The sequence below is a fragment of the Bacillus multifaciens genome (assembly GCF_030756675.1).
Taxonomy (GTDB): domain Bacteria; phylum Bacillota; class Bacilli; order Bacillales; family Bacillaceae_G; genus Bacillus_A; species Bacillus_A multifaciens.
In genome coordinates this window covers 57672-110051 of sequence record NZ_JAVBXD010000012.1, presented here as the reverse complement: position 1 = coordinate 110051, position 52380 = coordinate 57672, and the positions used below count along the sequence as shown (strand labels likewise).

The following is a 52380-nucleotide window of genomic DNA, read 5'->3' as shown; positions in this document are numbered from 1 at the left end:
TATGAAATATTACAATCACGACAGATGCCAATGGAATTTAAAAAAGATGAGCCCTATTCAATTCAGGAATCATCTTCTTAAAACTGCCTAGGCTTTTTTAAAAATGTCCTTTACAAAGGGTACACTTTAAAGCGGTCAGGGCCTTTTCCTGCCACATGCGAAGTTTAAACAAAGGGAGAAAGTGAGTGGAGTCTCTTTTTTGTCTGCATAGCAGCAATCTATATGTCGGAAAATGAAAATGGATTCATATAGCTATTATCTCAACTTATCTTCTTTGATACTCTCAAAATCTTGAGACAGCAATCTCTTATTAACTGCGAATGACAAAATAAAAAACATCCGTTAATAACAGGATGTTTTTTACTCACAATCTTCACACACTTCCCAATATAATCCCATTTCAACTGCAAGAAATGGTTTTAATTGCAATCGAATCATACGGCTTGGCATACGATCTAGCACAAATTGAAGGCTTTCCTCTTCTTCTATAATTTCGAGCTTTTGAACAGTAATACGTTGAATCGTTGTAATCGCCTGACCATCTTTATATAAAACAAGACGAATCTCATCGTCTTCATTAAAAAACACTTCTATACTTGTACCTGTTAATGAAATTGTGTTTGTTATGAAATAGGTACCTTTTTCTTCTTGAATATAGTACTTCCAGCCTCGTGTTCCGTCTTTTTGTGGAAGAACTTGAAAAAATGATGTAATCTCCTCGTGTAGCATGCAAATAACTCCTCTCTTACTTCTTGCTCAATATACCCTAAGTACATTTATTGTACCATAAACGACTATAACAGCTGTATTTCCCCGCTCAAGACGATATATTACCTCTTATTCTTTAATAACGTAACAAAAACGAAAAGCGCGTGAACCATTTGATTCACACGCTTTTACATTATACTTTAAATCTTTCGATTAATACTTGTAACTCTTCAGCCATTTGTGATAATGTTCCAGCTGCTGAACTGATTTCTTCTATAGATGCCAATTGCTCTTCTGCTGATGCCGCTACACTTTGTGTGCTAGCTGCATTGTTATTCGCTGTTATTGCGATTTCACCAACTGAAACTGATACTTCATCTGCCCCTTTGGACATTTGTTTTGCTGTCTGAACCATACTATCAATTTGTTTCGCGATTTCACTTGTAGATTGAAGAATTTCAGTAAAGCTTTGCTTTGTTTCATTGGCAATCACAAGGCCTGACTGCACTTCTGTATTTACGTGATTCATAGAACTAACTGTTTTACTCATATCCTCTTGAATTTCTGTAATTAATTTTCCAATCTCGTTTGAAGATGAGCTTGATTGTTCAGCTAATTTACGCACTTCATCCGCAACAATGGCAAAGCCTCTGCCGTGTTCCCCTGCCCTTGCTGCTTCAATTGCTGCGTTCAATGCTAATAAATTTGTTTGATCTGCAATATTTTGAATCACTTCTAATATATCGCCAATTTGCTTTGACTTATTATCTAATAATTGGATGATTGCATCAGACTCTGCAACTGACTGATGAATCGATTGCATTTGACTTACCGTTTGCGCAACGAGCTTATCGCCATCTTCTGCTTTTTGACGTGTATAGGCAGATGAAGTGGCGATTGAGGATGAAGTATCTGCTACAAGCTGAATTCCTTCTGTCACTTCTTGAAGTAACATCGCGCCTTGTTCAACACCTTTTGTTTGTATTGCTGCACTACTTGACACTTGATCAATTGCCATTGTTATTTGTTCAGTAGCTTCACCTGCTTGTCTTACACTTGCTGTTAATTCTTCTGATGAAGCAGCTACGTGCCCTGCTGACGAATTAATTCTTGAAATCAACTCGCGCAGCGACCCAGCCATTTCATTGAACCCTTTTCCAAGTTGACCAATTTCATCGTTTGAGCGAACTTCAATTGTTTCTGTTAAATCACCTTCACTAATTTTATGCGAAGAAATAACCAATTGTTTTAAAGGTTTCGTAATCGAAAGGGTAATAAAGTAAATAATTACTCCTCCTAAAAGAAGGGCAATAACTGCAACAATTAACGTATTGTAAAATATTGGTTCCGCAGCTGTAGTGACTTCATTTGCGTACATCGTACCTGCAATTTTCCAGCTCGTTTTCGCATTTGTCGCGAAAACCATTTTCTTATCTGAACCACCATCTGTATATGTAAATGTTCCGTGATTTTCTTTATACAGTGGTTTCGCCCAAGCATCAGGAGCCTTTGTACCTGACTTCTCTTGTGGATGAGCTATAACATTTTGACTTTGATCTAAAATAAAAGCATAACCCTTTTTCCCTATATTAATCATTTTTGTTGTCTTTAATAAATTTTCAAGCTTTAAATCAATACCAATAACGCCGCTGCCATCATCTAACTTTTTAGAAACTGTAACAACAATATCCCCAGCCGTTTTGTCTTTATATGGGTTTGATATCGCCACGCCCCCATTTTGTTTCATTGCATCTATATACCAAGGACGTTCTTTCGGATTATAACCTGCTGGCATTTGTACGTTCGGTTCTTGAATAAATGTTCCATTATCAGTCCCAACATACAGTTGCACTGTCTCAGGATGTAAACTTACATATTCTGCAAACATTTTCCTAATACTTTCTCCATTATCAGTTTCATGCATATTGCGCTGAATGACTTTAGAAAAATGTGTAACATCATTATACTTTGCATCAATTATTTGATTAATTAAACTATCTAACACTTTAATATTTTCACTTGCACTGCTTGTAATTTGACTATCAAAATTCTTCTTTGCATTTTGGTAAGACATAGCGCCAATTACAGACACAGCAGAAATTAAAATAATAAAAAATGAAAGCAACAGTTTTTTTCCTACATTCATATTGTGGAATGGTTTAAACAACTTTGACATATAGCTCCCCCTTTATGTGCCATCCAACATAATAATTTAAAAAATAAGAATCAGTTGAATATACAGCATTTTCCGACTCATTATTTGTAGATTTTATACAATTAATTGCAATTTGTCTATATATAAATATCGTAATTATAAAATATTTATAAAAATACAGATTTAATTCTATATAAAATCAAATTGCTATATTTAAAATATCATCAGGCAAACGCTGTAAAATGACAATAAAGTTATTTAATTTTAAAAACTCAAACAAGCATAACCCCGTTCTAAATATAGGACGGGGTTAAAAATATAGTTGCTTAATCTTGATGTATGATACTTCACTACACTAAAAAATATAACAATAAAGTCGTTTAAAAATCTAAGTTTTATTCAACAATAGCGTCCGATAATGGAATAACTGAAACATTGTGGGCCTCAAGATTTTACAACCACTCATTGAAGCTCCTTTATTAATTTCGTGAGCTCTTTAAATCTTAGATCAAGCACTTCATATTCTTTATTATTTGGAGTCATAAAGCTAAGCTTCCCCAAAACTTCTTGTCGTTCTGTCTCAAGAGTTAAACGCAATTCCTCATTTATATTTTGTAACTGCATTAGTTCTAACATATAGAATCATCCCTTCTTTTTTGGGAGAATAAAAAATCCTCCCAAATAATTTTGGAAGGATTAATCAAATTGCATTTTGCCGTACGCAAATAAGCTATTTAGTATATAGAAAAATGAGCAGACTAATCCTAAGTTTTATTATCTGAAATATACTATTTCAAATATTAAAAAATAGGTTAGTTATCCATTGTCCACCCATCATCCCTTTCGTTTAATAGTAAAATAATTCTAACAATTCCAAGTGAAGTATGCAACATCGTTTTAGACAAAAATTAACATAACTTTATTTAATGAAAACCTTAAGAGGACTTTCCACTTTCTAATAGTCAAATTTATCTATTCCTTTGACAGCAATATGTTTAATCCTTGTGACTGATGTATTTTCCAGCCCCAAACTAAAAGTGCGCGAATCATTTAATCCACGCACTTTTTCATTACACCTTAAATCTTTCAATTAATATTTGTAACTCTTCAGCCATTTGTGATAACGTTCCAGCTGCTGAACTTATTTCTTCTATAGATGCTAATTGTTCTTCTGCTGAGGCTGCTACACTTTGTGTGCTTGATGCATTGTTACTTGCTGTTATCGCGATTTCACCAACTGAAACTGACACTTCATCTGCCCCTTTGGACATTTGTTTTGCTGTCTGAACTAAGCTTTCAATTTGTTTCGCAATTTCACTTGTAGATTGCAGTATTTCAGTAAAGCTTTGCTTTGTTTCATTGGCAATCACAAGGCCTGACTGCACTTCTGTATTTACAAGATTCATAGAATTAACGGTTTTACTCATATCTTCTTGAATTTCTGTAATTAACTTTCCAATCTCATTTGAAGATGTGCTCGATTGTTCTGCTAATTTACGTACTTCATCCGCAACAATGGCAAAGCCTCTGCCGTGTTCCCCTGCCCTTGCTGCTTCAATCGCAGCATTCAATGCTAATAAATTTGTTTGATCTGCGATATTTTGAATGACCTCTAATATATCGCCAATTTGCTTTGACTTATTATCTAGCAATTGAATAATTGCATCAGACTCTGCAACTGACTGATGAATCGATTGCATTTGATTTACCGTTTGCGCAACAAGCTTATCACCATCTTCTGCTTTTTGACGTGTATATGCAGATGAAGTGGCGATAAAGGATGAAGTATCTGCCACACGTTGAATTCCTTCTGTCACTTCTAGTAGCAACATCGCACCTTGTTCAACACCTTTTGTTTGTATTGCTGCACCGCTAGACACTTGATCAATTGCCATTGTAATTTGCTGAGTCGCTTCACCTGCTTGTCTTACACTTGCCGTTAATTCTTCTGATGAAGCAGCTACATACCCTGCTGACGAATTAATTCTTGAAATCAACTCGCGCAGCGACCCAGCCATTTCATTGAATCCTTTTCCAAGTTGACCAATTTCATCATTTGAACGAATTTCAATTGTTTCTGTTAAATCACCTTTACTAATTTTATGAGAAGAAACAACCAGCTGTTTTAAAGGTTTCGTAATGGAAAGAGTGATAAAATATATGATTACTCCCCCTATAATAAGAGCGATTATTGCAATAATTAATGTATTGTAAAATATCGGATTTGCCGCAGTAGCGACTTCATTTGTGTACATCGTACCACCAATTTTCCAACCCGTTTTCGCATTTGTTGCAAAGACCATTTTCTTCTCTGAACCTTCATTTGAATATGTGAACGTACCATGATTTTCTTGATACATAGGTTTCGCCCAAACATCTGGTGCTTTAGTACCTGACTTTTCTTGTGGATGAGCTATAATATTTTGACTTTGATCTAAAATAAATGCATAGCCTTCTTTACCGATATTGATCATTTTTGTTGTTTTTAATAAACTTTCAAGCTTTAAATCAATTGCAATAACACCACTGCCATCATCTAATTTTTTAGAGATTGTAACAACAATATTCCCAGTAATTTCGTCTTTATATGGAGATGTTATCACAATACCACCGTTTTTCTTCATTGCATCGATGTACCAAGGACGCTCTTTCGGATTAAAATCCGCCGGCATTTGTTCGTTTGGTTCTTGAATATATGCCCCATTATCAGTTCCTACATAAGTATATATGATCTCAGGATGCAAATTCGCATACTCTGTAAATATTTTCCTAATACTTTCTCCATTTTCAGTCTCATGCATATTACGCTGAATGACTTTAGAAAAATGTGTAACATCATTATACTTTGCATCGATCATTTGATTAATTAAACTATCTAACACTTTAATATTTTGACTTGCACTACTTGTAATTTGACTATCAAAATTCTTTTTTGCATTTTGATAAGACATAGTACCAATTACAGACACAGCAGAGATTAAAATGACAAAAAATGAAAATAGAAGTTTTTTCCCTACATTCATATGCTGAAATGATTTAAACAACTTTGACATACAGCTCACCCCTTTATGTTCTATCAAAGATGATACTTTGAAAGTGTATACAGTAAAGAAAAATACGAATTCGTTAGATGTACGACATTTTCAAATTACTATATCATAAATTCTATATAATCAAATTATCTTTGTCTATATACAAAATGTTACATTTCAATGTTCTAATATAAAATTACAAATACATAAAGAAAACTCCAAAAGCGTATATGCCTTGGAGTTTTCTTTTTTACTTTTTCTTCTTTATTTGTTTTGTTATGCTCTTCCACTTATTTCGCTCTGCACGAGCCAAAAGAGCATCTTGCTTTCTCATTGCATAAGCAATTTCTTTTTGTAATTTTTTATAATTGAACAATCGAGCTTTCTCCAATGTTCCCTCATCAATCGCAGCGCGAATTGCACAACCAGGCTCATTTTCATGTTGACAATCTCGAAAGCGACATTTTTGAGCAATTTCTTCAATATCAGAAAAAGTTGCGTGCATTGCACCGCTTCCTTCCCAAAGTTGAAGCTCTCTCATTCCTGGTGTATCAATAACAAGTGCACCTGTTGGTAATTGAAACAATTCTCGATGTGTTGTCGTATGCTTTCCTTTACTATCACTCTCACGAATTCCACCTGTTTTAGCCACTTCATTTTCCATTAAAGCATTCAGTAACGTAGACTTTCCTGCTCCCGAAGAGCCAATAAGCGCAATCGTTTTTCCAGGTTGTAAAAATTGTTGCAATCTGTCTATTCCTGTTTGCTGCAAACTATCAACAGCAAAAATAGGTACACCAATTGCAACCGCCTCTGTTTCCATCATTTTTTGCTCCACATTTGCACATAAGTCACTCTTCGTTAAAATAACGACAGGCATTGCTCCGCTCTCATATGCTAACAATAAATAACGCTCAATTCGCCTTACATTAAAATCAGCATTTAAAGCATTAACTAAAAAGAGATAATCTACATTTGCTGCGACAATTTGTTCCACCGTTTTCTCTCCAGCTACTTTTCTAGAGAAAGAACTTTTTCTTGGAAGCACAGTATGAATCATTGCTTTCTTTTCTTCTGGAAATTTTGTTATGCTTACCCAATCTCCTACTGCAGGGTAATCGCCCTTCTCAATTGATTCATAACGAAATTTCCCTGTTAATTCAGCTACATATTCACCATCTTCGCATATAATCCGATACATATGTTTATGCTCTAACAAAACACGTCCTACTGCAAATTGCTCCGATAATTGATCTTCAAACTGTAAATCCCATCCAAATTCCATTAAATAATTACGATTCAATCTTGAATCCTCCCTAAAATGTTTATTGCGGAAGGATATAACGATTCTTTATAAAGATTCGCCCGTTCCTTCCTTATTTGTATTAACTGTATAAATCTTATAAACAATCGCCATAATACATCACTCCGTTCTAAATAGATTTAATTTTATTATATGAAATTTCAAATAAAATATCCACTACATATATCAGAATTATCAGACTGAATCTTACTATAATAAAAATATTTTCCATACTAACTTTCTCAATATACACATCAAAAATTTTAAAAGGAGTAAGTACGTTAAAAACAGAATGATATTTACTAAAAGGAGTGGATTTGATGGATATGTATTCGTGGCTAACGGCTCTTCTCGTTGGTGGAATTACCGGTTTTGTTGCCCATCTTATCAATCATCAAGGCAAATTATTGCTTCCACGCCGATTAAAAACATTTTTCCATCTCGGCTTTTTAGCTGATATCATCACAGGTAGCCTCGCTGCACTACTTGGCCTTGTTTTATTCGACGCAACAACTTTAAAAGAAATCATTAAAGTTGCAATCGTCACTGCAATTTCTGGCCAAACATTTTTACTCCATCAAGCGCTTGGAGGAGAACAAGCAAAGAATATACAAATGAATAAAGCAAATGAAAAAATACAAGAAATTGACAAATTATTAAAGCGTTAAATGTACTATAACTTGCGATTTGCTGATATAATGAAAAATAAAAATTCTGAATGAAAGCGTCTGTCAGAAGAAAGGGTGTTTCTTATGACAAACAAAAAGATAGAAAATTTCTTATCAGACTCTGAAAAAGAGGAGCTGATAGAAAACTACAGGTGCTTACGAGAAGCCCGCACAAAGCGAGAAGCAAACTATTTTGGTGAAGCAGTAAACAATTTGTTAGATAAAGCAAAGCAACGCATTATTAAAGAAGCTGGTATTAAAGATGAAAATGCTGCAACAATCCAATCTAAGCGAAAAGCACTGTTTTAGTATATACATGAAAACAGTGCTTTTTTTTTGAAGTTCACATAATATTTTTATGCTTTATATATGCATTATGAAACTATTTTTTGTTTTGTTTCAGATTCTTTATTTTTTATAATTCCAGCTCGTTTAAACATGAATATGAGAATCGAAGGAACACAGCGTTTCATTTCTATTCGAACAGAAGACATAAACAAGAGATTTCCAGGATTATTAGACGCTATTTTACAAGCGACAGAACCTTATTAATCACGAAAAAGAGCATCTTCATAAAGATGCTCTTTTTCGTGATTAATATGAAAATGTAATTGTTAACAATGAATATCCATTTTGCGCCTGGTAAGGAGCTACCTGATATGATACTCGCTTTGCTCCTTTTGGCCATGCAACTTCATTCAGTACTTTTTTAACATCATTCATCGTGTTATTGACTGTTTGATGGTAACGTAGTTCTACTTTTTCTTGTTTCGTTGTAAATTTTTGCTGTAATTTTTGTTTTAGCTGGTTATAGTTTTCAGCTCCAAATTCTGCCGCTAAATAAACAAGATTTGTATCCTTTAAGATTTGTTGATAAACAGGCGCTTTCTTATTTCCTGCTTTAATTTTATTTGTTAACTCATTATAATAACTTGTATTTGCAACTGGATATTTACTACGATCCCATTGATGATCTTTACTCATTTGCTCATCGGACATATTAAAATAAGAATACGTAACACGGCCTTGTTTATCCGGAACTGGATCATCAAATGTCGTATCGAGGTGATACCATTTTCCATCAATATTCACAAGGTTCCATGCATGACACTGCCCATTTCCAGTTCCCGTTACGATCTGAGATTGAATCCCCGCTTCTTTTAATAATTGATAGGTTAATAGTGCATATCCTTGACAAACTGCCGAGTGTTTTGCTAGTGCATCGTATGCAGTGTAAGAACGAAGTGATGTGTCATATGAAACATTTTTCACTACATAGTCATGAACAGCTTTTACTTTTTCATTTTGATCCATTCCAACTTTTATGATTGAATTTACAATTGATTTTGCCTGCTTCATCACGTACTGTGATTGCTCTTTCGTTTCTCGGTATGAAATATTCACTGTAAATGAATAATTCCCTGGTACACCACGAATCGAAAATTTTGTACCGCTTACATTATATTTTAAATATTGATCTTTTTCTAATGTCTGATTATAAGCTTGCACCAGTGTATTCAAAACTTCTTTTATGTTTGAATTCTTTGTCTTATAAGCAATCGTAATATTTGTTTCATGATTATTTAAGTGCTGTTGTAATTCTTGTTGAAATGCTGCAATCAGTTTCGCATCACTTACAGAACCATTATCTGTTACTTGTTTTGTAGCGGCATATGAAACTGAAGGCATATGAAGAGTTCCACTTATAATAGACGAACAAAGTGCTATAGTTGTTATACATTTTACAGATTTCTTCATTTCATCACATCCTCATAATATTAAATTACTATAAATTGTATTTCCTATATATATAAATATATATTAATTCTATTAAAAAAGAAAATACATTTTTTATATTTTAACGCATTTTCGAAAGAAATCCACATACAAATAATGCTAGACAGTCCGAACCCATTAACACCACCTAAAATGTATTTGCTTAATCGTAATTCAAACAACATTAAACTATTTATTTGTGTTTATATAATAAATCTCTATGAATCCATTTTAATTTTTCATCATATACGATTGCGGCTATGCAAAAGAACCTGCACTTGCTTCCTCCCTTTGTTTAACCTTGCATGTGGCAGGAAAGGGTACTAACCGCTTCTATGCATGGCCAGATGCTCTCGCCCACCGAAAAAGAATCGTTTTTTTAAATTTGGATTTATATTACTTCATTACTCGATAAAAATTAGAAAAGCAATTTCCGTTCACACGTGAAACTGCTTCTTCTTCAACTTATAAACTTTGTAAAATACAACCAGCATTTTCAAAACGGTGTTGCTTTATATCTTCATTTGCAATACAGAAATATAACATTCCCATATCTCCCCACATCATGTTCAAATGTTGCTCATCAGAATCTACTTGAAATAATAATGTCATCTCACTGTGATGCACATTCATATATTCTTGTGCTTCCTCAAACACTTCTGTTTGAACAGAAAATGGTGTACCCAAAATTTGATGATTGTCATAATGATCCGGTATTAATTCTTCTAATAGTTGTAAGAAACGATCTGAATCGTCTTCGTTTTCAATAAACAACTCAGGAAGTTTTTGCACCTTTTCAAATGTCATTCTACACTGAGGATATTGCCGCTTCATTTGATCGTTTTTTTGTAACTCCTCTATTGATCCCTCATAATATAAAACGCGCCAGCCTTCTTTTACGTTCGAATTTCCATATACTTCATAAAAGTCTTCCTGTTCATCATCAGCAAAATAAAAGAAATATAACATGCCCTTTTCAGGCAAATCATTTTTTATACCTACAGCTTGAATTTCAGCTAAATGAAACTGGGCAACAAAGTGAAGAGGACGCCCTTTATAAGTGGGATATGCCAACTCTGCTGGTAAATCAGGTGAACCTCCCATTTTTGAACACCCTATTGGCAATAGCTCTTCTTGTATTGGTACTACTTTTATACATTCAAATGCCGCCATTAACAATTCATGTTTTATATGATTCAGTTGATACTTTTCAATTAATTCTTCAATATGTTTCGTCATACAAACTCCTTCTGCTACATGATTATCTATATCATATCATAGAATCTTTTGTATCTTCTTTCGTTTTTTCTTTATCATTATCCCACCGCCCATTATGAAAAAGGGCTTGTTCATAATAATCGAAATGCCATTCTACTACATAATATACAGTGTTCCTACAAACATGCAAACTTATCATCCTTTGTAAGACACCCTCAAAAATCCCACTTTGTTTACCCAAAATTCTTATATTAAGGAGGACATAAATATGGGTTATGGATATGGATCCGGTTGTGGATATGGTTACGGCTATGGAGGATATGGCGGTTGTGGATATGGCGGTTTTGCTTTATTAATCGTTTTATTTATCCTTCTTATCATCATCGGAGCAAGCTGCACGAACGGCTTTTTCTGCTAAGTAATCTTTAACAACTATTGAAAAAAGCACGCATTTGTCGTGCTTTTTTATTTTCATTAACTTTATAAATAATGAATTGAAGAGAGGTACTTTTATGAAAATTGACGGTGTCTTCGAAGGAGGCGGCGTTCGAGGAATTGCACATGTTGGAGCAATTTGTGCATTAGAAGAAAACGGTTATACATGGGAACGAGTTGCTGGTACATCAGCTGGTGCTATAATAGCGGCACTGCTCGCATGCGGCTATACAGGAAAAGAATTAAAAACCATTATAAATAACGCTGATTATACAAACTTCCTAACAAAAACATGGTTAGATAAAATCCCCCTGATTGGAAAAGGAGTAAATGTGTGGTTTAAAATGGGCATATATAAAAACGATTTTATAGAACAATGGTTAGAAGATTTATTATCCAAAAAGGGAGTTACTTGTTTTAGTGACTTACCTAACCCCGATAGTTTAAAAATTATTGCTTCTGACATCAGCAATGGTAACATGGTAATTTTCCCCGACGACTTACCGCATTATGGATTTTTAAATAAAAATTTTTCTATTGCAAAAGCAGCAAGAATGAGCAGTACAATTCCTTTCTTTTTTCAACCGGTAAAATGGAAAACTCCTAAGTGGAAGCAATCTTGCTATATGCTTGATGGAGGCGTTCTCAGTAATTATCCGATATGGATTTTCGACACACCAAACATTCCGCGCTGGCCTACTTTTGGGTTTCATTTTGTGAAAGACGAAATTCAAGCTGAACCTGTGCTTTATGAAGAACCCGTTTCTATGTTTAAAGGGTTATTTAAAACAATGATGCAAGCCCACGATTTACGTTATCTCAATACAGAAGCAAGGGCGCGAACAATTAAAATTCCTACTGGAAATATTACAAGTACCAACTTCAATTTAAGTAATGAAGAAAAAGACTGGCTTTATCATTCTGGCTATAAAGCAGCTGAAAAATTTCTAAGCTCTTGGAATTTTAATCAATATATATACCGGTACCGTCGTGACTCTTCTGCTCCAAATAACCGAAACAAACAATAAAACTGTTAACTCAGCTTCTTTTTTCTTACACAAAAAGTAATTGCATTAGTTTTTAATAAAACAGGCTGCTTATCTCTTATAATCCGATACTCTAACGGCTTTATTACTACATGTAATTCTTCCCACCCTATATATACATTGCGCAGTATACAAAGCATTTCTTCTGATGAAAGATTTACTTCAAATAAAGGGTCCAATCTTTCATATGTGTTCATATCAATTTCTTCCACACTAGAATTTATTACAATATAATTAACTCCATTCTCTTTCGTTCCACTGTTCATATTATGCAATACTTTTTCCAACGCAGTTTTGGAGGATACATGCTCTAAACTAGATACCGCCACAATATAATCATATTCATCTGCTCTGATAGAATAATCTTCAATTGTACTTTCTACTGTTTGAATCCGACCTGCAACGTCATAATCATAACTATATTGTTGCAATCGATGCAATGCCAAAGAAAGCAGGTCTACACATACCACTTTTCCCGCTTCCATTCTTTGCGCAATCGGTATACTGTTTCTACCAACCCCACACCCTAAATCCAATACCCTAACGCTTTGTTGGTCTTGAAATACATTCATCATCTCCATAACACCCGAAACTGGCTTATATAACCATGATCCTTCTTCAAATAACTTATGATTAGCATAGCAATGTTCGTGATACTCTTTTTCTTTCTGTCTTATATGTTGAATTCGGCTCATTTTTCTCTCTCCTTTGGCATCTATTTCTTTATGGATTCATCAACATTTAATTTTTCTTCGTACAAACAAATCTGTTTATAGTTTCTGATTCATTTTCACACAAAAAAGATATCCACTCCTACTCAGTATTTTCATGGTGAGAGGCCTTTTATAAAGCCTCCCCTCATGGCATTGGATTTAACATCCAAGCTAACATAAATGTGAAAAAGATAAATACAAGCATAAACGCATATAAGCTAAACGCCCATATCGCACGTTTGCGACCCTTTTCTCTTTCCTTATATAGTCGAAAAAAGTACGATAAGCCACTTTAAACAACCAAGACTTTACGTTTTGATTTTCGTAATCTTCTAGATATAAATAAGCTCGGTAAAATGTTTATTGGACAAGATCTTCTGCCACATGATGACTACGAGAAAGAGAATATAAATAGCGGTATACGTCATTTATATGCAGCTTATATATTTTCTCGATCGTCAATTTCATCCCCCTTTCACATATAACACGTTCTTACATCACAAAAAGTTGCAGAAAATACAAAAAATTATATGCGTAACCTTCCAAATAATAACTATCTATTATAATATCAAAAAATATGTTCGGTAAGAGAAAGTGACACTTTCATTGATAAAGGCTGTACGGACAATTGTTCCCTTTACCTTTCACCATAGGAATCTTACTACATACAAAAAAGACGGTAGCCATAATGGCTACCATCCTTTTACGGATATTGCAATCCCTCTGCTTCTTCCTCCGTAATAACAATATAACGTTCTCCCGTTCTTAATCCTAACAGTTCTGCTTTTTCAATTGCTTCTTGTTTCATTTCAGCATAAGCAGCTAAATATTTTGTTCCATTTATCACTTGGCAAATGACATAGCGTTTCATTTTCTTTCTCCCTTTTTTACTTTCATATTTATTGTTTTATTTCTTGTATAATTTGTGCAAGTTTTTCAATTCCTTTTTCAATATCGTGCGGCGATGCATAGGAGTAGGAAATTCGTAAATGGTGCTCAGCGTGACGGTCATACAAGCTGCCTGGATTCAGTAAAATCCCTGCTTGTAATGCTTTATAAAATAGTTTCTGCATAGAAAACCTCAAATTTATATGTAACCAGATGTAAAAACCACCCTTGGGTACATTCCACGTTGCAATATGTGTAAAATGTTTGTTCAACGCATGCAATGCAATATCTCTGCGCATTTGTAATTGTCGGCGAATACGCTCTAAATGTTCTTCGTACAATCCGCTTAAAAACCACTGAGCAGCTAATTCATCTAACGCAGTGACAATTGTACTTCTGTTAACTTTAAATGCATCTGCTAACGTTCGTTGAGACGATAATTTCGTCCCAATTGTCCATTCTCCATTTGCAATTTTCTCTTTTATATAATCTTCAATTTACTTATATAAAGGAATTGGAGATAAAACATTTGGTTGCCAATCAAACCGTTCCATTACATCGCTCCAATTATGTTTCTACAATTGTAGTATACACTTTGGTTGGGCCACCATCCATCCATATGGATGGATACAATTGATATTTCGCTTTTTATACTAGACATCAATACGTAATTATTACACAACAAAACATACTTTTACATAGGAGGCGAAAAAATGAGTGAAGCACTTCTACACGGCATCATTCTTGCATTTGGACTTATTATACCTTTAGGTGTACAAAGTGTGTTTGTTTTTAATCAAGGGGCCAGTCAATCTACTTTATTAAAGGCTGCTCCAGTTGTTATAACAGCAGCAATCTGTGACACTATTTTGATTTTAGTTGCTGTGCAGGGCGTATCTCTTGTGCTATTAACATTTTCTTGGCTAACAACTGAGCTCTACACAATAGGGTTTTTCTTTCTTCTTTACATGGGGTGGGTGATATGGAAAAGTGAACCGACCGCGTCCAAAACTGAAGAGCAAACAATTACAATAAAAAAACAAATTGTATTTGCAGCTTCTGTTTCTCTACTAAATCCACATGCTATTTTAGATACCATTGGGGTAATTGGAACAAATTCCATTCAGTACATAGGAACTGAAAAATTGGCATTTACCATGGCAATAATTTTCGTTTCTTGGATATGGTTTATCGGATTAGCTATCGCGGGACGAATGCTAGGGAAAATAGATTCATCCGGAAAACGAATACAATTATTAAATAAAATTTCCGGTGTTATTATTTGGGCAGTTGCACTTTATATGCTTTTCCAACTCATATAATCTCCATGTAAAAAACCATGAAAACATAACTTTATAACATGTTTTCATGGTTTTATTCTTCAAAAAACATTATAAATCACTTACATATTTTTATTATCACGAGCTATCTACTCTCAACTTCCACTGAAACAATTCGTTCTATTTCTTTTAAAGAACTATACAAATCCGTTGTATATAGCTTTTCAGGAGCTGATATCATCATTTCTAATTGTTGATGTCCATTATCTATATCTTTAACCTTCACACGTTTCACTTGCAAGTTTAATTCCTTAATTTGTTTAAAAATCCGATTAAGCTCTTGATGTTTATTAACGATTATTTTTACTGCTAAATCCCTTTGTCTTAAAGAATAAGGACCTGCTAATTTAACAAGGTACGGAAATACGTTAATCGCCAAAATAATTAAGATCATTGCTACAGTTGCTTCCGCATAAAAACCAGCACCAATTGCAATTCCTAATCCTGATGCCGCCCAAACCATAGAAGCAGTTGTTAATCCAGAAATCACATCGTTATTTCTCCGTAAAATAACACCTGCCCCGAGAAAACCAACCCCACTAACAATTTGCGCTGCAAGACGCATAGGATCCATGTTCGTATGCCCCGGTGAAGAGTATACATTTACCGATTCAATAGAAACAATTGTAATTAAACAACTTGCTACTGAAATCACCATACTCGTTTTCACACCAAGTGGTTTATTTTTCAGCTGTCTATCAATTCCAATTAATAGTCCAAGAAAAAGCGCAAGGCCTAGTTTGAGTAAAAATTCAAATGTCATGTTCATTTCTCCTTACATTTTTAAATGTTACTTTTTTATAATAAAGTAATAACTATAACTGTTTTATACTTTCATTACTAGACCTTTTTCTTCCCTTCTAACTTATTTTTTCAAAAATATATATCGAACTTTTTTCACGGGCGGTGTTTGATAACTTCCGTTCAAAATACGAAAATTCGGTTGATAGTAACGCATAACTAAATTGAAGTTTCCTTTTGGAACTGGTAACCAATTTGATTCCTTCCCTTTATTACTAACAATGGATAACCATAAATATAAGCTTGTAGGCCTATACTATAAGCTAAATTTTCAATAGAGGACATGGTCCCCCTCCTAAATAAAATAGTTTTGTACCCATTATTTTTTCCGCATTCCATACCTTTATAAATATATTACTTATGATGTATAAATAATCATGACCACACTGTATTTTCTAAAGTTCGTACATAATGGAGCATTACTTATGATCATAACAAATAAAAAAGGTTAGCAAAAAGCCAACCTTTTTCTTATTTATTGGATACTGATTTTTCAGCAATCCCAAGGTGATCATTCAATTGTTTTGATATTTCTTTTACATTTTGCTCATCTGGTTGATAATAATAAATACCCTTAATGCGTTTGTCTGTACCTTGTACTTGTATTTTCTCTAACTTTAAATCTGTTCCTGCCATATTTTTCGTAATTGCCATCATATCATTGAACGTTAAGTTTGTTTTCAAGTTTTGATCCACTGCATCTAATAATGAACTTAGTTTTGTAATGGAATTAACTGATACTGCTTTTTTGATAATTGTTTCGATTACAAGTTGCTGTCTTTGTCCACGCATTGCATCGCTATCGATTTTCCGTGTTCTCGCCAACGCAAGTGCTTGTTCTCCATTTAAATGTTGGTATCCTTTTTCAAGGTGGATAGCACCAGCCTGGTCTTTACTATCTTGTTCCGTAAAAGTAACCGGTACATCAATATCAATCCCACCAAGTGAATCTACTATTTTTATAAACGATTCAAAATTAAATTTCACATAATAATCAACAGGTACATTTAAAAAGCGTTCAACCGTCTCACGTGTACTTTCCACCCCGCCAAAAACGTGCGCGTGTGTAATTTTATCTAATTTCTTTTTTGACGGTATATATACACGCGAATCACGAGGAATGCTCACTAACTTTACCGATTTATCATTTTTATTAATCGTTGCCAATAATAACGCATCCGTACGCACCGCTTCACCATATTGGCTTTTTCTTTTCTCACTTTCATCTACACCCATAATTAAAATAGAAATATTATCTTTTAACGGCGCCACCTCTGTATCACGTTTATCAGATTTATCTATTTCTGCATAAGATTTACTAACAACTGCTTTTGCTTTGCTATATATAAAGGAACTGTAGCTTATTCCTCCAATGACGAGAAATAGCACAGAAGTCATCAAAAACCATAAAAAAACTCTTTTTTTGGAGCGCTTCTTTTTCTTTTCACTTCTACTTGTTGCTTCCATCTCCGTTTTCATTTCACTTCCCCCTTCAAAACATCTTCTATTAGTTTAATTGAAATGTAACATCTATAGAATCGAATTACATTTCACCAACCTTACATTTTTGTAAGAATTTCCAATACACAAATAATAGCTTTTTGCTACAAAAAATTTATAACACATTATTATAATATATATATATTACAATCTAAAAACAAATATTTTTTTAAATCACAAATAAACATTCTCTCATTGACATGATTTTCAACATTCTTTTAAAAAGGCATTTCCTATATTACCTTTTTACTATACAAAAAAACTAGCCTTCAAACATTTGAAGGCTAGTTTTTTTAACTTGCTTTAAAGCCGCCACCTAATACATCTCGTACATCATGAATAACAACGAATGCATTTCTATCTTTTCGGCTTACAACTTGTTTTAATTGAACGAGTTCTTGTTTATTAATAACAACATATAACACTTCCTTATTATTTCCTGTGTAACCACCTCGTCCTTCTAGTACCGTTACACCTCGTGTCATATTTTGCATAATGGACTCCCGAATAGTATCTGGATCATTTGAAATAATTGTCACTGCTGTTTTTGTATCTAATCCTTCCACAATAAAGTCAATAACCTTTGCACCGATAAAGACCGCTACAAGTGTATACATTGCTTTTTCTTGTCCAATAATAAATACTGAGCCAGCAATAACAACGATATCAATAATGAGTACACCTTTCCCAACACTCCAGCCTAAATATTGATTTGCTAACCTAGCAATAATAGCTGAACCACCTGATGTACCACCCGCGCGAAACATAAATCCTAAACCAATACCAACAAAAACTCCAGCAAACAGAGCTGCTAATAATGTATCATGATTTACCGGGCTTGCCACACCTTCTGTGATATATAAAAAGAAAGAAGTAGCTATAATACCAAGAATTGTATATACCATCGTTTTCTTATCGAAAAATTTATATCCAATTGCAAGTAAAATAGCGTTCATTATAAGGTTTACAGTACCTGGAGACCAATCAAACAAATAGTAAGTAATTACCGTAAGACCGATAATTCCTCCTTCTGATAATCGGTTCGGAATAGCAAAAAAGTTAATTCCAATCGCGAATAATAACGATCCAACTACAATAAGTATAATCTCTTTCATACGTTCATTCATTACGTTTTCCTCCCGTCTATTCCTATGTGTATGTTTCTAATCTCTATATACCCTAGGAATTTAAATTGTCTCTCTCCATTTCTCCGCATGTTTCTCTATCATTTCTATTAGCTTCTTCATCGCTGGAGTCAACCATTTATTTTTATGGTACGCCAGTTCAGTTGTAACAAAATCCTCACTATGCATCCATGGCAAGGCGATTAACTTTCCACGCTCAATTTCCTCTTTAACTGTAATAAGCGGTAAATACGATAACCCTAACCCGCACATAACAGTTTGTTTAATTGCCTCTATACTCCAAAAATGAATACGTGAACAACTAATCCCTTCTTCTTTTAACCATTTTTCTAGTAAGTCTCGATAACTCCCTGGCTCAGTAAGCAATAACATTTCTCCTTCTAAATCAGCAGGAGTAACAACTTTTTGCTTCGTTAGTGGGTGCCCTGGCGGAGCAACAAGTACAATTGTTTCTCTAACAAGTGAACGAGTGACAATGTCTACACCTAGTTTTTCTGGATTTGTAAATAAAGCAAAATCAAATTTTCCTGACTTTAATTCATTATGCAACTCCTGGCTCTCTGATGGCTGTAAAATGATATGGACTTGCGGATACTTCTTTTTAAATTCATATAAAATAACAGGTAATCGATATATCATTAAAGACTCATTTGCCCCAATACGTATCGTTCCTGATGATTCACCGTTCATTTGAGATGATTCCAATGCTTCATTCGATAATGCCAATATTTTTTGCGCATAAGAAAGCATATGCTTTCCTACTTCAGTTAAAACTACTTTTTTACCGAGGCGATCAAACAATGGACTTCCAATTGCTGCTTCCAGCGATTGAATGTGATTTGTGATTGTTGATTGTGTATACCCGAGCCTCTCTCCAGCCCGTGTAAACCCTCCGCTCTCTGCTACAATAATAAAAGTTTTCAAATGACGCAGCTCCATAATAATGCCTCCTGTTGTACAATCATTATTTCATCCTCAATAGCATAAATTACGGTTTATGTACGTATAAAGATTACAAGATTTTTGTATCATCAATTTATTGTTATAAACACATTTCCATCATTACGAAAAGTATTGTCAGAAAATATACGAAAGAAAATCCTTACTAAAACATCTATGAAGCTAACTATTCTGAAATAATTAGCTTCATAGGTAAACTTTTTACACCCTTAATCTTACACATCTGAACGAAAAAGGAAAGAAAGTCAATAACAGCCCTTTACACTCACCTAATCGCTATTATATATTTTTAATACAAATAAATAAAATGAATTATTTTAATAGAAACCATTTAAAAAAATGATGGATAAATATAATAAAAAAGAATGCAATTCAGTTCGCATACTTGCCTTTACTATAATTTTAAAAAACAATATTGATGGAATATTCCAAATGTTAAAAAGACCTCAATTATCAATTCAAAGTGTATGTAACTTTCCAACATTACTATTTCTATGTCAGAAAGTTACCTTTACAAACCACACAACCATCTGGTATTATTACCTGGTACTTAATATTATTTATACCAGTCTATTAAACATGAAAAATAACTTAAATTATATAAATCCATGTTTATGTTCCGAGCATAATCGGTGCCTAAGCTTACTTGTGATAACAACATTCTTGTAGAACTTATTTTCTTTTCTACCAAAGACTTGAAAGGGGCATACTTTTGCAAACAAAAAAAGATTTTGAGAAAAAAACGATTATATTCATTCATGGATTAGTTGGAAATCGTCGTGCATTTAAAAAAGAATGTAAGCTATTTTCATCATCTTATAACATCATCACGTATGACTTACTTGGCCATGGTGATGACAAAGGACAAGCTATTGATTTTTCTTTAGATCGATTAGTAAAACAATTGTCAGATTTATATGAAAAAGAAGGGATCCAGCAAGCTCATATTTGTGCCCTAAGCTATGGATGCTATATTGCCACTATATTTGCTCATAAGTACCCAGAAAAAGTATTAAGTCTTTGCCATATTGGCGGTCATTACAATAACCCATCTAAGTTATTTAATGTCTTTCAAAAGTTTTGGGACAAACGAAATAGTGAGTACTCTTCTTGGCTTTACCAATATGCAAGTACTATATTTCCAAGTGGCATTCTAAAAGCAAATCCATTTGCGATCGTTTCTAAAAATATTTACTATCGATTTGGATTACAATTACACAGATCTATTATTCGAGAGTCACTGCGCCATCGTTTGGATTTCGATTTAAAATCCCGACTACGAGAACTTACACAACCAATTTTATGGGTAATGGGAGAACATGATCATCTCTATAAATCTTGTTTATTTGATTTAAAATCCATTCTTCCAAATGTTTCATATAAAGAAATTCCATTAGCTGGTCATGCTGCAAATATCTTTCGCCCAAATTATTTTCACGATTTATACTCTCAATTTTTACAAGATACATTATCATAAAATAAAATTATTGTTTAAATTATAAAGAGAGTCGCATACTCATGCGACTCTCTTCTCATCTGGAAACTATAATTAAGTACTACCTCACTCATTTGTAATTAATGTCAATTTTCTATTCGTTTACTTATTTATACTCTTCACTACAAGCGAAGTATATGCCTCTTCCCCTGCTTTCGTCAAATGAACCCCATCAGGCTCAAAATATTCCTTCTTTCCAGCACTTGCTGAATACCAATCAACAAGCGTAATATTTGAGAATTTTGACGCTGTTTCTTTTAACTTGTTATTCACCAATGATTCCCATGGGCGCGGCACTCTTGTATTCACCAATATAACTTTACGTTCATTACCTATTGATTGCATTAATGATGTTATTTGCTCAGTAGTAAATGCTCCGTTCGTGCCCAATCCAATAATAACAGACTGACCTAAAGTACCCTCTTTGTTCATTCTGTCTACCGCAGCTGTCGCTTCAGACATTTGCCTGCCAATCTTCGCATCAATATTAATATCAGGAAAAGCTTTTTTTAAATGAGGAGTGACGTCGATCATAATTGAATCTCCAATAGCTGTAATCGTCGCCGATTCTTTAGACTGCGCAGAATGACCTTCCTCTTTATTTTCGGCTGGTTTTTCACCTGGCTCTTCCCAAACAACATCCGGATGTTTAGGTTGATCTTTTTGCTCCGTTTGTACCGATTCTACTTTATTACTAGTATTCTCTTTTTCTTTACCTGCTGTTGATAAACCAAAACTAGCTGTAGCCGTAACAAATATTGCAAACGCTAAAACGAACTTACCACCTAACGCTAAGTTTCTTAATCTAACGTTACGCAATCGAAAATTCTTCAATGCGCCTTTGCGAATTGGATTTTCGATAAATTTCCATGAAATTTGCGCCATAAACAAAATTAGAAAAAACTGAAAAATAGCTCTTGTAAGCTGAAATTCTCCAGCACTTCCTTGCGGGTTTGTTAGTGTGATAATCGGATAATGCCAAAGATATATCCCATAAGAACGAACACCAATCCAGCGTAAAGGTCTAAACCTTAAAAAAGCACTAATACGGCTAGCTGGATGAGCGAGATTCGCTACTAGTATTGCAGTAGCGATCGATAAAAGGAACATTCCTCCGCGGTATAAAAATGGATCATATTGATTTGTCTTCCAAAACATAACGAGAATGACAATAAGAGCTATACCTCCAATTACATCAAGAACGAGACGAGCCTTTGGAAGAATTTTATGAGCCAATCTACTGCTTGGCCAAATGAAAGCAAGTGCTGCACCAATCAGTAAGGAAAACGCTCTTGTATCGGTGCCATAATAAACCCTACTTGGATCAGCGCCTGGTTCATATATCATTGCCATCGCGACAGCTGAAGCAATCGCTCCAAGAAAAATATATAGAGTCAGACGTGATTGTTTTTTCACATAGGAAAGCCCTAAACCAATAATAAGCGGCCAAACTACATAAAACTGTTCCTCAACAGCTAACGACCAAAAATGATTTAGCGGAGAAACTGTACCGAAACTTTCAAAATAGGATAATTTGTGATAAATATACCACCAGTTACTAAAATAAAATAAAGCTGCTACCGAATCTCCACGCATTTTCCAAAGTAATGAGCTATGAGAAATGGTAATCCACGCTAAGGTTATAACGAGCATGACTAGCATTCCTGGAAGCAATCTCCTTGCCCGGCGTAACCAGAAATTTTTCAAGTCAATGCTCCTTTTTTCCTTCCATTCAACAACTAGAATATCCGTAATTAAATAGCCTGAAAGTACAAAAAACACAGTAACACCTAAAAACCCTCCAGGTAACCAATTAAAATTGATATGATACAGAATAACACCTAGTATGGCTAGCCCCCTCAAACTATCTAATCCAACCATATAACGGCCATTTTTCTTTACTGGTGTGGGCATTCATAGTCACCCCCATCTTTCTCTAAAAAATATGTAAATATTCAAATTATAAAATACTAATATTTTACACTTAACAAGTATAAACGAATTTCATAAGAAAAGGTTTACAAAAATAGTACATTATTGTAATAAACATACCTATCTTGTATAAGAATGCACACAATACATAAAATTTTACCATAGCATCCAGTTTTATAAAATTGTTTATGCAAATAAAATTTAATTTTTTTATTACACTTCTTTTACCTAAAATAAATTAAAAAACAATTGAATATCGTATGAATCTCTTCAAAAAAATCCATAACAAATAAAAATAGTCTAAGTCAAAATACGTGACTTAGACTATTTTTGTATAAACAATACCTTACTGATTTATTTCACTATACTTCTTTTTTACAATTAAAATAAATTGCAATCCAATTGCTACTACTAATAAATAAGCTGTAAAATACGGTAAATTTAATGGAGTTATTCCATTCTCTAAAAATATACCATTTACCATTGTTCCCATCGAACCAGCAAAATAATTAATAGAACTAAGCAAGGCAATAGAGATAGTAGCATGTTCTGGACTTATTTCAATTAACGTTTTTTGTTGAGTCGCTAATCCTGCCCACCCAGTCGCTCCCCACAAAATTAAACAAATAGCTATCAAAATTTCTTTTTGCTGAAAAATTCCCATACATATTAATGATGAAAACATGATAACCATTAAATATACTAATATGATTTTCGGTTTCTTATAAAAATCTATTATATATCCTATAACCAAACTTCCTCCTATCCCACCTATTCCCCACATCCATATGAAAACTACTGATTTTTCAAATCCATAAGAAGCTATTATAAGGTCTAAGTATGTGTATAAACCTAAGCTACAAAAACTTAGTATCATCGTTATAAACATAACCAATGAAATAGCTTTGTTTTGAAACATCGCTAGTCGCTCTTTTAATGTTGGCAAATGGGTTGAGTGTATTACTGGAAACCTAAACAATAAGCCTAATATTCCAATTACACTGATTACAGCAATAAACCATATTGTCATTCGCCATCCATACATATCCGAAATATATATACCGAAAGGGACACCTATTACCGTTCCTGCACTCATTCCAAGTAATATCATTCCTAGCGCTCTACCTCTTTTGTTTTCATGAACGAATGTAACAGCTGCAGCTGAAGCGAATGGGGAATACAAACCAGCACCTATACCTGCTATTCCTCTTGAAATTAATAACATGATAAAATTGTTGGTAATTGCACTTACTACATTGGCTAATGCGAAAATAGACAACGCTATTAATAATATATGTTTTGCATTCGTTTTACTCATCATTGCAGCAAACAAGGGTGCGGCAAGCGCATAGCATAATGTAAATATACTTACAGTCTGCCCTGCTTTCCCTATAGATACATGAAATTCATCCGCAATACTTGGTAAAATTCCTGCCATTACATAAGCGTCTACCCCTAACGCAAACATGCCTATTGTTAATAAAAAGATTTTTCTCAAAGTCATCACCCTTTTGTCAATTATTCCAATTTCTATCGTAAAGGGTATAATAAAATTAGTGAAATTAATATTTAGCATAGGAGGTATGAATTTAACTCATGACTATAGCAAGATATGAGGTATTCCAAAAAGTAGTTGAATTAGGGAATTTCACAAGAGCAGCTGAACAACTTAACATGACACAATCCGCAGTAAGTCATGCTATTTCTAGTTTAGAAAAAGAATTTGGTTATCCTTTATTGCATCGAAATAAACAAGCAAAGATTCAAAAAACGGCTTTTGCAGATCGAATTCTTCCCCATATTCGACAAATTTTAAACAGCGAAGCTATTATAAAACAAGAAATATCTCTTCAAAACAATCAACTAGCAGGCACTTTAAAAATAGGTGCATTTACAAGTGCTGCCGCTCAAATCTTACCCAAAATGCTATCACAGTTTAAAGAAAACTATTCAGAAATTAAAGTGATACTATTTGAAGGTACTTACAAAGAGATTGTAGAGTGGATTCATAACGGCACTGTAGATGTTGGATTTATTATTGAAGAAAAGACAAAAAAACAATTCCAATCAATCCCTGTTACGAAAGATGAAATTGTTTTAGGATTGCCGAAAAATCATCCGCTCGTTAATGAAAAGACAGTTGATATAAAGACGATTGCTAATATGGACTTTATTATGCCAAAAGGTCCCTATCAATCATTAGTTTTAGAAAATTTGTCCGCTCATAAAGTTTGCCCAAACATTATATTAGAAATATTGAGTTGTGAAACGATAGTTAATATGGTTTCACAAAACATTGGAATAAGCATGGGACCTGAATTATTTTTTAAATCTCATAGAAACATTGAAATAAAAAAACTAAAACAAAAAAAACATCGTCAAATTAGCCTTGCCTATAAAGAGCGAACACCTATCATAAACGCCTTTCTAGTATGTAATCAGTTTTAACAATATACATTTGGCCGTAAATAATGTGTTTACGGCCAAGCGCAAATTCACTTTTGCTTCATTTGTTTTGCTAATAATTGTTTTACCTCGTTATATGATAAACCAGAATTCTTATTCAGCCTCTTCACTTCATCAATATCAGTACCGACAATTGTATACTTTTTTTCTTTGTTCATGTTACACTTCCTTTTTAACATATGGTATACGTTTTTATCAACTAGGATTCGTTTCTGTCTAAATATAAAATGAACAGTATGTTCTCTTATCTATTCCCTAAAAAGGAGACTCTTACTCTTCATTACCACTCCCTGTTTTTTTATAATTCATCACACTGAAAATCAACATCAAAGAATAAGGTAGTTCCTTTACTCTAAAAAGACAGAAGTAAAATAATTGAATTCATTCGCTAAAAACAAACAAAACCTTGAACTTACAACCCTTTACAAGTTTACGTAATTCGAGGTTTCTTTTCAGTCTCGTTTTTATCATTGGCCTCCTAACATAAGAAAGATGCTATTCTCTTTACTTATGATTGACTATATTGTTGAATTTGCTTTACACATAATTCTCTCATATTCATATTATAATTTTTATACCATTCTACCGTACTGTCTAATGCCTGTTGAAGAGACCACCTTGGACTCCAATTCAGTTTGAATTTTGCTTTACTAATATCAAGATTCAATAATGTTGCTTCATGAAACTCTTCCTCTTGAACATTTGAAATCTCCCAACTACCAGACCCCCAGCTCTTTATTATCCCAATAACAACTTCTTGTACTGGGACAATGCTGCTTAGTTTTGGGCCGAAGTTCCACGCTCCCGAAAAACGAGTTCCCTCTGTTAAAATTTTTTCCGATAAAAGTAAATAACCACTTAACGGTTCCAAAACATGTTGCCAAGGGCGCACTGCACGAGGGTTTCTAATAATAATTTTTTGATTGTTTTCCAATGCACGTATACAATCAGGAATGATTCTATCTACAGACCAATCGCCTCCACCAATTACATTGCCAGCTCTAACACTCGCAATGATTTTTTGATGATCCTCATATTTTTTCTCATGAAAATAAGAATTTCGATAAGAAGAAATTAAAAGTTCACAACACCCTTTACTAGAACTGTATGGGTCATGCCCACCCATAGAATCATTTTCTCGATATCCCCAAACCCATTCTTTATTTTCATAACATTTATCACTAGTAACCATAATGCATACTTTAACTGATTCATGTAATCTAACTGCTTCTAATACATTAAGTGTCCCCATAACATTTACGTCGTACGTATATTTAGGGTGATGATAGGAATAGTTAACAAGTGATTGTGCGGCCATATGAAATACCATTTCGGGTTTATATTTACTAAAAACACCATTTAATTTATTGAAATTTCTGATATCTCCCCGTATATCAATGATTTCACTTTGGAGATCCGTGACAACAAAATTATCATTTTTATTTTTAGGGTCCAAAGAATAGCCAATAACAGTTGCCCCCAATTCCCTCAACCATATCGATAACCAAGAACCTTTAAAGCCTGTATGTCCTGTAATTAGAACCCTTTTTCCTTGAAATACATGATTAAAATTATCATTTAACAAGCGCTTCACACCTTTAAATTATAAAATTTCTTATAAATTTGAATATAAATGTTGATTTTGTTTATACCAACTAATTGTTCTAATAATGCCTTCCTCAACATCTATTTTCGGTTCCCAAGAAAGCATCTTTTTCACTTTATTAATATTCGGTTTAGGAACCCATCGCTCATTTTCTCTATAAGGAAGTGCACCATAATTCGGTTTTTTATCTGTCTGTAAGTATTTAAAGAGTAATTCTACATAATACTTTAATTGATGAACTTCACCACTTCCGATATTAAAAATATCGTTCTGCACTGTATCATTCTCAATTGCTAGAATACAAACGTCTACAATATTATCAATATAGCAATAATCTCTCAATTGATCACATAGAGTTAAATCGACGTTCCTATTTTGTAATGTTTGTAAAATGATGTGAGCAAAAAGTTTATGTGACGCTTCCATTTCACCAAATATCCCAAAAGGTCTAAGGGTTATGATGTTAATATTTTTTTCACTAGCGATTTGATGAGCAATTATAGTAGCCGCGGCTTTGCTACTACCGTATATATCTACAGGAGTTAATACCGCATTTTCATCAATCAATTCAGTCTTATTCCCATATTCCGAACTACTTCCCAAATTAATAACTTTCTTACATTCTACTAACTTTGCAGCTTCAATAATATTTATAGTCCCTAAAACGTTCGTTTCAACAGCATTCGTATAGTCTTTATGGTTTGAATCCACTCCATATGCTGCAAGATGACAAATGTAATCTGGATTAAAATGTTTGATTGCATTTTGAACTTGTATTTTATTTCGTATATCTACCTTATACACTTCCATACAACTTAATACGTTAGTAAGCCGCCACGGATTTGATGATTCTCTTGTCAAAATGCCTACTTTGGCCTGAAGTTCTAATAACCTTTGTACGAAGTGGGAACCAATAAATCCAAATCCACCGGTAACAAGTACCTTATTATCTTTTAAAAGGCTATTCATTATTATTTATTACATCCTTTTTATATTTTTTATTATGAGAAAATATATAAACATCATATTTTCAAATTAAAATCTAAGTCATCATTTAAATTGATAGGGTAGAATATTGGATATAGTTTTTTACTGAAAACTTATTCGCCGCTTCTACATATAATGGAGTAAGGTGTTCTATAAGACTACTATAGAGTATATGACATGTGTTTCTGATGCTTTCAATGTAAGGAACGTAAATTTCCTTTAAAATGAGTTCATCAATCTTAAGGTACTCATGTTTCCATAAGTCAAACTCATTCATATTAAAAATTTGCATGCTGCCAAAATGAAAAGCAATTAATTCATCATCAGTCACAAAAATCTTGTTGTTTTTAACCCTTATCGTATCTTGGTTATTCAAAATTACATTCCATGGTGCTGCATTAATCCCTTTTTGATCCATAATTTTAATATTAGAAAACACATCAGGAATATGGTTTAAATATTTTTGATCTCCCCATCTATTAAATTCCATTTCATACTTATCTTCACAATACTCGATACACTTATCTCTCCACCATTCTAAAATTTCTTCACCATTTTTATCATTTTTAAATCCAATTAAACCTGCTTGATACATCCCATGTATGCTTTCAAGTTCAGTTGTACCTCTTTGTGGGCATAGGAAAACGGAATATTTCCACCATTCACTTAAAATTATGTTAGGATTTGAAAAAAAATACATATCTGCATCGCAGTATATAATGTGATCAACTTCGGGATAATGTTTCAATATATGGAGACAAAATGGAGCTTTTAACGTCCAGCAATACTCTTTTAAGCTTCTTTGATTCTTTACATTAAGGAGTTCTTGATTTTCAACTTCTTTAACGTGAATGATAATAGCGTGTTTCAACTGCAATTTTATTAACCTTTCGTAAGTAAAATCATCCATACAACAAATCCATACATTAAAGTTTTCTGCTTGCTTTGCTAATGAATAGTAACTGGTTAGCCCTTGAATAATATATTTTTGACTTATAATGAATGAGAAATTTAAGAAATTATCCCACTGATTCATTTGTCTTCTTAAATTTGAATTCTTATATGGGGTCGTTGCTTCTTTAATATGTTTACTACTTAAGAGTTTATTTGCTTCTTCACCAATTTTTAATTTTAATTCACTAATAATGGATTGAATTCGGCTTAAATAAGGAGTATAAATGCAATCTAGTATATTGTGAGGTATTTCAATTTTTCCTAAGGACCAAAGATCAAATTCATCTTCACTAAAAATTGTAATGCATGCAAAATGATACACAACTAATTGATCTGTCTCAATATATACTTTGTTTAAATTTTTAGAAATACTAAAATTATTATTGTAAATACAATTCCATGGTGCTGCATTTACTCCTAAATTTCTTGATACCTTTACCTTCGGAAAATAAATAGGAATATTATCCAAATATTTTTGATCTCCAAACCTTTCATTATCAGGATTTGAACTACACCAATCCAAACACTTTTCTTTCCACCATCTTACACTTTTTAATCCGTGAGAATCATTTTTAAAGCCGATTAACCCTGCTTGATATTTACCATATGCTTGTTCTACCCAATCACGATCCCTCTGCGGACAAAGAAAAACAGAATTTCCTCCCCATTCATCAAATATAACAGCAGGATTAGAGAAAAAATACAAATCACCATCACAATAAAGAACGGATGGTAATTCAAAATTTACAAGTAAATATTCAATGAAAACAGGCTTCAAAGTCCAACAATATTCATTAACTTCTCTTTCTGCCTTAATACTTTTTAAACGATTATCTTCCATTTCTTCTACTCGTATAAGCATGACTTGATTCAAATTCATTTCCTTCAATGTTGAATAAGCAACTGAATCAATACAACAAATCCACAATGTACACTCTTTTGTGTTCTCCATTAAAGATTGTTGTAAAGCAATTACCTTTAAAACATATTCTGTTCCTACTATGACGCAAAGATGATTGCCGTGTCTAACGTTCTTATTAGAATCTAATTGAATATTTTTATTGACTGTAGAATGTGTGGACCTATTTTTGACAGGAATTTTTCTAGATAGTTGAAAATTTATTTTTTCTTTAGAGGGAATAAATGGACGAGGTACATTCCCTTTTCTATCATTAGAGTTCAATATCTTTTCACTCCTTTGAATTATTTTTTATGAGGATCCCAATTTTCATTTGCATCCTTCAAATCTTTTGGTGTATCCACACTAATCCAAAAACCATTATATTCGTAAACCGCTAGTTCGTTATTTTTTATTAAATTGTGCAATAGTTCTTCCTCAAGAATACACGTATCTTCATCACTTAAGTAATTAAATATCGCTTTATCAAATACAAAAAAACCTCCATTTATTAAACTATCAAGTAAGGGTTTTTCCTTAAATTCTGTAGCAATTCCATTTTCAACCTGCAATAAGCCATACTGACTATTTTTCCTAATGCCAGTCAGTGTTGCAACTTTTCCTTTTTCTTTATGAAATTTTATAAGCTCATTAATATCTATATGTGCTAATCCGTCACCATAAGTTAATAAAAACAGTTCATCCTGCACATGATTTTCAACCTTTTTCAACCTTGCTCCAGTCATTGTTTCTATTCCTGTATCAATAAATTTTATATTCCACGATTTTTGTTCCTCAAGCAAGTGATACTGATTTTTTTGAAGATTTAAAACAAAATCAGACTCCTTCCAATTATAATTCATGAAATATTCTTTAATTTGTTCTCCTTTATATCCTAACGGCAATATAAATTCCTGATGTCCAAATTTACTATACCAGTTCATAATATGCCAAATGAGAGGCTTTCCCTGTACCCGAACTAATGGTTTAGGAACATCTTCTAGAATCCCCTGCATCCTTAGTCCTTTCCCCCCACACAAAATTATGACTTTCATAAAATCTCTCCTGACACGATTGGTTTATACATCTATTTTAAGATATGCGGCCAGTGTATAAGCTGTGTACACTTATGTACCATAAGGACAAGTTTCACGTTTTCTTTTCAACTGAAACATCTCATGTTTAATTTATTTCATCCCCCTTATCTTTTGGGTATTATCATTACAAAAAAACAAAGCATGAATTACTGTTTTTTCATGCTTTGTTCCTGATCTTTAAATAGTCCTTTATCCTGACTTAAACTCATGTCCTTGTATAAAAAAGTTCTTTACTAAAATAGTAGGAAAACCTTATGGTCTTATATCATATTCCCATTTATGAGTGCATTCTGTTAATATGTATTCTACTTTTCCTATTAAAAAGCCTAATTTCTCAATTGATTGTAGAGAAATTAGGCTTTTTTCATCATTCCATTAAAGCGCCCTATCGTTTAATGACTTGATTTACTGATTATATCTTCAATCATTCACTTTGAACTATATAGATATAGTTTTTGTTGCAACTGTTTGTTGAAATGCCTTATCATGCTCAACAATAACCATTGTGGGATTAAATTGTTGAATAAGCTCTTCAATCTGCATACGCGAATAAATATCAATAAAATTTAATGGTTCATCCCATATATATAAATGAGCTTTTTCACATAAACTTTTAGCGATAAGCAGCTTTTTCTTTTGTCCACCAGAATAATGAGATATATCTTTCTCAAATTGAATTCGGTCAAAATCCATCTTACGTAGGATAGATTTAAATAACGTCTCATCAATCTCGTGCTCTTCAATAAAGCCCGATAACGATCCCTTCAAATGAGAAGTATCTTGTTGGACATAGGAAATGATGAGTCCTGAACCTAAATTAACTGAGCCTGTATGTTGTATTGGATGTCCTAGAATTAGTTTTAGGATACTACTTTTCCCGCTTCCATTCTTTCCATCAAGTACAATTCGGTCCCCTTGTTCAACTATGAAACTAATTGGTTCATTTACTATTTGGTCATCATACTTAACAGACACATCAGCCAAAACAACCAATTCATTTGACTGAGATTTCAATTGTTCTAATTTTAACGACTCAGTTTTCTCCACATTTTTTAGTAATTTTGACTTTTCTTCAATAGCTTTTTGTTGCCTTGATTCAAGGTTCTTCGCTTTCTTCATCATCTTGGCCGCTTTATGTCCTACAAAACCCTTATCTAACTTAGATCCTGAATTCCTTGTTCCATTTTTGGAAGCTTCCACTTGATGAGACCAATCTGCTGAACGCTTTGAAGACTGTTTTAATCTCCCTATGTCTTTTTGTAGACGCTCATTTGTAGCCTCTTCATGTTCCTGCTGTCTATCAAAATTTAACTTCCAAGAAGAATAGTTACCACTTTGAACTTCAATATTTGCTCTATTTATAGATAAGATATGGTCAACGCATCCATCTAAAAAGATTCTGTCATGTGAAATTAAAATAAACCCTTTTTTCTTCCTTAGATAATCAGAGACCATCTTTCGTGCATCAGTGTCTAGATGATTTGTTGGCTCATCAATTAATAGAAATTGACCCTCATTCAAAAACAGTGCAGCAAGCAACACCTTTGTTTGTTCTCCATTTGATAATGTTTTAAATGGTCGGTACATAACCTCGGCATCAACATTTAAATAGGATATTTCACGCAGGAATTCCCAATCTTCTGCTTGGGGACAAATTTCTTCAAGAATTTCATGAGTAAAATTGTTCTTATCCGAAACAGGGTAAGGGAAATAATTAAATTCTACCGAAGCAGTAATTTTTCCACTATACTCATAATTCCCTAATAATAAATTAAAGAATGTCGTTTTACCTCGCCCATTTCTACCGATAAATCCTAGTTTCCAATCTGTATCTATTTGAAAGTTTACACCTTCAAAAATATTATCAAAGCTACCTGGGTATGAAAAAGTTAAGTCTTGAACTTTTATCATTGACATAATAATTCCTCCTTTATATATCAACACTTTTCGTATAAAGTCGGAATATCCATCAATTTTTTAATTCCTCCATATAAGCGTGATGGATATTAACGACTTATATAGAGCATTACATGTGTAACAATAGTGTCTGAATTACTCATTTTTCTCTCTCCTTTATTTGTTCGGTTACAGTTACGGATTAATAAATATCAACTTACCTATAAGAGAATAAAAAAACCTCCCAATTTGTAATTGGAAGGATTAGTCTTTCACTTATACTTAATAAGTCCTTATTAATCATTGAAATTATGACAAATAAAGTATGAACTGATTTATAAAAAATGGATAGACTAACCCTATATTTTGTAGTTTGAAGTTATTAGTTTCAAATTTAAATATAGATTAGTTAATCATTATTCATTCATCAGTCCTCTCATAATTCTATTTTTAGAGTAACATTCTTTTTTACGGAATGCAATATCACAATCATCTTCACCTCAAATTACTGCTAACTCCTTCTTTAGAATCAACAATGTATATTCCTTCTTTTTTTATACTTTCCCTCCATAAAAACCTTAATCCTGAATTGTGTGGCCTTAAAACAAAGTTTGATCAAAAAGTGAAAACCAAACTTTATTCAAAATCACAATCCATTTAAAGAAAACTAACTGTACAATAAGCAAAGGATCCATTCAAAAAGAACATTAATCAAAATGGATTCATTTTGATTGGACAATTCATGTAATAAAAAATCCAAATTCATTTAAAATTCTTCGATCAAAGAGATAAAGTATCGCATCATTTTTATATACATCGCAACTTTGTTCAAAGCTTCGCTTCTTTCTTACAAACATCATGACTTTATTTCAAACCCACAACTTTTCCTTTTACGAGTTCGTGAAAGTTAGTCATGTTTGTTAGTCTCCTTAATTATTATTTAGCAACAATTCGATCCGCCACTTATCACAAGACCTGCACCTTGTTGATCTTCTACATAGTCTAGTGTCAATGTATTTACAATTTCAACGACCTTTGGATCCATGGCAACTTCAATACCATTTACTGTTTCTGTTACATCATTTTCTTGCGCTTCTCCTAAATTAATACCGTAGCTTGGTCCACAGCATCCAGCACCCTCAAATGTAAAACATAGTGTTGAAACACCGTTTTCTTTCATAGCATTTTCAATAAACTCTTTTGCTTTATCTGTAATATTCATTTTCATTTCTCCCCTTCACAGTAACTAATCAAAAATGTTTTATTTTGCTAAAGTTTTAAGCTTCTCATATCCCACAATATCTTCCGATTGCCAAGGGATGATAACACAGTTATTTTGTGATTCCTTTTGCACTGCTTGAATCCACTGTACTTCAGACTGCGCTCTTCCTCTTAATACTGGATCACTTGTATATGTTGCATAAAAACTTTGATTAATAACCCACCACTTTGGATTAATATCTGCACGTTTTAAGTCTCCTTGTAGACGGCTTGCTTCATGTACTGGTGTAGTCTCCGCTAATGTTACGATAACAACACTTGTTTCCTCTGGATTACGAAGACGTGGTAATAAGTTTTTCACAGAATGTGGCACTTCACCAGAAGAGCGTGCGATTTCCTTATGATACGTTTGTGCTGCATCCAGTAACAATAATGTATGGCCTGTTGGCGCTGTATCAATTACCACAATTTCATCATTTGCTTTCTCAACAATATCGGCTAAAGTACGGAAAACTGCAATTTCCTCTGTACAAGGAGAACGTAGATCTTCTTCTAAATAAGCTAAGCCTTCTTCATCTACTGTTTCTTTTGCTTGTTCAATGATTTCCTTACGATAATTTTCTACTTCTACCTTCGGATCAATTCGACTAATCGTAATATTTCCTTGTTCTCCATGCATGACATAATCAATATGAGCTGCTGGATCAGTTGTAGTTAAATGTACATGATGGCCTTTTTCAGCAAGACCAACTGCAATTGCCGAGGCTACAGTTGTTTTTCCTACTCCACCTTTTCCCATTGTAAAAATAACTCTTTTTCCAGTCTCAGAAAGATTCGCAATCAAATTTTGAAGAGAAGGTACAGCAACCTCTTGTTGTTCTTCATCTAGAATTGAAAGATTCTCTATTGGTCGAACCAATTTTCTCATATTCTCTATGCCAGTAACATTAAACGGTACTAATGGAATTTCATAAGTTGGAAGACCTTTTAATTCTTCTGCCATGTTTTCTAACGCTCGTAATTGTCTCATAAACAATGCTTTTGAAACACCATCATCTTGCAAATAGTCTTTCAAGATGCCATTTACAAGTAGATATTGGTTGCTAACGCCAATTTCTTTTAATTCTTTAGATGCTCGTTGCGCTTCTTGTAACGGAGAACTATCAGGACGTGTAACAAGCAACAACGTTGTTTGTTTCGGATTAGATAGTGCTTGAACCGTTTGACTATATAACTCTTTTTTATCTCCAAGACCTGCTAATGGTCCTAAGCAAGAAGCTCCATGTGTACTTTCTTCTAGGAAACCACTCCAAGCCGTTGGGAGCTGAAGAAGACGTAACGTATGACCTGTTGGTGCTGTATCAAGGATAATGTGATCGAACTTCGATGTTAACTCTTTATTTGTAAGTAACGTAGAGAACTCATCAAATGATGCAATTTCTACTGTACAAGCTCCGGATAATTGCTCTTCCATCGTAGCAATCACCGTATCTGGCAACTTTCCACGGTATGGGCCAACAACACGTTCTTTATATTCATAAGCCGCTGTTTCCGGATCCAGGTTAGCTACTTGTAGGTTCGGAACATTAGGAATGACTTTTGGCTTGTTGGTTAGTTCAATTTCAAACACATCTTGTAAATTAGAAGCTGGATCAGTACTAATTAACAAAACATGTTTCCCCATATCAGCTAAAGCAATTGCTGTTGCACATGCAGTAGATGTTTTTCCTACTCCGCCTTTACCAGTAAAGAATAAAAATGGTGTGAATGTTATTGTGCTTGGATTAAATAGGTTTGTCATTGCCTTTCACTTCTTTCTCTATTTTTTTACGTTTAAATTTAAACGTATCTTTGGCTTCTGACTTAACTCTTCTTCCGTCATATTCGTTAATTGTGTTAATTCTTCATTTGTTAAATGAACTCTTTCTTTTACTATTATTCCATCTACTAAAGTTATAGGTAACACACCTGGTCCTTTATCCATTAATAACTGACTAATTACACTGTTATTAGCAAATGCCTCTGGTTCACTAGCAAGATTATAACGAGTAACATTCATACCTTTATTCTTCAAATTGTTAATTGCTACTGAAACACGAATTAACTCCGGGTCAACACTCGGTCCACAAACTCCTGTAGAACAACACATTGCAGGATCAAAAATTTCAATCTTTTTCATCTCTGATTTCTCCCTCTTCTTTACAAAACAAGCAGAGAATTTTTTCTCGGCTTATTTTGTTTTCTATTATTCTCCTGTTTCAGCAAACTTTTTAATACGTCCGCCAATCTCATCACGAACTTTTTGGAATACAGACCAATCTTGACCAGCTGGATCATCAAATCCCCAGTGAACTCGTTTTACATGGGGTGGTGTTGTTGGACATACATCATTTGCGTGACCACAAAGTGTTACAACAAGATCCGCTTTGTCTAAAATATCACGATCGATGATATCGGATGTTTGGTCCGTAATATCAATGTCTACTTCTTTCATTGCTTTAATTGCATTCGGATTTACTCCGTGTACCTCTATACCAGCAGAGAATACATTCCATTTGTCACCTAAATATTTTTTGCCCCAAGCTTCCGCCATTTGGCTACGACAAGAGTTTCCTGTGCATAAGAAGTAAATTGTTTTCTTGTTTTCCATGTTAATTCCACCTTAATATCAATAATTATTTTGGTTGTGTTTGAAAGTATTTACGTTGAAACCACAGTGCTACATTTACAAGAGCTATCATAACTGGAACCTCTACTAAGGGACCGATAACTGCTGCAAAAGCTGCGCCAGACTGAATTCCAAATACCCCTACAGCTACAGCAATTGCTAATTCAAAGTTATTACTTCCAGCTGTAAATGCTAATGTTGTCGTTACTCCATAACTTGCACCAATTTTTTTGCCCATAAAGAAAGAGACAAAGAACATGATTACAAAATAAATGAGTAATGGAATTGCAATACGTACAACATCAAGTGGTACACTAACAATGACCTCACCTTTTAAGGAGAACATCACAATAATTGTAAATAGTAATGCGATTAATGTAATTGGGCTGATCTTTGGAATGAATACTTTTTCATACCATTCTCGCCCTTTAGTTTTTACAAAAATCAAACGTGTTAACATTCCTGCAATAAACGGAATGCCTAGATAAATAAAGACTGATTTTGCAACCTCTGCCATTGTGATATTTACAACAGCACCTTTAATTCCTAACCATTCTGGAATGACTGTTACAAAGACATATGCATATACTGAGAAAAATAACATTTGAAATACAGAGTTAAAAGCAACTAATCCTGCCGCATATTCTGTATCACCTTTTGCTAAGTCATTCCAAACAATAACCATTGCAATACAACGAGCTAATCCAATCATGATTAGTCCCACCATATACTCTGGTTTATCTGGTAAGAATATGATTGCTAAAACAAACATCAGAACCGGACCAATAATCCAGTTTTGTACAAGTGATAATATGAGTACCTTTACATCTTTAAAAACGCGCCCCATCTCTTCATAACGAACTTTAGCGAGTGGCGGATACATCATTAAAATTAACCCAATCGCAAGTGGTATAGAGGTTGTTCCTACTTGTAAGCTATTCATTCCCTCAACAAATCCAGGGGATAGATAGCCAACTCCAATTCCTACTGCCATTGCAAGAAAAATCCAAAGGGTTAGATATCGATCTAGGAAAGACAGACGTTTTTTCCCCATGTTGCTCATCCTTCTCACTTCCCTTTCAAACTATTTATTAACACCCACACCGAAGTGTGGGATTGCTCTTCTCAATTTGTTTGATTTTCTCTATTTGATCTGGTACATGTGCTAAAATATCTTCCAAAAGTGTGTATAAATCACTTGCTTGATTTAAAGAATAATAAATCCATTGACCTCTGCGCTCTTCTTGCACTAAGCCTAAATCTTTTAACTTTCGAAGATGCTGACTGATAGAAGGTTGACTCATATCAAATACTTCAAGAAGTTCACAAACACAACACTCGCGTTGTTTAAGAATAGATACAATTGTTAGTCTTGTTTTGTCTCCTAATAATTTCAATAGCTGTGAAGCCCTTGTTAGCTCTATAACTGTATTTTCCATACCCTCACCTACCCTTTTTATAATTAAATAAGCATATACTTATATGTTGAGCAAAAATTAAACGTAATATTCTTTAAGAGGGTTTATTTTAATTTCCTCTCCTTAGAAATAAGTATATAATTAATTACTTATATAATCAACTGAAACACTCATTCTTTACAGAATTTTTATAATGATAAATAAGCATTCTACAACTGAACCAACTACATACTTTTTCCTATCTAACAAAATATAAAAAGTAAATACTATAGGTCGCGTTAGAAAAACAAAATTAGCCATATTAGAAAACACTACTAATTTTATTTTCTGATATTCAAGCATAATATATGTACATATAAGAATAATCAAAAGATATATACTCACAATGAGCAAATGTACTTTTTAAAAGCACGTTCAAAAAAGAAGATAGCCATCTCATATATAGGTGGCTATCTTCTTTTTTTGTATATTAACGGACCTTCCGTCAGTTGGGATAAAAAAATCACTGATGGAAGCTTCACTTTATATGAAAGGATATTATTATTCTCAAATGGATAGTCGCATATGCGAATTCTATTTCAATTTCTGTTCAACCTTGTCATGTATCAATTCGATTTTTTCAGGCAGTACAAATAAATATTCAATAAGGACTTCCAATAATTCTGTTAATAAAACAATCGTTTCATCATCAATTTCTTGCCTTAGTTCAAGCATTTCATAAAAAGGGCTGTCTGGATGAACAAGGTGACCAATATTTTGAATCGGTTTCGTTAAATCAACATGTTTTGGAAATTGCTCGAATTGTTGGGAAAGAGACTGCCCATTCGTTTTCTCCCCAAGGAAATATTTGAGGACACCTTCAAGAACTCGTTTTGACATCACTGCAGTAGCAGAATGATCTTTTGACTGACTGATATTTAAGGTAGAGCGATATGATCTGAGAAGGTCTATAGGGATTTTTTTGTTGTGTTCGAGTTGATGTAAAGGATCTTTTGAAGCTGAAGGATTATACATATAGATGTCTACTTCATTGATTTGATCTGAACAATTATGAAACATAATAACAAACTGTGATGGTTTTTTACATTCTGAACAAAGCCCTTCTGCGAATAATCCGCCTTTTTTCACTTGGTAAAAATTCGCTTTCAACGCAAATTCACTTGATTTACCGCAATTCGGACATTGGCTTTTAATATTTTGTGGCACTTTTAAATATCCATACTGGGTATAAGATAAAATGGCTCCCGGCAATATTCTTTTCATTTAAACCTCCTATGAAACGCAATCCTAATTTATAGCTTATATAAAGTGAAACTATAATCAGTGGGATTTTCTTCATCCCCCACTGATTATCAGCCCTCACCAATCGGGCTTTTACGGGCAGTTTATCTCCCACCTAACTTCTTTAGAAAAGCGGAAGCGGCTCGCTGAGAATCACAGGACGCCCACACCAAAGGCAGAGAGGCGCTTTTTGCCTCGTCCGAGGAGACGAAACGACCGGAGATTCTAGCCGCTAGTGCTGGACAACAAAGAAATGTGGAAGTGGCTCGTCCAGAATGTGAGGAGGATGGAGCTTCTGACGTAGAGGTGTTTTTTACCTCGTAGGAAGAAGCGAAGCCACCGAACATTCTAGCCACTGGAACTAGACAATGCTTTCGCCGAATTTTGAGGTGGGAGTATTACTGCCCACGAATAGCGGGATAAAGTATTTTTGGAATCCAGTAAACCCTTGTCGAGAATAAAATCTATGTGCATCTATTCTTCTTGAATGGCAATGAACTTCAATTCTGTCACAGTTTCTTTTTTTAGCTGATCGGTATAAAGCTCTTCAATCTCACGTTCAATCCCCTTGCTTCTCACAATAATTCATTCCTTAATAAACCCTTTTATTTAATTTCCCCAATAAAGCCTTTATATAGTTATTCTTTTTCTGAATGGCTTATATTTTCTTAACACAAGATATACGAAAAAAGCACTCTTAACACAAAAAATCATGACATAAAATTGTCATGATTTTTCTCATATAATCTAATAAGTAGTTTCATTACTAAGCGTAAAACTTCGTTGTAAGGTATACAACTCTCACTTCTCAAATACAAAATTAATTTTATTATCTTTCCACTCTAACTTTGCGTCAAACGTTTTATCATTCTTCTTAAAGCCTTTCATTAATTCTGTTTGCTCACCTTTTAGTAACTTCTTCATATTCTTTTGCGAAATCGTTTTTCCTAGTATTTTCTTAGAAATTGTGAAATCGCATTTCGTTGTATTGTAGTTTGAACATCCGTAAAACGTAGATTTATCAATGACATCTCCATCACATTTTTTACATGTTCCTACCTTTTTACCAACTGTAAATTTTGAATTGGAGCGTTCAATCGATTCTACGTGTAATCCTGTAAAATCCCATTTCTCAGACATTTCAATTGCATCTTCAATAATTTTTGCTGAGAGCTTTTTCGTTTGTTCCATAAATGTAGCTGGCGACGCCGTTCCTTCCCCTATTTCTGCAAGGCGCTGCTCCCATTTTGCTGTCATTTCTGGTGAAGCTAATATTTTATCACCAATTGCGGTTATGAGTACTTTTCCTTTATCAGTCGCATATACTTGGTTTTTCTTTACTTCAATATACTTTCTGTCCTTCAGCATTGTGATAATACCAGCCCGCGTTGCTTCAGTCCCTAAACCCTCTGTCTTTTTTAATACTTTTTCCAGTTCTTCGTTCTCTAAATACTTTCCAGCTGTTTTCATTAACGTAATAAGCTGACCTTCTGTATATCGTTTTGGCGGCTGTGTTTTTCCTTCTTTCACTTTCACCTTTTCAACTTTACCTTGTTCCCCTTCCTGCACAATCGGAAGGATTGTTTCTTCGTCTTTATCATCTTGGAAAATCACTTTACGCCAGCCTTCTTGAATTTGCTGCTTTCCTTTCGATATGAATTCAGCACGGCCATCAACAAGTGTTGTAATAGTCGTGTAGTCAAAAATCGCAGCTTCATAATGCGCTGCAATTAAGCGCCTTACAATCATATCGTAAATTTTTCTTTCATCGCCTGATAATTTATTTGGATTCGTTACTTGTTCTGTTGGAATAATTGCGTAGTGATCTGTAACCTTTTTTTCATTTACATAGCGCTTATTATTCATAATAGAAGGAATTGGCGCTGGCAATACATCTTTATATTCTTCAAACTGACTTAATTTCTGTAAAATATCAGGAAACGTGGCAGCTTCGCCTTCTGTTACATAGTTAGAATCCGAACGTGGATACGAGACAATTCCTTTTTGATATAAAGCTTGTGTTATATCGAGTGTTTTCTTTGGCGAAAATTTAAATGCTTTATTCGCCGTTGCTTGTAATGATGACAAATTAAATAAAAATGGTGGCTGAAACTCTTTCCGCTCTGTTTTCATTTCTTTCACTTCAGCCGGTTTATTTTGACAAAATGCAGCGATTTTATTTGCCATATTTGGATCTTTTAAACGTGACTCATTATCTTGCTCCCACTTACCGTCATATTTTTTTCCTTCTATATGAAAGGTTGCGAACACTTCCCAAAATGGCTCAGATTTAAAGTTCTCAATTTCTTTCTCACGTTTCACAATTAATGCAAGTGTTGGGGTCTGGACACGCCCCGCAGAGAATACATCATTCATTCCTTTTTTCTTTAGTAAAATACTAAAAACACGGGAAGCGTTCATCCCAACAACCCAGTCAGCACATGATCGCGTATATGCTTCGTAGTACGTATTGATTGTATCCGCTTCATCAAGTAAATTTTTAAACCCTTGATAGATTGCTTGCTTCGTTAAAGAAGAAATCCAAAGACGCTTCATCGGCTTTTGCACATTACAAAGATGAATAATATTCCGTACGATTAATTCCCCTTCGCGCCCAGCATCTCCCGCATGAATAATTTCTGTCACTTGCGGATTATGTAACAGCTGTTTCACAACATTAAATTGCTTATACTTTGACTTTGTTACTTCAAACTGAAAACGTTCTGGAATCATCGGCAACGTATCTAATGACCATTTTTTCCACTCTGCATGATAATGTTCCGGGTTACATAACTGCGTTAAATGACCAATTGCCCACGTACAGTAAGCCCCGTTCGGAAACAATTCATTCGCCTCTACTTCTAAATAGCCATCTTTCCGTCTGTATTTAAATTGAGAAACAAGCGCCAAACCTTGATCTGGTTTCTCGGCAATAATTAATTTCATTTTAAAACTCCCTATCTACATTCCAGTATTGCTTCCTTAATATCTCTTCATTTTTCGTATAAACACTTTAAAGCCTTCACTAATTTTCACACCTACAATTTTGTATACCCTACTATAGACCCCTAATATTATACGCTTAATTTTAGTACCTTCACAATAGGAACTCATTATATAACATATTACTTTAAATTCTAAAACAACACGAAAAAAGACGCCACACAGTAGGCGCCTTCGTTCTTCCTATTTTGCAACAATCTGTCTATCCTTTAGATTCGGATTATGTACTCTCATGAAATCCTCAATCTCTTCAACAGTTCTTATTATATCTTTTGACAAGTTTTCATATCCATTTTCAGTAACTAGAATATCATCTTCAATACGAACCCCAATCGCTTCCTCTTCAATATATAACCCAGGTTCCACTGTAATGACCATACCAGCCTCGAGTACTCGGTCTTTGTATGAACCTACATCATGAGTATCTAAACCGAGGAAATGGCTCACCCCATGATAATAATAGTTGGAGAGTTCCGAATCTTCCTCTATTAAACCGATATTCTTACACTCTTCCGCCAGCACCTTTTTCGTATGATCATTTAATGCTGCGAATTTTAATCCAGGTCTTATAAGCTCAATTGTTTCCCTTAACGCCTTTAGCACAATATTGTAAATCTGTTTTTGGCGATCCGAAAATGTTCCGCTCGCTGGGAACGTATAGCTAATGTCAGCATTATAATAATCCTTCTGAGCTCCAAGGTCAAGCAGCACTAAGTCACCTTTATTAATTTTAGAATCATTGTCCTCATAATGCAGCACCGTTGCATTTTTCCCACTTGCCAAAATCGTATTGAATGCATGATGTTTAATACCAGATGATTTTAGCGTAAAGTCAAAATGAGCTTCTAATTCATATTCCATCATGTCCTCTTTTGCATGCTTGAGCACATTATAAATGCCCTCTTTTGTAACCAGTATTGCTTCCTTAATCTTTTCAATCTCTTCCTTCGTTTTAAATACTCGTAGTTCACAAATATTTGGATAAACGTTACCGATTGAAAGGTGTGGATAATGTTCTCTTACATGCTTAGCGAATGCTAACGTCCGTGTCTCTGTCCCTGCCCACTCTCGGCGTTCCAAATCTAAATATACGTGTTTCACACGTTCTGTAAAAAACGTTCTTGCTATTGATGATTCAAAACTTTCTAAGTACACAATCGTTTTTATACCAGAAATGTTTTCTGCTTCTTCTTTTGAAATTGTTTTGCCTACCCATTTTTCAAGAACTGGATCGGCTTTTTCAATGAAAAGCGTTTCTTCTACTGTATCGCCTACTTTTTTTAACACAAAAATAAGATTCGGCTGATCAATACCAGTCATATAATAGAAGTTTCGGTTTGGCACAAATTTATAATGTCCATCGGCTGATTTATAAGGTGCTTGTCCGGCAAATAGAATCGTAATAGATTCATCCGGCAGTGTTTCCACTAATCTTTTTCGATTTCGAGTAAAAAATGATTGCTTCATAACAATCCCCCTTAAATTCTATACATCCCCTTAAAACTGACTATCCAGTTTATTTCATTGTATTATTGTTGTAATTTTTCGTCAATTAACCAGTTTATTTTGACTCTACTTACTTTTAACATAGATACAAACAGCATCTTTTTTACACAAACAACGTATGGTGAAATTCACAGGTTATCAGTGATATATATCACTACATCAACTTAATTTTATTGATATTTTTAATCTAGATACAAAATTTAAATTTTATGGAGGCATTCATATGGAACACGTATTTACTGAGACTTCTGTAATTGGTGATATTGTTACGAAATTCCCAAAAGCAAGTGACCTTTTCAAATCATATAGAATAGATTTTTGTTGTGGAGGTAACAGACCACTTATCGATGCAATTCATGAGAGAAATTTATCAGTAGAAGAGGTTATAACAAACTTAAATACGCTTTATCATGAAACAAAAGCATTAAATGAAGCAAAAATTGACTGGACAATCGCCTCTTATAGCGAATTAATTGACTATATTGTGAATAAACATCATCGATTTTTAAATGAAGAATTGCCACAGTTAAGTCCATATGTGACAAAAGTATTCCGTGTTCATGGATCCAAACAGCCTCATTTAGCTCAAATTCACAAGCTATTCCATGAACTAAAAACAGAATTAGAACAACATATAATCAAAGAAGAAACAGATGATTTTCCATTAATTTTAGCATTTGAACAAAATCCAACTGATGAAAATTATTTGAAATTGCGCAGAGTGGTAGACCAGCTGGAAAGTGAACATAGTCATGCTGGTGATATTATGAAAGAACTTCGTAACATTACGAATGACTTTACTCCTCCAGAAGGAGCTTGCGGTACTTATCGTCTTGTCTATCAACGACTTGCAGCTCTTGAATCCGATCTATTCGAGCACATTCATTTAGAAAATAATATTTTGTTCCCTCGTGCAATTGCACAGGCTTAATTACAAAAGGTGAGTTTGTAGATATTAAATTATGGCTCAAAACCAACATTTTTTGATATTGAATAAACACTTAAATAGATTCCGCTTATACGTAAAAAATAGAACATAAGCACTTTTTGCTCATGTTCTATTTCTTATGTATTTTTCTATTACTGATGAACGTTTCACTTTATATGACTTTTATCACTGCTTTATTTAAAAAATTGGTATACATTAAATATAGAAATTTGTCTGGAATTATTAAGGAGTTGTATATATGAAAGCAAATATGATAAAAACACATTTACAGGAAGTCCCTCTCTTTAAAGAACTTTCAGAAGAAGAACTTCAGCCTATTGTAGATATTTCACAATTACGAATGTATAAGGAAAAATCATTTGTATTTATGCAGGGCGACATACTTGATCGCGTGTTTTTTATCCACTCTGGTAAAGTGAAAATTCAAAAAACAGACCCAACCGGAAAAGAACAAATTGTTTCTGTACTTCAAGCTGGTGAAATGTTTCCTCATGCTGGATTTTTCCAAAAAGGTACCTTCCCAGCACATGCTGAAATACTTGAGACTGCACAATTGATCGTTACTCCAATCGCTGATTTCGAGAAAATTTTGATTCAGCATCCTGAATTATGTATTAAAATGTTTAAGGTTCTTGGAGAAAAAATTGTAGATCTTCAAAACAGATTAGAAGAACAAATTCTTCACGATACTTACGAACAAATTATTATGTTATTGCTCCGTTTATGTAAGTCAAATGGTGTAGTAATGAATGACACATATACTTTAACGACTCAGTTTACAAATCGGGAACTCGCCAATATGATTGGAACATCAAGAGAAACGATTAGTCGCACAATTAATCAATTAAAAAGAAGAAAATTAATTGCTGTTGATGAAAACGGTTGTTTCATTATTATTCCAGACAAATTAAAAGCAGAAATTTATGACCTCTACTAAAAACAAATTTTAAAAATGCTACCTCAATTAAAGAAGTAGCATTTTTGTACGATTCGTAAACTATATTGTAGAAAATAGGATACTTAATGCTTCTATCAAGTACCACAATACGTTCGGTAAGGACAGGATAATGGTTCAGGTAGCGCCGCATACTCCTCCTGTTCAGGTGAGTGCTCGTAAGGATTTGAAAGGACATTAAGAAGACGTTCCATCACGCTGTAATCTCCATGTTCTACAGCAGCTTCTAATGCTTCTTCTACCCTGTGATTCCGAGGGATTATCGCCGGATTGCTTTTTCGCATTAATATGTTTGAGGAAGCTTTCGATTCTTCCTGTCTACTTAGTCTTTCCTGCCACCGCTCATGCCACTCGGCAAACTCTGGCGTTCCAAACAAAGCCATGTCCTCCAGCTTATCAAAAGTTAACGCACGGAAGGTATTCGTATAGTCCGCATGATACTTCTGCATGATAGTAAGGAGATCTTCAATAAGGGATTTATCTTGTACTTCTTCGTTAAATATCCCTAATTTCGCTCTCATACCAGCAAGCCAGTTTGATTGATATAACTCATTAAAATTTAAAATTGCATTTTGAGCCATTTCCATTGATTTTGCATAATCACTATGCAATAGCGGTAATAACGTTTCAGCAAATCTTGCAAGATTCCATCCACCAATATACGGCTGATTTCCATAAGCATAACGCCCTTGAATATCAATGGAGCTGAATACTGTTTCCAGATCATAAGTATCCATGAAGGCGCAAGGACCGTAATCAATTGTTTCTCCGCTTATAGTCATATTATCAGTATTCATTACTCCGTGAATAAAACCAACTAGTTGCCATTTCGCAATCAAGGAAGCTTGACGCTTAATTACTTCCTCAAGCAAGAAAAGATAGCGATTTTCAGCTGCATCACCGCCTGGATAATGCCGATCTAATGTATAGTCAGCTAAAGTTTGAAGCTCTTCAACAGTCCCCCACTGAGCAGCATACTGAAAAGTGCCAACGCGCAGGTGACTTGCAGCCACACGAACGAGAATTGCACCAGGCAGTTCCGTTTCACGAATAATTGACTCCCCGGTTGTTACTACCGCTAGACTACGGGTCGTAGCAATACCAAGCGCATGCATTGCTTCACTAATAATATATTCACGTAACATTGGTCCTAATGCCGCTCGTCCATCTCCTCTGCGGGAGTATGGCGTACGGCCAGAACCTTTCAGATGAATATCAAACCTCTCATCTAAAGGCGTAATCTGCTCGCCAAGTAGCAAAGCCCTGCCGTCTCCTAACCTGTTAAAATGTCCAAATTGATGACCTGCATATGCTTGTGCAAGAGGAAACGCACCTTCAGGAATCCGATTTCCTGCCAGTACCGCTACCCCCTCGTCACTTTCTAGTTCTTTGGCATTCAATCCCAATGATGTTGCCAACGAATGATTGAGAATAGTCAATTTTGGTGAGCGAACAGGCGTTGGACTGCGACCCGAAAAAAACGATTTCGGTAGACGGGCATAACTGTTATCAAAGTTCCATCCTGCTTCTATTCTTTCTTTCTTCGTCATCGTATCACCGTCTCTTATCTTATCTTTTTATATCAAACAAAGTTTTTCTACACCAATGCAAAACAATCCCTTTTAATGTCTACTTCTACCATTTTATTATACCCTTTCTAGAGAAACTACCACAAACGACTAAAGGGATGGATAGATTTTAGGAAGTAGTCACCAAGTATTTGGACAATTACCACTATTGCTTCAGTTTCATTCAACATAGTAAGAAAATGGCGGAAAAAGAACAGATAAACCAGATGTTGCTCAGTGTCTGCCAAAATTCAAATAGTATTACTGCGAATTTTCTGCGTGAGGTATAAAAAAACAGCCATTCCATTGTGGAACGGTTGTATTCGTTATTCCATTAAAGCTACCTGTAGTTGAAGAACCTTAGTTTACAACTCATTATTTAACCAATTCAATAATTTAGGAATTGTATCTGCATAGCATCTAATCTCATTTATTGTTTCTATTACTTGGATAGTTCCCATCTTCTGTTCTTCTTCATCTGTACATTCAATCCATAAAGAACGTTTTAAATTGTATTCAAGCCATCCTAACTTGCCTAAAAAGCCATTTGCTAATACTTTTCTCCAGTCTGCTTGTAGTTCACCATATCTCTTTTTATATCCGCTTATAAAAGAGAAGAATCTTTGTTTATCAATATCCCCTTTTTCATTTTCAGACCAATAGATTGCCGTTTCAATTAAGTCTTGCATTGGATTTATATAACCAGCTGATTCCCAATCAATAAGAACTGCATTGTATTGGTTCCACATAACATTCTTAGAATCTAAATCCCTATGGCTAATAACCATATTTGATGAAAGAGACTCAGATGCACAAATTTCCTTCGAATTCCATTTACTAAGATTATCGAGATTTTCAAGGAATAACTTAACCCATTCTGAACTATTTTCTTTACCTCTTTGCAAATAATAATTCCAATTAATTAATTGTCCATTATCAAATCCAGTATTTGTTATGACTAACTCAGAAAAATCAACTTTATGTATTTCTGCAAGAATTGCACCTATTTTTCCGCAATGAATATTATTAATTTCATATGGTTTCAGACTTTCGCCTTCCATCCAATCAAACACAAGATAAAACTGATGGTCTACTTTTTGTAAAACATCTCCATTAATTTTTTTTGCTGGGAGAGTTGGAATGTTATTAGACAAGAAATTGGCTATTTTTTCTGAATTGATATAGTTTCGTATTGCCGTTGGTCTAAGCATTATTTGAGGATTTAAAAGTTTTATTGCATACTTTCCTGTCAAAGTAAATTAGTCCTCTTCTATTTAAATTTAAGTAAAGAATTATATTTTGATCCCACTGCAGCTCACTAGTTTAAATATCTTGTAATGTATTAATAGTTTATGGTATTCAGTATCCTTGAGATAGGCTGTTAATGCAAATACCCGTGATTCTGCATTTGAAAGTTCTTTTGTTAGATTTTTAATATCTTCTGACACTTTTATGAAAATGCAAAAACCCCGAATCGAGGACTTTTAAATATCCATGATTCGAGGAACAGTTCATTTTACAATATTTATATTTTATTAGATTAAATCATCTATCGCAAATGCACCTGGCAACAATTGTTCAACTGTTACTTCTTTTTCATCACCTTTTTGATTTGTCAATAATACTGGCATTTGCGGATCACAAAATTCTGCAATCACTTGTCTGCATGCTCCGCATGGCGAAATCGGTCCATCCGTATTACCCGTTACGACCAAATAACTAAAATCACGTTCTCCTTCAGACACTGCTTTAAAGATCGCTGTTCTTTCGGCACAATTACATAAACCATAAGATGCGTTTTCTATATTACAGCCTGTATAAATTTTGCCATCTTTCGTAACAAGGGCCGCTCCAACAGGAAACTTTGAATACGGAATATAAGCTTTGGATAACATTTTTGTAGCTTCTTCAATATATTTTTGTTTATTCATATCAATTCCTCCTCAAAGTAAATGTGATTATTAAGTATTAATCAGTGATAACAGTGTAGATTAATTTTGGGGCTTCCGCCTTTTCTGATATAGAGATATTTTCGTAAATTTTCGCTTTTACCTCTTCAACATCTTCGCGATTTGCATAAATCGTTACTAATGGCTCTCCTTCTTTAACAGCGTCACCAACTTTTTTACGTAACATTAAGCCAACAGCTAAGTCAATTTCATCTTCTTTCGTTGCTCGGCCTGCTCCTAGTAGCATCGCAGCAATACCAATTTCATCAGCAACAATGTTAGACACAACTCCTGAAGTTTTAGCTGGTACATCAATTACATATTTCGCTTGTGGTAATTTTTCCGGTTGATCAACAATTGAACTGTCTCCGCCTTGATTGTGTAAAAATTGTTTGAACTTCTCAATTGCTTTACCATTTTTCATAACTTCTTTTAACATTTCACGCGCTTCTTCTAGTGTATTTGCTTTTTTAGCAAGTACAACCATTTGGCTTCCTAATACAAGCACCAATTCTGTTAAGTCTTCTGGCCCTTCTCCTCTTAATGTGTCAATCGCCTCTTTCACTTCAAGGGAATTACCAATTGCAAATCCAAGAGGTTGTGACATATCAGAGATAACAGCCATTGTTTGACGTCCAACATTGTTTCCGATTCGCACCATTGCATGGGCTAATTCGATTGCATCTTCTTCTGTTTTCATAAATGCACCTGCACCTGTTTTCACGTCAAGGACAATTGCATCAGCACCAGCTGCAATTTTTTTACTCATAATGGAACTTGCGATTAATGGAATAGAGTTTACTGTTCCTGTCACGTCACGCAATGCATAAATCTTTTTATCAGCAGGTGTTAAATTTCCAGTTTGTCCAATGACTGCAACTTTATCACGGTTTACGATGTCGATAAATTGTTCTTTCGTAATTTCAACGTGGAATCCTTCTACAGCTTCTAATTTATCAATCGTTCCACCTGTATGTCCTAAACCGCGCCCAGACATTTTCGCAACTGGTACATCTAAAGCTGCCACTAACGGGCCTAAAACTAATGTTGTTGTATCACCAACACCGCCAGTTGAATGTTTATCTACTTTAACCCCTTCAATCTCTGATAAATCAATTGTTTCTCCAGATTCAACCATTGCCATCGTTAAGTCTGCACGCTCACGATCATTCATATCTTGGAAAAAGATAGCCATCGCAAGTGCGCTTACTTGATAATCAGGGATTGTTCCATCTGTATATCCTTTAATAAAAAATTGAATTTCTTCTGTTGTTAATTCTTTACCGTCACGTTTTTTCGCAATGATATCAACCATTCTCATCTTGATCACCAGTCCTTTTTATTTTTAATTATTAAAAATAAATCCTGTAAATAATAACGAGGTCTAGAATACCCATTAAGTACTTCATAAGATTCTCTCCCTACTCTTTGTATCCGCTTACATATATATTGATAAGAAAGTAATAGATACACTATTTCTTTACATTTCGTGTATCTATTGCTTTCAAACTCTTATAGATTAATAGTTATCTGAAGCGCCTTCTTTATCATTTAACACAATTGCAACGCTAGCACTTGCACCAATTCTAGAAGCACCTGCTTCAATCATCTTTTCTGCATCTTCACGTGTACGAACTCCCCCAGATGCTTTCACACCAACGTTTTCTCCAACAGTTTTGCGCATTAATGCAATATCTTCCGCAGTTGCCCCGCCAGTTGAGAATCCAGTTGAAGTTTTGACAAAATCAGTACCAGCTTTAACAGCTAATTGACATGCACGAACTTTTTCTTCATCCGTTAATAAGCAAGTTTCAATGATAACTTTTACAAGTGCTTTTCCTTTTGCAGCTTGTACAACTTCATAAATATCTTTTTCTACTAATTCATTATTTCCATCTTTTAGAGCACCAACATTGATTACCATATCTACTTCAGTAGCACCTTTTGCAATTACATCTTTTGTTTCAAATACTTTCGTCTCAGTTGTGTTTGCACCTAAAGGGAAACCAATAACTGTACAAACATCTACATCATGCCCTGCTAATTCTTCAGCTGCTAATTTCACCCATGTAGGATTAATACAAACAGAAGCGAAATTGTATTTTTTTGCCTCTTCTAAAACTTTCATAACGTCTTCTTTTTTAGTATCCGGTTTCAAAACTGTATGATCAATTAACTTTGCAATGTTCATTTTCTTCACTCCTCATATCTTTTAACAACTTCATTTTAACTCTCCCTTGAACAATTGTAAACATACTTTTGAAATTTTGTTCATATCTTTTTTAGTGAATTCTTTATTTAGACAAAAAAGAGAATCATTCTAAAAAGACAATAGAGAGCTGTCATCATAACAGCCCCCTTTTCATTTTCGATTTCAGTATAGAATATTTATTAAACTATAAATAGCAATATACATGAATTACGTTCCTTTTACGAAACTCTTTAAAGAGGATTATTCCATTAAAAAGAAGAATCTTAAACTGTAGTTTAAAATGGAAAACAAAGGTTGTGAACTCATTTGCTCAAATCTAAACCCTTTATACTAGCATTACTAATATGTATTATTTTGTCTGTGTTTGTCTTTCAAAAAAGGAAAGTAATTTTCCAGGAAGGTAACCCAATACCATTTGCTATAGCTATTTCAAAAATGATTGTCCATGATAAAGAAATGGTGGCAGTAGAACCAATAGATAATGAATATCCTTACTTAGTAAAACGAGGAAAAATGGAACCTTTCATTAATATGATGGAGAAAGATGGTTGGAATTTTGTAGAAAGAATAGAGACTACTAACGCTTTAGTTTTTGAAAAGGGAAATGAAACGAAAAGTATTCCTTATAAAT

47 protein-coding genes and 5 pseudogenes (1 of these 52 cut by a window edge) are annotated in these 52380 nt (G+C 34.0%); 13 read left to right on the top strand and 39 right to left on the bottom strand.

The annotated features are described in order from the left end of the window. On the top strand, positions 1 to 91 hold a 91-nt coding region (locus Q9306_RS10380), incomplete at its 5' end, for an IS3 family transposase (protein WP_306198003.1). A 269-nt stretch (positions 92 to 360) separates the two neighbouring features. Here Q9306_RS10380 and Q9306_RS10375 read toward each other — a convergent pair. From Q9306_RS10375 to rsgA, 6 genes and pseudogenes are all read right to left on the bottom strand, one after another. Next, the gene (locus tag Q9306_RS10375; RefSeq protein WP_306197992.1) at positions 361 to 729 is read right to left on the bottom strand and encodes a DUF3979 family protein; all 369 of its coding nucleotides are present in this window, start codon (positions 727 to 729) and stop codon (positions 361 to 363) included. 172 nt (positions 730 to 901) lie between these two features. Then, on the bottom strand, positions 902 to 1726 hold the full coding sequence (locus tag Q9306_RS24610) for a methyl-accepting chemotaxis protein (RefSeq protein WP_371932373.1): 825 nt from the start codon (positions 1724 to 1726) through the stop codon (positions 902 to 904). 114 nt (positions 1727 to 1840) lie between these two features. After that, positions 1841 to 2782 (bottom strand): annotated as a pseudogene (locus tag Q9306_RS24605) (HAMP domain-containing protein); the annotation flags it as partial. Positions 2783 to 3325: 543 nt separating this feature from the next. Continuing rightward, positions 3326 to 3478: pseudogene (locus Q9306_RS10365) on the bottom strand (ATP-binding cassette domain-containing protein); the annotation flags it as partial. A 455-nt stretch (positions 3479 to 3933) separates the two neighbouring features. Continuing rightward, on the bottom strand, positions 3934 to 5916 hold the full coding sequence (locus tag Q9306_RS24775; protein WP_306197988.1) for a methyl-accepting chemotaxis protein: 1983 nt from the start codon (positions 5914 to 5916) through the stop codon (positions 3934 to 3936). Positions 5917 to 6145: 229 nt separating this feature from the next. Next, positions 6146 to 7198 carry a ribosome small subunit-dependent GTPase A gene (rsgA, locus tag Q9306_RS10355; protein WP_306197986.1) on the bottom strand — a complete coding sequence of 351 codons (1053 nt, stop codon included), beginning with the start codon at positions 7196 to 7198 and terminating at the stop codon, positions 6146 to 6148. A gap of 320 nt (positions 7199 to 7518) precedes the next feature. Here rsgA and Q9306_RS10350 point away from each other — a divergent pair, with 320 nt between their 5' ends. The 3 genes and pseudogenes from Q9306_RS10350 to Q9306_RS10340 all read left to right on the top strand — a co-directional run. Then, complete coding sequence (locus tag Q9306_RS10350) at positions 7519 to 7866, top strand: DUF4257 domain-containing protein (protein WP_098919261.1); 348 nt, start codon at positions 7519 to 7521, stop codon at positions 7864 to 7866. Between the two features lie 84 nt (positions 7867 to 7950). Then, positions 7951 to 8175: a hypothetical protein gene (locus Q9306_RS10345; RefSeq protein WP_306197984.1), complete on the top strand. Its 225-nt coding sequence runs from the start codon at positions 7951 to 7953 to the stop codon at positions 8173 to 8175. A gap of 129 nt (positions 8176 to 8304) precedes the next feature. Beyond that, positions 8305 to 8418, top strand: a pseudogene (locus tag Q9306_RS10340) (transcriptional regulator); the annotation flags it as partial. Between the two features lie 42 nt (positions 8419 to 8460). Here Q9306_RS10340 and Q9306_RS10335 read toward each other — a convergent pair. Both Q9306_RS10335 and Q9306_RS10330 read right to left on the bottom strand, forming a co-directional pair. Then, on the bottom strand, positions 8461 to 9624 hold the full coding sequence (locus Q9306_RS10335) for a transglutaminase domain-containing protein (RefSeq protein ID WP_306197983.1): 1164 nt from the start codon (positions 9622 to 9624) through the stop codon (positions 8461 to 8463). 483 nt (positions 9625 to 10107) lie between these two features. Next, positions 10108 to 10881 carry a YwqG family protein gene (locus Q9306_RS10330; RefSeq protein ID WP_306197982.1) on the bottom strand — a complete coding sequence of 258 codons (774 nt, stop codon included), beginning with the start codon at positions 10879 to 10881 and terminating at the stop codon, positions 10108 to 10110. Positions 10882 to 11128: 247 nt separating this feature from the next. Here Q9306_RS10330 and Q9306_RS10325 point away from each other — a divergent pair, with 247 nt between their 5' ends. Together Q9306_RS10325 and Q9306_RS10320 are read left to right on the top strand one after the other, a co-directional pair. Continuing rightward, a complete protein-coding gene (locus tag Q9306_RS10325) occupies positions 11129 to 11278 on the top strand; it encodes a YjcZ family sporulation protein (RefSeq protein WP_306197981.1) in 150 nt (49 codons plus the stop codon). Between the two features lie 94 nt (positions 11279 to 11372). Beyond that, positions 11373 to 12323: a patatin-like phospholipase family protein gene (locus Q9306_RS10320; protein WP_306197980.1), complete on the top strand. Its 951-nt coding sequence runs from the start codon at positions 11373 to 11375 to the stop codon at positions 12321 to 12323. Positions 12324 to 12328: 5 nt separating this feature from the next. Here Q9306_RS10320 and Q9306_RS10315 read toward each other — a convergent pair whose 3' ends face one another. From Q9306_RS10315 to Q9306_RS10300, 4 genes and pseudogenes are all read right to left on the bottom strand, one after another. Then, entirely contained in the window at positions 12329 to 13036 is a 708-nt protein-coding gene (locus Q9306_RS10315; protein ID WP_306197978.1) for a class I SAM-dependent methyltransferase, read from the bottom strand. Positions 13037 to 13288: 252 nt separating this feature from the next. Further along, positions 13289 to 13516 (bottom strand): annotated as a pseudogene (locus Q9306_RS10310) (sigma factor); the annotation flags it as partial. Between the two features lie 241 nt (positions 13517 to 13757). Next, complete coding sequence (locus Q9306_RS10305; RefSeq protein WP_306197976.1) at positions 13758 to 13925, bottom strand: DUF3933 family protein; 168 nt, start codon at positions 13923 to 13925, stop codon at positions 13758 to 13760. Between the two features lie 28 nt (positions 13926 to 13953). Continuing rightward, a complete protein-coding gene (locus Q9306_RS10300) occupies positions 13954 to 14427 on the bottom strand; it encodes an aminotransferase class I/II-fold pyridoxal phosphate-dependent enzyme (protein ID WP_306198001.1) in 474 nt (157 codons plus the stop codon). A 228-nt stretch (positions 14428 to 14655) separates the two neighbouring features. On the opposite strand from Q9306_RS10300, the gene Q9306_RS10295 reads away from it, so the two are divergent. Continuing rightward, positions 14656 to 15264 carry a LysE/ArgO family amino acid transporter gene (locus tag Q9306_RS10295; RefSeq protein WP_306197974.1) on the top strand — a complete coding sequence of 203 codons (609 nt, stop codon included), beginning with the start codon at positions 14656 to 14658 and terminating at the stop codon, positions 15262 to 15264. A 103-nt stretch (positions 15265 to 15367) separates the two neighbouring features. Here Q9306_RS10295 and Q9306_RS10290 read toward each other — a convergent pair whose 3' ends face one another. The 5 genes from Q9306_RS10290 to Q9306_RS10275 all read right to left on the bottom strand — a co-directional run bounded on the left by Q9306_RS10290 (position 15368) and on the right by Q9306_RS10275 (position 19667). Further along, positions 15368 to 16045, bottom strand: coding sequence for an MgtC/SapB family protein (locus Q9306_RS10290; protein ID WP_306197971.1), 678 nt, complete (start codon positions 16043 to 16045; stop codon positions 15368 to 15370). A 102-nt stretch (positions 16046 to 16147) separates the two neighbouring features. Further along, complete coding sequence (locus Q9306_RS24590; RefSeq protein ID WP_371932371.1) at positions 16148 to 16306, bottom strand: DUF1214 domain-containing protein; 159 nt, start codon at positions 16304 to 16306, stop codon at positions 16148 to 16150. A gap of 248 nt (positions 16307 to 16554) precedes the next feature. Then, a complete protein-coding gene (locus tag Q9306_RS10285) occupies positions 16555 to 17562 on the bottom strand; it encodes an LCP family protein (protein ID WP_306197969.1) in 1008 nt (335 codons plus the stop codon). 314 nt (positions 17563 to 17876) lie between these two features. Beyond that, positions 17877 to 18710 carry a YitT family protein gene (locus Q9306_RS10280; RefSeq protein ID WP_306197966.1) on the bottom strand — a complete coding sequence of 278 codons (834 nt, stop codon included), beginning with the start codon at positions 18708 to 18710 and terminating at the stop codon, positions 17877 to 17879. 60 nt (positions 18711 to 18770) lie between these two features. Further along, on the bottom strand, positions 18771 to 19667 hold the full coding sequence (locus Q9306_RS10275; protein ID WP_306197965.1) for a LysR family transcriptional regulator: 897 nt from the start codon (positions 19665 to 19667) through the stop codon (positions 18771 to 18773). A 733-nt stretch (positions 19668 to 20400) separates the two neighbouring features. On the opposite strand from Q9306_RS10275, the gene Q9306_RS10270 reads away from it, so the two are divergent. Then, entirely contained in the window at positions 20401 to 21165 is a 765-nt protein-coding gene (locus tag Q9306_RS10270) for an alpha/beta fold hydrolase (protein WP_306197962.1), read from the top strand. Between the two features lie 120 nt (positions 21166 to 21285). Here the strand turns inward: Q9306_RS10270 and Q9306_RS10265 are convergent, their stop codons facing one another. Together Q9306_RS10265 and Q9306_RS10260 are read right to left on the bottom strand one after the other, a co-directional pair. Beyond that, on the bottom strand, positions 21286 to 23097 hold the full coding sequence (locus Q9306_RS10265; RefSeq protein ID WP_306197960.1) for an acyltransferase family protein: 1812 nt from the start codon (positions 23095 to 23097) through the stop codon (positions 21286 to 21288). Positions 23098 to 23461: 364 nt separating this feature from the next. Beyond that, positions 23462 to 24613: an MFS transporter gene (locus Q9306_RS10260; RefSeq protein ID WP_306197958.1), complete on the bottom strand. Its 1152-nt coding sequence runs from the start codon at positions 24611 to 24613 to the stop codon at positions 23462 to 23464. A 98-nt stretch (positions 24614 to 24711) separates the two neighbouring features. Here Q9306_RS10260 and Q9306_RS10255 point away from each other — a divergent pair, with 98 nt between their 5' ends. Next, entirely contained in the window at positions 24712 to 25563 is an 852-nt protein-coding gene (locus Q9306_RS10255; RefSeq protein WP_306197955.1) for a LysR family transcriptional regulator, read from the top strand. A 47-nt stretch (positions 25564 to 25610) separates the two neighbouring features. Here the strand turns inward: Q9306_RS10255 and Q9306_RS10250 are convergent, their stop codons facing one another. From Q9306_RS10250 to Q9306_RS10180, 15 genes are all read right to left on the bottom strand, one after another. Continuing rightward, complete coding sequence (locus tag Q9306_RS10250; protein ID WP_098918665.1) at positions 25611 to 25739, bottom strand: hypothetical protein; 129 nt, start codon at positions 25737 to 25739, stop codon at positions 25611 to 25613. A gap of 350 nt (positions 25740 to 26089) precedes the next feature. Continuing rightward, on the bottom strand, positions 26090 to 27166 hold the full coding sequence (gene rfbG / locus Q9306_RS10245) for a CDP-glucose 4,6-dehydratase (protein WP_306197952.1): 1077 nt from the start codon (positions 27164 to 27166) through the stop codon (positions 26090 to 26092). A gap of 30 nt (positions 27167 to 27196) precedes the next feature. After that, positions 27197 to 28156, bottom strand: a complete 960-nt coding sequence (locus Q9306_RS10240) for an NAD-dependent epimerase/dehydratase family protein (RefSeq protein WP_306197950.1) — start codon at positions 28154 to 28156, stop codon at positions 27197 to 27199. Positions 28157 to 28241: 85 nt separating this feature from the next. Continuing rightward, positions 28242 to 30311: a glycosyltransferase gene (locus Q9306_RS10235; RefSeq protein ID WP_306197948.1), complete on the bottom strand. Its 2070-nt coding sequence runs from the start codon at positions 30309 to 30311 to the stop codon at positions 28242 to 28244. A gap of 20 nt (positions 30312 to 30331) precedes the next feature. After that, positions 30332 to 31081 carry a sugar phosphate nucleotidyltransferase gene (locus Q9306_RS10230; protein ID WP_306197944.1) on the bottom strand — a complete coding sequence of 250 codons (750 nt, stop codon included), beginning with the start codon at positions 31079 to 31081 and terminating at the stop codon, positions 30332 to 30334. A 480-nt stretch (positions 31082 to 31561) separates the two neighbouring features. Then, positions 31562 to 33040 (bottom strand): Lsa family ABC-F type ribosomal protection protein, encoded by a 1479-nt coding sequence (locus Q9306_RS10225; protein ID WP_306197941.1) that lies wholly within the window; start codon positions 33038 to 33040, stop codon positions 31562 to 31564. 919 nt (positions 33041 to 33959) lie between these two features. Next, positions 33960 to 34241 (bottom strand): HesB/IscA family protein, encoded by a 282-nt coding sequence (locus Q9306_RS10220; RefSeq protein ID WP_306197938.1) that lies wholly within the window; start codon positions 34239 to 34241, stop codon positions 33960 to 33962. A gap of 39 nt (positions 34242 to 34280) precedes the next feature. Then, complete coding sequence (arsA, locus tag Q9306_RS10215) at positions 34281 to 36041, bottom strand: arsenical pump-driving ATPase (protein WP_306197936.1); 1761 nt, start codon at positions 36039 to 36041, stop codon at positions 34281 to 34283. Between the two features lie 18 nt (positions 36042 to 36059). Beyond that, the gene (arsD, locus tag Q9306_RS10210; protein ID WP_306197934.1) at positions 36060 to 36419 is read right to left on the bottom strand and encodes an arsenite efflux transporter metallochaperone ArsD; all 360 of its coding nucleotides are present in this window, start codon (positions 36417 to 36419) and stop codon (positions 36060 to 36062) included. Positions 36420 to 36485: 66 nt separating this feature from the next. Beyond that, a complete protein-coding gene (arsC, locus tag Q9306_RS10205) occupies positions 36486 to 36890 on the bottom strand; it encodes an arsenate reductase (thioredoxin) (RefSeq protein ID WP_306197931.1) in 405 nt (134 codons plus the stop codon). A 25-nt stretch (positions 36891 to 36915) separates the two neighbouring features. Then, positions 36916 to 37971 (bottom strand): ACR3 family arsenite efflux transporter, encoded by a 1056-nt coding sequence (arsB, locus tag Q9306_RS10200; protein WP_306197929.1) that lies wholly within the window; start codon positions 37969 to 37971, stop codon positions 36916 to 36918. Positions 37972 to 37999: 28 nt separating this feature from the next. After that, positions 38000 to 38347, bottom strand: coding sequence for an ArsR/SmtB family transcription factor (locus tag Q9306_RS10195; RefSeq protein ID WP_306197927.1), 348 nt, complete (start codon positions 38345 to 38347; stop codon positions 38000 to 38002). A gap of 552 nt (positions 38348 to 38899) precedes the next feature. Then, on the bottom strand, positions 38900 to 39589 hold the full coding sequence (locus Q9306_RS10190; protein WP_306197925.1) for a hypothetical protein: 690 nt from the start codon (positions 39587 to 39589) through the stop codon (positions 38900 to 38902). 819 nt (positions 39590 to 40408) lie between these two features. Then, positions 40409 to 42553, bottom strand: coding sequence for a DNA topoisomerase III (topB, locus tag Q9306_RS10185; protein WP_306197923.1), 2145 nt, complete (start codon positions 42551 to 42553; stop codon positions 40409 to 40411). A gap of 240 nt (positions 42554 to 42793) precedes the next feature. Next, a complete protein-coding gene (locus tag Q9306_RS10180) occupies positions 42794 to 44077 on the bottom strand; it encodes an aminopeptidase P family protein (RefSeq protein WP_306197921.1) in 1284 nt (427 codons plus the stop codon). Between the two features lie 262 nt (positions 44078 to 44339). Between Q9306_RS10180 and ric the strand changes: the two genes are divergently transcribed. Then, positions 44340 to 45047: an iron-sulfur cluster repair di-iron protein gene (gene ric / locus Q9306_RS10175; protein ID WP_306197919.1), complete on the top strand. Its 708-nt coding sequence runs from the start codon at positions 44340 to 44342 to the stop codon at positions 45045 to 45047. A gap of 256 nt (positions 45048 to 45303) precedes the next feature. Continuing rightward, positions 45304 to 46002, top strand: a complete 699-nt coding sequence (locus Q9306_RS10170) for a Crp/Fnr family transcriptional regulator (RefSeq protein WP_306197917.1) — start codon at positions 45304 to 45306, stop codon at positions 46000 to 46002. A gap of 95 nt (positions 46003 to 46097) precedes the next feature. Here the strand turns inward: Q9306_RS10170 and Q9306_RS10165 are convergent, their stop codons facing one another. After that, a complete protein-coding gene (locus Q9306_RS10165) occupies positions 46098 to 47570 on the bottom strand; it encodes a protein adenylyltransferase SelO (RefSeq protein WP_306197915.1) in 1473 nt (490 codons plus the stop codon). 114 nt (positions 47571 to 47684) lie between these two features. Between Q9306_RS10165 and Q9306_RS10160 the strand changes: the two are divergent. Then, a pseudogene (locus tag Q9306_RS10160) lies at positions 47685 to 47878 on the top strand (IS1595 family transposase); the annotation flags it as partial. Positions 47879 to 47953: 75 nt separating this feature from the next. On the opposite strand, the gene Q9306_RS10155 reads toward Q9306_RS10160, so the two are convergent. The 4 genes from Q9306_RS10155 to deoC all read right to left on the bottom strand — a co-directional run bounded on the left by Q9306_RS10155 (position 47954) and on the right by deoC (position 51728). Then, positions 47954 to 48841 (bottom strand): phosphotransferase, encoded by an 888-nt coding sequence (locus Q9306_RS10155; RefSeq protein ID WP_306197913.1) that lies wholly within the window; start codon positions 48839 to 48841, stop codon positions 47954 to 47956. Positions 48842 to 49123: 282 nt separating this feature from the next. Continuing rightward, positions 49124 to 49519 (bottom strand): cytidine deaminase, encoded by a 396-nt coding sequence (locus Q9306_RS10150; protein WP_306197910.1) that lies wholly within the window; start codon positions 49517 to 49519, stop codon positions 49124 to 49126. 37 nt (positions 49520 to 49556) lie between these two features. Further along, entirely contained in the window at positions 49557 to 50858 is a 1302-nt protein-coding gene (locus tag Q9306_RS10145; RefSeq protein WP_306197908.1) for a pyrimidine-nucleoside phosphorylase, read from the bottom strand. Between the two features lie 198 nt (positions 50859 to 51056). Next, complete coding sequence (deoC, locus tag Q9306_RS10140; protein ID WP_306197905.1) at positions 51057 to 51728, bottom strand: deoxyribose-phosphate aldolase; 672 nt, start codon at positions 51726 to 51728, stop codon at positions 51057 to 51059. A gap of 327 nt (positions 51729 to 52055) precedes the next feature. Here deoC and Q9306_RS10135 point away from each other — a divergent pair, with 327 nt between their 5' ends. Beyond that, a protein-coding gene (locus tag Q9306_RS10135) for a hypothetical protein (protein ID WP_306197903.1) crosses the window boundary here: on the top strand, positions 52056 to 52380 show its 5' portion. Its footprint extends 38 nt past the window's final position; 325 of the gene's 363 nt are visible here — the first part of the coding sequence; the start codon lies at positions 52056 to 52058; the stop codon falls past the right edge of the window.

Coding starts and splice junctions, on each gene's coding strand:
- Q9306_RS10285 (WP_306197969.1), bottom strand. CDS start 17,562: ATGAAAACGGAGATGGAAGCAACAAGTAGAAGTGAAAAGAAAAAGAAG.
- Q9306_RS10240 (WP_306197950.1), bottom strand. CDS start 28,156: ATGAATAGCCTTTTAAAAGATAATAAGGTACTTGTTACCGGTGGATTT.
- ric (WP_306197919.1), top strand. CDS start 44,340: ATGGAACACGTATTTACTGAGACTTCTGTAATTGGTGATATTGTTACG.
- Q9306_RS10145 (WP_306197908.1), bottom strand. CDS start 50,858: ATGAGAATGGTTGATATCATTGCGAAAAAACGTGACGGTAAAGAATTA.
- Q9306_RS10325 (WP_306197981.1), top strand. CDS start 11,129: ATGGGTTATGGATATGGATCCGGTTGTGGATATGGTTACGGCTATGGA.
- Q9306_RS10225 (WP_306197941.1), bottom strand. CDS start 33,040: ATGTCAATGATAAAAGTTCAAGACTTAACTTTTTCATACCCAGGTAGC.
- Q9306_RS10375 (WP_306197992.1), bottom strand. CDS start 729: ATGCTACACGAGGAGATTACATCATTTTTTCAAGTTCTTCCACAAAAA.
- deoC (WP_306197905.1), bottom strand. CDS start 51,728: ATGAACATTGCAAAGTTAATTGATCATACAGTTTTGAAACCGGATACT.
- Q9306_RS10335 (WP_306197983.1), bottom strand. CDS start 9,624: ATGAAGAAATCTGTAAAATGTATAACAACTATAGCACTTTGTTCGTCT.
- Q9306_RS10180 (WP_306197921.1), bottom strand. CDS start 44,077: ATGAAGCAATCATTTTTTACTCGAAATCGAAAAAGATTAGTGGAAACA.
- Q9306_RS24610 (WP_371932373.1), bottom strand. CDS start 1,726: ATGGCAATTGATCAAGTGTCAAGTAGTGCAGCAATACAAACAAAAGGT.
- Q9306_RS10315 (WP_306197978.1), bottom strand. CDS start 13,036: ATGAGCCGAATTCAACATATAAGACAGAAAGAAAAAGAGTATCACGAA.
- Q9306_RS10150 (WP_306197910.1), bottom strand. CDS start 49,519: ATGAATAAACAAAAATATATTGAAGAAGCTACAAAAATGTTATCCAAA.
- Q9306_RS10330 (WP_306197982.1), bottom strand. CDS start 10,881: ATGACGAAACATATTGAAGAATTAATTGAAAAGTATCAACTGAATCAT.
- Q9306_RS10295 (WP_306197974.1), top strand. CDS start 14,656: ATGAGTGAAGCACTTCTACACGGCATCATTCTTGCATTTGGACTTATT.
- Q9306_RS10345 (WP_306197984.1), top strand. CDS start 7,951: ATGACAAACAAAAAGATAGAAAATTTCTTATCAGACTCTGAAAAAGAG.
- Q9306_RS10255 (WP_306197955.1), top strand. CDS start 24,712: ATGACTATAGCAAGATATGAGGTATTCCAAAAAGTAGTTGAATTAGGG.
- arsC (WP_306197931.1), bottom strand. CDS start 36,890: ATGGAAAACAAGAAAACAATTTACTTCTTATGCACAGGAAACTCTTGT.
- arsA (WP_306197936.1), bottom strand. CDS start 36,041: ATGACAAACCTATTTAATCCAAGCACAATAACATTCACACCATTTTTA.
- Q9306_RS10195 (WP_306197927.1), bottom strand. CDS start 38,347: ATGGAAAATACAGTTATAGAGCTAACAAGGGCTTCACAGCTATTGAAA.
- Q9306_RS10305 (WP_306197976.1), bottom strand. CDS start 13,925: ATGAAACGCTATGTCATTTGCCAAGTGATAAATGGAACAAAATATTTA.
- Q9306_RS10165 (WP_306197915.1), bottom strand. CDS start 47,570: ATGACGAAGAAAGAAAGAATAGAAGCAGGATGGAACTTTGATAACAGT.
- Q9306_RS10230 (WP_306197944.1), bottom strand. CDS start 31,081: ATGAAAGTCATAATTTTGTGTGGGGGGAAAGGACTAAGGATGCAGGGG.
- Q9306_RS10290 (WP_306197971.1), bottom strand. CDS start 16,045: ATGACATTTGAATTTTTACTCAAACTAGGCCTTGCGCTTTTTCTTGGA.
- Q9306_RS10220 (WP_306197938.1), bottom strand. CDS start 34,241: ATGAATATTACAGATAAAGCAAAAGAGTTTATTGAAAATGCTATGAAA.
- Q9306_RS10275 (WP_306197965.1), bottom strand. CDS start 19,667: ATGGAGCTGCGTCATTTGAAAACTTTTATTATTGTAGCAGAGAGCGGA.
- Q9306_RS10280 (WP_306197966.1), bottom strand. CDS start 18,710: ATGAATGAACGTATGAAAGAGATTATACTTATTGTAGTTGGATCGTTA.
- Q9306_RS10265 (WP_306197960.1), bottom strand. CDS start 23,097: ATGCCCACACCAGTAAAGAAAAATGGCCGTTATATGGTTGGATTAGAT.
- Q9306_RS10320 (WP_306197980.1), top strand. CDS start 11,373: ATGAAAATTGACGGTGTCTTCGAAGGAGGCGGCGTTCGAGGAATTGCA.
- arsD (WP_306197934.1), bottom strand. CDS start 36,419: ATGAAAAAGATTGAAATTTTTGATCCTGCAATGTGTTGTTCTACAGGA.
- Q9306_RS10190 (WP_306197925.1), bottom strand. CDS start 39,589: ATGAAAAGAATATTGCCGGGAGCCATTTTATCTTATACCCAGTATGGA.
- topB (WP_306197923.1), bottom strand. CDS start 42,553: ATGAAATTAATTATTGCCGAGAAACCAGATCAAGGTTTGGCGCTTGTT.
- Q9306_RS10250 (WP_098918665.1), bottom strand. CDS start 25,739: ATGAACAAAGAAAAAAAGTATACAATTGTCGGTACTGATATTGATGAA.
- Q9306_RS10350 (WP_098919261.1), top strand. CDS start 7,519: ATGGATATGTATTCGTGGCTAACGGCTCTTCTCGTTGGTGGAATTACC.
- Q9306_RS24775 (WP_306197988.1), bottom strand. CDS start 5,916: ATGTCAAAGTTGTTTAAATCATTTCAGCATATGAATGTAGGGAAAAAA.
- Q9306_RS10170 (WP_306197917.1), top strand. CDS start 45,304: ATGAAAGCAAATATGATAAAAACACATTTACAGGAAGTCCCTCTCTTT.
- arsB (WP_306197929.1), bottom strand. CDS start 37,971: ATGAGCAACATGGGGAAAAAACGTCTGTCTTTCCTAGATCGATATCTA.